The organism is Rufibacter sediminis (assembly GCF_014269285.1).
GTDB lineage: Bacteria > Bacteroidota > Bacteroidia > Cytophagales > Hymenobacteraceae > Nibribacter > Nibribacter sediminis.
The window spans coordinates 287,026-332,433 of the sequence record NZ_JACOAF010000044.1; the positions used below are offsets into that span (position 1 = coordinate 287,026).

45 protein-coding genes (1 of these 45 only partly in view) are annotated in these 45,408 nt (G+C 51.4%); 36 read left to right on the plus strand and 9 right to left on the minus strand.

The annotated features are described in order from the left end of the window. The 26 genes from rpsC to H7U12_RS19835 form a co-directional block, all read left to right on the plus strand. Positions 1 to 32 carry the 3' end of a 30S ribosomal protein S3 gene (gene rpsC / locus H7U12_RS19710; protein ID WP_186641325.1) on the plus strand. The gene continues 772 nt to the left of window position 1, outside the view, so only the last 32 of its 804 coding nucleotides appear in the window; its start codon lies off the left edge, out of view; it ends in the stop codon at positions 30 to 32. A gap of 27 nt (positions 33 to 59) precedes the next feature. Continuing rightward, positions 60 to 482: a 50S ribosomal protein L16 gene (rplP, locus tag H7U12_RS19715; protein ID WP_062543985.1), complete on the plus strand. Its 423-nt coding sequence runs from the start codon at positions 60 to 62 to the stop codon at positions 480 to 482. A 2-nt stretch (positions 483 to 484) separates the two neighbouring features. Then, on the plus strand, positions 485 to 679 hold the full coding sequence (rpmC, locus tag H7U12_RS19720; RefSeq protein WP_186641327.1) for a 50S ribosomal protein L29: 195 nt from the start codon (positions 485 to 487) through the stop codon (positions 677 to 679). A gap of 11 nt (positions 680 to 690) precedes the next feature. Further along, positions 691 to 948 (plus strand): 30S ribosomal protein S17, encoded by a 258-nt coding sequence (gene rpsQ, locus H7U12_RS19725; protein WP_062543987.1) that lies wholly within the window; start codon positions 691 to 693, stop codon positions 946 to 948. 1 nt (position 949) lies between these two features. Then, a complete protein-coding gene (gene rplN / locus H7U12_RS19730; RefSeq protein ID WP_123127722.1) occupies positions 950 to 1,318 on the plus strand; it encodes a 50S ribosomal protein L14 in 369 nt (122 codons plus the stop codon). 20 nt (positions 1,319 to 1,338) lie between these two features. Next, positions 1,339 to 1,662, plus strand: a complete 324-nt coding sequence (rplX, locus tag H7U12_RS19735) for a 50S ribosomal protein L24 (protein WP_186641330.1) — start codon at positions 1,339 to 1,341, stop codon at positions 1,660 to 1,662. A gap of 1 nt (position 1,663) precedes the next feature. After that, positions 1,664 to 2,215: a 50S ribosomal protein L5 gene (rplE, locus tag H7U12_RS19740; protein WP_181304567.1), complete on the plus strand. Its 552-nt coding sequence runs from the start codon at positions 1,664 to 1,666 to the stop codon at positions 2,213 to 2,215. Between the two features lie 4 nt (positions 2,216 to 2,219). After that, positions 2,220 to 2,489, plus strand: a complete 270-nt coding sequence (rpsN, locus tag H7U12_RS19745; RefSeq protein ID WP_186641338.1) for a 30S ribosomal protein S14 — start codon at positions 2,220 to 2,222, stop codon at positions 2,487 to 2,489. A gap of 86 nt (positions 2,490 to 2,575) precedes the next feature. After that, a complete protein-coding gene (rpsH, locus tag H7U12_RS19750) occupies positions 2,576 to 2,974 on the plus strand; it encodes a 30S ribosomal protein S8 (RefSeq protein WP_123127719.1) in 399 nt (132 codons plus the stop codon). A gap of 10 nt (positions 2,975 to 2,984) precedes the next feature. Then, positions 2,985 to 3,539, plus strand: coding sequence for a 50S ribosomal protein L6 (gene rplF, locus H7U12_RS19755; RefSeq protein ID WP_149092190.1), 555 nt, complete (start codon positions 2,985 to 2,987; stop codon positions 3,537 to 3,539). An 8-nt stretch (positions 3,540 to 3,547) separates the two neighbouring features. Then, on the plus strand, positions 3,548 to 3,901 hold the full coding sequence (rplR, locus tag H7U12_RS19760) for a 50S ribosomal protein L18 (RefSeq protein ID WP_186641340.1): 354 nt from the start codon (positions 3,548 to 3,550) through the stop codon (positions 3,899 to 3,901). A 4-nt stretch (positions 3,902 to 3,905) separates the two neighbouring features. Continuing rightward, positions 3,906 to 4,424, plus strand: coding sequence for a 30S ribosomal protein S5 (gene rpsE, locus H7U12_RS19765; RefSeq protein ID WP_123127716.1), 519 nt, complete (start codon positions 3,906 to 3,908; stop codon positions 4,422 to 4,424). A 2-nt stretch (positions 4,425 to 4,426) separates the two neighbouring features. Next, a complete protein-coding gene (gene rpmD, locus H7U12_RS19770) occupies positions 4,427 to 4,606 on the plus strand; it encodes a 50S ribosomal protein L30 (RefSeq protein ID WP_123127715.1) in 180 nt (59 codons plus the stop codon). A 1-nt stretch (position 4,607) separates the two neighbouring features. Beyond that, positions 4,608 to 5,054, plus strand: a complete 447-nt coding sequence (gene rplO, locus H7U12_RS19775) for a 50S ribosomal protein L15 (protein ID WP_186641342.1) — start codon at positions 4,608 to 4,610, stop codon at positions 5,052 to 5,054. Between the two features lie 4 nt (positions 5,055 to 5,058). Next, entirely contained in the window at positions 5,059 to 6,384 is a 1,326-nt protein-coding gene (gene secY, locus H7U12_RS19780) for a preprotein translocase subunit SecY (RefSeq protein WP_186641345.1), read from the plus strand. Positions 6,385 to 6,387: 3 nt separating this feature from the next. Beyond that, positions 6,388 to 7,158 (plus strand): type I methionyl aminopeptidase, encoded by a 771-nt coding sequence (map, locus tag H7U12_RS19785; protein ID WP_186641347.1) that lies wholly within the window; start codon positions 6,388 to 6,390, stop codon positions 7,156 to 7,158. 3 nt (positions 7,159 to 7,161) lie between these two features. Further along, the gene (gene infA, locus H7U12_RS19790) at positions 7,162 to 7,380 is read left to right on the plus strand and encodes a translation initiation factor IF-1 (protein ID WP_048919321.1); all 219 of its coding nucleotides are present in this window, start codon (positions 7,162 to 7,164) and stop codon (positions 7,378 to 7,380) included. 4 nt (positions 7,381 to 7,384) lie between these two features. Then, positions 7,385 to 7,501: a type B 50S ribosomal protein L36 gene (gene ykgO, locus H7U12_RS19795; protein ID WP_071885446.1), complete on the plus strand. Its 117-nt coding sequence runs from the start codon at positions 7,385 to 7,387 to the stop codon at positions 7,499 to 7,501. 10 nt (positions 7,502 to 7,511) lie between these two features. Then, positions 7,512 to 7,889 (plus strand): 30S ribosomal protein S13, encoded by a 378-nt coding sequence (gene rpsM, locus H7U12_RS19800; protein ID WP_186641349.1) that lies wholly within the window; start codon positions 7,512 to 7,514, stop codon positions 7,887 to 7,889. Between the two features lie 10 nt (positions 7,890 to 7,899). After that, on the plus strand, positions 7,900 to 8,292 hold the full coding sequence (gene rpsK, locus H7U12_RS19805) for a 30S ribosomal protein S11 (RefSeq protein WP_123127710.1): 393 nt from the start codon (positions 7,900 to 7,902) through the stop codon (positions 8,290 to 8,292). Positions 8,293 to 8,313: 21 nt separating this feature from the next. Next, positions 8,314 to 8,919: a 30S ribosomal protein S4 gene (gene rpsD, locus H7U12_RS19810; RefSeq protein WP_186641357.1), complete on the plus strand. Its 606-nt coding sequence runs from the start codon at positions 8,314 to 8,316 to the stop codon at positions 8,917 to 8,919. A gap of 38 nt (positions 8,920 to 8,957) precedes the next feature. Then, positions 8,958 to 9,947: a DNA-directed RNA polymerase subunit alpha gene (locus H7U12_RS19815; RefSeq protein ID WP_123127708.1), complete on the plus strand. Its 990-nt coding sequence runs from the start codon at positions 8,958 to 8,960 to the stop codon at positions 9,945 to 9,947. Between the two features lie 68 nt (positions 9,948 to 10,015). Next, entirely contained in the window at positions 10,016 to 10,540 is a 525-nt protein-coding gene (rplQ, locus tag H7U12_RS19820; RefSeq protein WP_186641359.1) for a 50S ribosomal protein L17, read from the plus strand. Positions 10,541 to 10,618: 78 nt separating this feature from the next. Next, a complete protein-coding gene (gene carA, locus H7U12_RS19825; RefSeq protein ID WP_186641366.1) occupies positions 10,619 to 11,731 on the plus strand; it encodes a glutamine-hydrolyzing carbamoyl-phosphate synthase small subunit in 1,113 nt (370 codons plus the stop codon). Positions 11,732 to 11,746: 15 nt separating this feature from the next. Continuing rightward, positions 11,747 to 13,024, plus strand: coding sequence for a phosphopyruvate hydratase (gene eno, locus H7U12_RS19830; protein WP_186641368.1), 1,278 nt, complete (start codon positions 11,747 to 11,749; stop codon positions 13,022 to 13,024). A 168-nt stretch (positions 13,025 to 13,192) separates the two neighbouring features. Beyond that, positions 13,193 to 13,498, plus strand: a complete 306-nt coding sequence (locus H7U12_RS19835; RefSeq protein ID WP_186641371.1) for an FtsB family cell division protein — start codon at positions 13,193 to 13,195, stop codon at positions 13,496 to 13,498. A gap of 290 nt (positions 13,499 to 13,788) precedes the next feature. Here H7U12_RS19835 and hscA read toward each other — a convergent pair whose 3' ends face one another. The 6 genes from hscA to H7U12_RS19865 form a co-directional block, all read right to left on the minus strand. Continuing rightward, complete coding sequence (gene hscA, locus H7U12_RS19840; RefSeq protein WP_186641373.1) at positions 13,789 to 15,639, minus strand: Fe-S protein assembly chaperone HscA; 1,851 nt, start codon at positions 15,637 to 15,639, stop codon at positions 13,789 to 13,791. A 616-nt stretch (positions 15,640 to 16,255) separates the two neighbouring features. Further along, entirely contained in the window at positions 16,256 to 17,590 is a 1,335-nt protein-coding gene (locus H7U12_RS19845; RefSeq protein WP_186641375.1) for a TldD/PmbA family protein, read from the minus strand. Between the two features lie 123 nt (positions 17,591 to 17,713). Further along, entirely contained in the window at positions 17,714 to 19,294 is a 1,581-nt protein-coding gene (locus H7U12_RS19850) for a TldD/PmbA family protein (RefSeq protein ID WP_377164256.1), read from the minus strand. Positions 19,295 to 19,700: 406 nt separating this feature from the next. Then, the gene (locus tag H7U12_RS19855; protein ID WP_186641380.1) at positions 19,701 to 22,133 is read right to left on the minus strand and encodes a zinc-dependent metalloprotease; all 2,433 of its coding nucleotides are present in this window, start codon (positions 22,131 to 22,133) and stop codon (positions 19,701 to 19,703) included. Between the two features lie 413 nt (positions 22,134 to 22,546). Then, positions 22,547 to 23,212 (minus strand): hypothetical protein, encoded by a 666-nt coding sequence (locus H7U12_RS19860; RefSeq protein ID WP_186641382.1) that lies wholly within the window; start codon positions 23,210 to 23,212, stop codon positions 22,547 to 22,549. Between the two features lie 179 nt (positions 23,213 to 23,391). Then, entirely contained in the window at positions 23,392 to 24,450 is a 1,059-nt protein-coding gene (locus tag H7U12_RS19865; RefSeq protein ID WP_186641384.1) for an Ldh family oxidoreductase, read from the minus strand. Positions 24,451 to 24,565: 115 nt separating this feature from the next. On the opposite strand from H7U12_RS19865, the gene H7U12_RS19870 reads away from it, so the two are divergent. Beyond that, positions 24,566 to 26,212, plus strand: coding sequence for a DUF4139 domain-containing protein (locus H7U12_RS19870; protein WP_186641386.1), 1,647 nt, complete (start codon positions 24,566 to 24,568; stop codon positions 26,210 to 26,212). A gap of 1,046 nt (positions 26,213 to 27,258) precedes the next feature. Continuing rightward, positions 27,259 to 29,616, plus strand: coding sequence for a hypothetical protein (locus tag H7U12_RS19875; protein ID WP_186641388.1), 2,358 nt, complete (start codon positions 27,259 to 27,261; stop codon positions 29,614 to 29,616). 610 nt (positions 29,617 to 30,226) lie between these two features. Here the strand turns inward: H7U12_RS19875 and H7U12_RS19880 are convergent. From H7U12_RS19880 to H7U12_RS19890, 3 genes are all read right to left on the minus strand, one after another. Continuing rightward, complete coding sequence (locus tag H7U12_RS19880) at positions 30,227 to 31,165, minus strand: Ppx/GppA phosphatase family protein (protein WP_186641390.1); 939 nt, start codon at positions 31,163 to 31,165, stop codon at positions 30,227 to 30,229. Positions 31,166 to 31,249: 84 nt separating this feature from the next. Next, positions 31,250 to 31,966, minus strand: a complete 717-nt coding sequence (locus tag H7U12_RS19885) for a hypothetical protein (RefSeq protein ID WP_186641392.1) — start codon at positions 31,964 to 31,966, stop codon at positions 31,250 to 31,252. A 10-nt stretch (positions 31,967 to 31,976) separates the two neighbouring features. Further along, positions 31,977 to 32,864 carry a class I SAM-dependent methyltransferase gene (locus tag H7U12_RS19890; RefSeq protein ID WP_186641394.1) on the minus strand — a complete coding sequence of 296 codons (888 nt, stop codon included), beginning with the start codon at positions 32,862 to 32,864 and terminating at the stop codon, positions 31,977 to 31,979. Positions 32,865 to 33,117: 253 nt separating this feature from the next. On the opposite strand from H7U12_RS19890, the gene dapF reads away from it, so the two are divergent. The 8 genes from dapF (at position 33,118) to H7U12_RS19930 (ending at position 45,114) form a co-directional block, all read left to right on the plus strand. Beyond that, on the plus strand, positions 33,118 to 33,888 hold the full coding sequence (gene dapF, locus H7U12_RS19895) for a diaminopimelate epimerase (RefSeq protein WP_186641396.1): 771 nt from the start codon (positions 33,118 to 33,120) through the stop codon (positions 33,886 to 33,888). 373 nt (positions 33,889 to 34,261) lie between these two features. Continuing rightward, positions 34,262 to 34,786, plus strand: a complete 525-nt coding sequence (locus H7U12_RS19900) for a GNAT family N-acetyltransferase (RefSeq protein WP_186641398.1) — start codon at positions 34,262 to 34,264, stop codon at positions 34,784 to 34,786. Positions 34,787 to 35,014: 228 nt separating this feature from the next. Next, positions 35,015 to 36,313, plus strand: a complete 1,299-nt coding sequence (locus H7U12_RS19905) for a glycosyltransferase family 1 protein (RefSeq protein WP_186641400.1) — start codon at positions 35,015 to 35,017, stop codon at positions 36,311 to 36,313. Positions 36,314 to 36,474: 161 nt separating this feature from the next. Next, positions 36,475 to 37,695, plus strand: coding sequence for a UDP-galactopyranose mutase (glf, locus tag H7U12_RS19910; RefSeq protein WP_186641402.1), 1,221 nt, complete (start codon positions 36,475 to 36,477; stop codon positions 37,693 to 37,695). After that, positions 37,682 to 39,922, plus strand: coding sequence for a dTDP-4-dehydrorhamnose reductase (gene rfbD / locus H7U12_RS19915; protein ID WP_186641404.1), 2,241 nt, complete (start codon positions 37,682 to 37,684; stop codon positions 39,920 to 39,922). Before glf ends, rfbD begins: the two co-directional genes overlap by 14 nt. A gap of 581 nt (positions 39,923 to 40,503) precedes the next feature. Beyond that, a complete protein-coding gene (gene secA / locus H7U12_RS19920) occupies positions 40,504 to 43,893 on the plus strand; it encodes a preprotein translocase subunit SecA (RefSeq protein WP_186641405.1) in 3,390 nt (1,129 codons plus the stop codon). Continuing rightward, the gene (gene deoC, locus H7U12_RS19925; RefSeq protein ID WP_241749559.1) at positions 43,883 to 44,554 is read left to right on the plus strand and encodes a deoxyribose-phosphate aldolase; all 672 of its coding nucleotides are present in this window, start codon (positions 43,883 to 43,885) and stop codon (positions 44,552 to 44,554) included. Before secA ends, deoC begins: the two co-directional genes overlap by 11 nt. A gap of 11 nt (positions 44,555 to 44,565) precedes the next feature. Next, positions 44,566 to 45,114, plus strand: a complete 549-nt coding sequence (locus tag H7U12_RS19930; protein WP_186641407.1) for a sporulation protein — start codon at positions 44,566 to 44,568, stop codon at positions 45,112 to 45,114. Positions 45,115 to 45,408: the final 294 nt, after the last annotated feature.

The window sequence follows — 45,408 nt, forward strand, 5'->3', positions numbered from 1 at the left end:
AGCGCGGGGGTGGACCCAACAAGCGCAAGTAGTTGTTCAATCTTTAGGTAATTTAAGAAATGTTACAGCCAAAACGGACTAAATATAGAAAGATGCAAAAGGGCCGGGTAACCGGTCTGGCGCACAGAGGAAGCACTATCTCCTTTGGTTCTTTCGCCATCAAATCATTAGAAGCCTCTTGGATCACTGCCCGTCAAATTGAAGCTGCGCGTATCGCTATGACACGTGCCATGAAACGGGAAGGCCAAGTATGGATTCGTATTTTCCCTGACAAGCCTATCACTAAAAAGCCTGCAGAGGTTCGGATGGGTAAGGGTAAAGGATCTCCGGAATACTGGGTAGCCGTGGTTAAACCAGGTACCATCATGTTTGAATCTGATGGAGTGTCGCTAGAAGTAGCTCAAGAGTCTTTACGACTGGCTGCTCAAAAGCTACCAGTGAGAACTAAATTTGTAGTACGTAGAGATTACGTTGAGAAATAGTCATGAAGCAATCTGAAATCAACGCTCTTTCACTCAATGAAGTGAAAGAGCAACTTACAACAGAGAGAAACAACTTAGTAAACTTGAAGTTTGCTCATGCTATCTCTCCGCTTGAGAATCCATCCAGAATTAAGCATACAAGAAAAACCATCGCCAGACTAGAGACGCAACTACGTTCTCTAGAGCTCAATGGCTAAACTAGAAAACCATGGAGACGAGAAATCTAAGAAAAGAAAAAACTGGACGCGTGGTAAGTAACAAGATGGATAAATCCATCACTGTTATTGTTGAAAGCAAAGTGAAACACCCTATTTACGGGAAATTTGTTTCCAAGTCCAAGAAGTTCATGGCCCATGATGAGAACAACGAGTGCGGTATCGGTGATACAGTACGCATCATGGAAACCAGACCATTGAGCAAGAATAAATGCTGGCGCTTAATTGAAATCGTAGAAAGAGCTAAATAAGATGATACAACAAGAATCAAGACTTACTGTTGCTGATAACAGCGGAGCAAAAGAGGTTCTGTGCATCCGGGTACTGGGTGGAACAGGAAAAAAATACGCCTCTGTTGGTGATAAAATTGTTGTTACCGTAAAATCTGCTCTTTCCTCAGGAAACGTAAAAAAGGGAACTGTTCACAAAGCTGTGATTGTTCGCACCAAAAAAGAGGTTCGTCGTAAGGATGGATCTTACATTCGTTTTGATGATAACGCAGCAGTGTTATTGAACAACAACGATGAGCCACGTGGTACACGTATCTTTGGGCCTGTTGCCCGTGAGTTACGCGAAAGACAGTTTATGAAAATTGTTTCTTTGGCTCCTGAAGTAATTTAAACACGAGAAGAGAAAACAAGATGTCAAAGCATAAACTTCATGTGAAGAAAGGCGACACGGTTAAAGTGATCGCTGGTGATGATAAAGGCAAAACTGGAACTGTTACATCTGTGCTTACTGATAAGCAGAAGATTGTGGTAGAAGGTTTAAACCTGGTATCTAAGCACCAAAAGCCAAGTGCTAAAAACCCGAACGGTGGTATTGTGAAAGTTGAAGCTCCTATCCATGCCAGCAATGTCATGGTGGTTGAGCCTGCTACAAATGTTGCCACTAGAACTGGTAAGAAGCTGAACAATGATGGTAAGCTTCAACGTTATTCCAAAAAAACTGGAAACTTAATCTAACATGGCAGCTAGACTAAAAGATAAATACTCAAAAGAGATTGTGCCTGCATTGAAAGAGAAATTTCAATACAAGAGCATAATGCAAGTGCCTAAAATTACCAAGATCAGCATCAACAGAGGTATTGGTAACGCCGTTGCAGATAAGAAACTGGTTGACATTGGAGTTGATGAATTAACCATCATCGCTGGTCAGAAAGCGGTTCAAACCAAAGCTAAAAACTCTATCTCTAACTTTAAGTTGAGAGAAGGTATGCCAATTGGTGCACGTGTTACTTTGCGTGGCGAGAAAATGTATGAGTTTCTTGACCGTTTGGTAACAATTGCCCTTCCACGTGTACGTGACTTCAAAGGAATTAGTGACAAAGGTTTTGACGGACGTGGTAACTATACCTTAGGGGTTAAAGAGCAGATCATTTTCCCTGAGATCAGCATTGACAAGATCAAGTCTATCGCTGGTATGGACATCACTTTCGTAACCACAGCTTCTACTGATGAAGAAAGCCTGGAGTTATTGAAGGGCTTTGGTTTACCTTTCGCAAATTTAAAGAAATAAGAAAATGGCTAAAGAATCAGCAAAAGCAAGAGAGCTCAAGAGACAAAAGTTAGTTGCGAAATATGCAGCTAAAAGAGCTCAGTTAAAAGCTGCTGGCGATTATGAAGCTCTAGATAAGTTGCCTAAAAACGCTTCTCCTGTTCGGTTACACAACAGATGTAAATTAACCGGCAGACCAAGAGGTTACATGAGGAAGTTTGGCATCTCTCGCGTTACGTTCAGAGAGATGGCTTCAGCCGGCAAGATTCCTGGAGTAACGAAGGCTAGTTGGTAATTATTACTCCTATCATTATTATAGTTAGGAAAACATTAGTATCTTTGCGGCTCCTTAAAAAGAGCGGAATCTAAAATTATAGTCTAATGCATTCAGATCCGATAGCAGATTATTTAACTAGACTACGGAATGCCATCAAGGCAAATCACCGGGTAGTTGAAATTCCGGCTAGCAAAATAAAAAAGGAATTAACCAAGGTTCTTTACGAAAAAGGTTATATTCAGAGTTACAAGTTCGATGATAGTTCAGTTCAGGGCAGCATCAAGATTGCCTTGAAGTATGATCCAGCTACCAAGCAGTCTGCTATCGTGAAACTTGAGAGAGTCAGTAAGCCGGGACTCCGTAAGTATGTGCATCTAGATGAGATGCCACGTGTGTTGAACGGGTATGGCGTAGCCATCCTGTCAACCTCAAAAGGTGTTATCACTGACAAAGAGGCCAAAGGCCTTAATGTAGGTGGTGAAGTATTATGTTACGTGTATTAATCAGGAAGAAATGTCGCGGATAGGAAAACTGCCAATCACACTCCCACAAGGTGTAGAGGTGTTGGTTAACCAGGATAACCTGGTTACAGTGAAAGGGCCTAAAGGTACTCTTTCTTCACAAGTTGATACGGACATCACTGTTGCCATTGAAGACGGAGTACTTACCGTAACCCGTCCTACTGAGCAAAAGAGACACAAAGCACTCCATGGTTTATACCGTTCTATCATCAACAACATGGTTGTTGGTGTTAGCACTGGTTATAAGCTTTCTTTGGAATTGGTAGGGGTAGGTTTCAAAGCCACTACTGTAGGCCAAAATTTAGAGCTTGCTTTAGGTTACTCACATAACATTTACGTTGGTTTACCTCCAGAAATTTCTGCGGTAGCAGTAACTGAAAAAGGTAAAGCCCCTGTGATCACCTTAGAAGGAATTGATAAGCAGTTAATTGGTCAGGTAGCTGCCAAGATCCGCTCGTTACGTAAAGTTGAGCCTTACAAAGGCAAAGGTATTCGTTTCGTTGGTGAGGTTGTTAGAAGAAAAGCTGGTAAAACTGCTTCTAAATAAGTAAGAATATGGCATTCGATAAAGCAAAAAGAAGACTGAGAATTCGTCGCAGCATCCGTAACAAGGTGTCTGGCACAGCTCAGCGTCCCCGTCTGTCTGTCTTCAGAAGCAATAAAGCTATTTATGCGCAGCTGATTGATGATGTGAATGGTGTTACATTAGCAAGTTCTTCATCTTCTACTATCGAAGGAGATAGCACTTCAACAAAAAGTGCTGCTTCTACCTCAGTAGGTCGTGATATAGCAGCTAAAGCTTTGGCAAACGGTATCACTGAAGTTGTCTTTGACAGAGGTGGTTACCTGTACCATGGCCGTGTTAAATCTTTAGCAGAAGGGGCTCGTGAAGCGGGTCTAAAATTCTAAGAACATGTCTAAGTTAAATATCAGAAGCATTAAAGCAAGCGAGATTGAGCTCAAAGAGCGCGTAGTGGCTATCAACCGTGTTGCTAAAGTTGTGAAAGGTGGTAGAAGATTCAGCTTTTCTGCCATCGTAGTTGTAGGTGACGGCAATGGTGTGGTAGGCTACGGCTTGGGTAAAGCAAACGAGGTAACCGATGCTATTGCAAAGGGTATCGATGATGCTAAGAAAAACCTTGTTCGTGTACCTCTGTTCAAGCACACCGTTCCGCATCCGATGGAAGGTAAATTCTCTGGAGGTTTTGTGTTGATCAAGCCTGCTGCTGCTGGTACCGGTGTAATTGCTGGTGGTGCGATGCGTGCAGTATTTGACAGTGCTGGTATCAGAGATGTACTAGCGAAATCTAAAGGTTCTTCTAACCCACACAACGTGGTAAAAGCTACCTTTGATGCTTTGTCAAAAATGCGTGATCCATTGGTAGTTGCTCAGCAACGTGGAATCAGTTTACAACGTGTATTCAACGGGTAATTATGGCAAGTGTAGAAATCACCCAGATCAAAAGTATTATTGATCGTCCTGAAAGACAAAAGCAAACCATGAAGGCGCTTGGTCTTGGCAAAATCAATAAGACTGTAACGAAAGAGTTGACCCCTCAGATCGCAGGAATGGTTAACCGTGTACAACATTTAGTATCGATTAAGGAGGTCTAAAATGAACTTAAGTAATTTAAAACCTGCTGAAGGTTCTGTAAAGAATCGGAAGAGAATTGGTCGTGGTACCGGTTCTGGTAGAGGAGGAACCTCTACCCGTGGACATAAAGGAGCTAAATCTCGCTCAGGATATTCATCCAAAGCCGGTTTTGAAGGTGGTCAGATGCCTTTGGTACGCCGTGTACCTAAATTCGGTTTCAAAAACATCAACCGTGTTGAATATACTGCGGTAAACCTTGATGTTCTTCAGAACTTAGCTACTAAATCAGGTTCTTCAGTTATTGATTTCGCAGTGCTTCGTGAAAACGGCTTAGCATCTAAGAATGACAATATCAAAGTTCTTGGAAGAGGCGAAATCACTACCGCTATTGAGATCCATGCGCATGCATTTTCTCAAACTGCAGTAGAAGCAATTGAAAAAGCAGGCGGCAAGGTTGTGACTCTGTAAACAGATGAAGAAGCTGATTTCTACGATTAAGAATATTTTTGCGATTGAAGATTTGCGAGTTAGAATCCTAAATACTTTAGGATTCATCGCAATTTTCAGATTAGGTTCCTATGTGGTACTTCCTGGTATTGATCCAAATCAATTAAAGGGAAGTGCTCAAGGGATCTTAGGCTTGTTAGATGCCTTTTTAGGTGGAGCATTTGGTAATGCTTCCATCTTTGCATTGGGTATCATGCCTTATATCTCTGCTTCCATCGTTTTACAGCTTCTAACCATTGCAGTTCCTTATTTCCAGAAATTGCAGAAAGAAGGGGAGTCGGGTCGTAAGAAGATAAACCAATACACGCGGGTGCTTACGATTGTGATCACGCTTGCGCAATCGGTTGGCTTCTTGGCAACGATCAATGCTGATGCCATTGACCCTGCAGTAGCAGGACCTCTTTTTACAATTTCTTCTATGATTATCCTTACCGCTGGAACGATGTTCTGTATGTGGTTAGGGGAGAAGATCACGGATAAAGGTATTGGTAACGGTATCTCCATGCTCATCATGATTGGTATCGTTTCGCGTCTCCCAGGTGCTCTTGTAGGAGAAGCTCTTGCGTTAGGCCTTGGACGGGCTCTTATCTTTATCATTGAGCTGATTGTTCTTTTCTTCGTGGTAATGGGAGTAGTGATGCTAACCCAGGCCATCAGAAGAATACCAGTACAATATGCAAAGCAAGTGGGTGGCAGTGCTTCCTTACAAGCTGGTCAAAGACAATTTATTCCCTTGAAGGTGAATGCCGCCGGGGTAATGCCTATTATCTTTGCTCAGTCTCTGATGTTCCTGCCGGGTATGATTGCTTCCTTCTGGAGAAATGAGAGTGACCTTGCCAATGAAATTGGAAACGTTTTCTCTGATTATACCTCCTGGCAGTATAACTTATCCTTTGCTGTTCTGATCATCGTCTTTACTTTCTTCTATACAGCCATCAGCGTGAATCCTAACCAGATTTCTGATGATTTAAAGAGAAGCGGTGGTTTTGTACCAGGCGTGAAACCTGGTTTAGCTACTTCAGAATACATTGATGAAGTGTTAACCAGAATTACTTTACCTGGCGCCATTTTCTTAGCGATTATCGCAATTCTGCCTTCTATCGCTATGCTGTTCGGGATTACCAGAGAGTTTGCCGCCTTCTTTGGAGGTACCTCTTTGATCATTCTGGTTGGCGTTGTTTTAGACACATTGAACCAAATTGAGAGCTACTTGTTAATGCGTCATTATGATGGCATGATGAAGTCTGGCAAACTCAGAGGACGTTCAAAAAATATAGCGGTTGCTTCCTAAGGAATGATTATATATAAGACCGAAGAAGAAATCGAGCTTATTAAACAAAGTGCTAACATCCTCAGTCAAGTGCATGGTGTAGTAGCCAAGCACGTAGCTGAGGGTGTTACTACCTTAAAATTAGATTCTGTCGCTGAAGAGTTTATCAGAGACAATGGTGGGTGTCCTTCCTTTAAGGGGTACAATGGATTTAAGCATAGTTTGTGCATCAGCTTAAATTCAGCAGTAGTTCATGGTATACCTAATACGTATGCTCTGCAATCAGGAGATGTTGTATCTATTGATTGTGGAGTTTTTTTTAAGGGTTACCACAGTGACAGCGCCTATACCCACGCAGTGGGAGAAGTAGCTCCAGAAGTCACTGAATTACTACAGCGCACCAAAGAATCTCTTTACAAAGGAATTGAATTTGCCGTTGTGGGTGCCCGTATTGGTGATATTGGTCATGCCGTACAATCTCATGTGGAGCAGTATGGCTATGGCGTTGTGCGGGAGCTGGTTGGTCATGGGTTAGGCCGTAGTTTACATGAAGGCCCAGAGGTACCCAATTATGGGAAAAGAGGACAAGGCATGAAGCTGCAGGAAGGTCTTGTTCTGGCTATTGAGCCTATGGTGAACCTTGGATCAAGACATGTGGTTCAGGAGAATGATGGCTGGACAATCCGGACCCGTGATAAAAAGCCATCTGCCCATTTTGAACACACAGTAGTGGTAAGAAAAGGCAAAGCAGAGATTTTAACTACTTTTGATTACATAGATAAAGCACTGAACTAATACATGGCTAAACAGTCTTCCATCGAACAAGACGGTACCATCATTGAGGCACTATCCAATGCAATGTTTCGGGTAGAATTAGAAAATGGCCATCAAGTTATTGCTCACATTTCCGGTAAGATGCGGATGCACTACATCAAGATTCTTCCCGGAGACAGAGTAAAATTGGAAATGTCTCCTTACGACCTTAGTAAAGGCAGAATAGTTTACAGATACAAATAAACAGATGAAAGTTAAAGCGTCAGTTAAGAAGCGCAGTGAAGACTGCAAAGTGATCAGACGTAAAGGCAAACTTTACGTGATCAACAAGAAGAATCCACGTTATAAACAAAGACAAGGTTAATTATTAAAACATGGCTAGAATAGCAGGAGTTGATATTCCAGATAACAAAAGAGGCGAAATCGCTTTGACGTACATTTTCGGCATTGGCCGTAAATTGTCACAGTCTATTTTGGTGAAGGCTGGGGTGGATCTTGACAAGAAGGTGAAAGATTGGAGCGAGGATGAAGCTGGAGAAATCCGTAGCATCATCGCTGCTGAGCACAAAGTTGAAGGTGTTCTTCGGTCTGAGGTTCAATTGCACATCAAACGTTTGATGGACATTGGATCTTATCGCGGTTTGCGTCACAGAAAAGGTTTACCAGTTAGAGGTCAGAGAACCAAGAATAACTCTAGAACCAGAAAAGGCAAGCGTAAGACAGTTGCAAACAAGAAGAAGGCATCTAAATAATTAAACGACAATGGCTCAGAAAAGAAAAGATAAAGCCAAGAAGCGCGTGGTTGTGGTGGAGCCTGTTGGTCAGGTACACATCAAAGCTTCTTTCAACAATATTATTATCTCAGTTACCAATAACAACGGTCAGGTTATCTCCTGGGCCTCTGCTGGTAAAATGGGATTCAAAGGGTCTAAGAAAAATACTCCTTATGCTGCCCAGATGGCTGCTGCCGACTGCGGTAAAGTAGCTTACGAAGCTGGTATGAGAAAGGCTGAAGTTTTTGTGAAAGGCCCAGGAGCAGGACGTGAGTCTGCTATCCGGACTATGCAAAACGTAGGCATTGAAGTTACTTCTATCAAAGATGTGACTCCACTTCCTCACAACGGATGTCGCCCTCCAAAGCGCAGAAGAGTTTAAGGATATTATTTAGTATTAGAAATGGCAAGATATACAGGCCCTAAGAGTAAAATCTCTAGAAGATACAACGAACCAATTTTTGGACCAAGCAAAGCGTTAGCCAAGAAAGCGTATGGTCCAGGCCAACATGGTCGTGGTCGTAGAAAAAAACAGTCTGAGTATGCAATTCAGTTGATGGAGAAGCAGAAAGCCAAATACATCTACGGTGTATTGGAAAGACAGTTTGAGAACTTGTTTGACAAAGCTGCCCGTAAAACAGGTATCACCGGTGAGAACTTACTTGCTTTGCTTGAAGCAAGATTAGACAACACTGTGTACCGTTTGGGTATTGCTCCAACAAGACGTGGTGCTAGACAGTTAGTAAACCACAACCACATCCAGGTTAACGGGCACGTGGTAAACATCGCTTCTTACACCCTGCGTCCTGGTGATGTGGTAAGTGTTCGCGAGAAATCAAAATCTTTAGAAGCTATTACTACTAGCTTAGCTAGCCGTAATGCTCGCGCTTTCACCTGGTTAGAGTGGGATGGCAGCCAAATGGCTGGTAAGTTCATCTCCAACCCGCAGCGTGATCAGATCCCTGAGAAAATTCAGGAGCAGCTGATCGTCGAGCTTTACTCTAAGTAATACCTTCTAATTTAAGTGTCAACCTTAAACCAGCAATCATGTCAATATTAGCCTTTCAAATGCCAGAGAAAGTCGTGATGGAGAAATCCGATGACTTTAATGGGCAATTTGAATTTAAGCCGCTAGAAAAGGGCTATGGTGTTACCATTGGGAATGCGCTGAGAAGAATTCTTCTCTCCTCATTGGAGGGATATGCCATCTCCAGCATCCGTGTTCCTAGTGTGCTCCATGAGTTCTCTACCATTGAAGGTGTGGTTGAAGATGTCTCTGAGATTATCCTGAACCTGAAAATGGTTCGGTTCAAGAAAATTGGTGACCTGGTTGATGATAAAATCACCGTTAGCATCAGCAAGCAAGATACCTTCACTGCCGGTGACATCAATAAATTCTCTGGTTCTTTCCAGGTGTTGAATCCTGATTTAGTGATTTGCCACCTTGATCCAGAATCTTCTTTCGAGATTGAATTAACTATTCAAAAAGGAAGAGGTTACGTGCCAGCTGAAGAAAACAGACCTGCAGATCAGGTTTTCGGTCAAATCGCGATTGATGCTATTTTCACACCTGTGAAGAATGTGAAATACAGCGTTGAGAACACCCGCGTGGAGCAGAAAACTGACTACGAGCGTCTCTTACTTGAAATCACTACCGACGGATCTATCCACCCGGAAGATGCTTTGAAAGGTGCTGCCAATATCCTGATTCAGCACTTCATGCTTTTCTCTGACAACACCATGACATTTGAGACTGTGAAGCCTGAAGAGGAAGAAGCGGTTGACGAGGAAATGCTGCACATGAGAAAAGTCCTGAAAACTCCATTGCATGACATGGATCTTTCAGTTCGGGCGTACAACTGCTTGAAAGCAGCTGACATCAGAACCTTGGGAGACCTGGTACAATTGGATCTTTCAGACATGATGAAATTCCGTAACTTTGGTAAGAAATCATTGACTGAGTTGGAAAACCTGGTTTCTGATAAAGGCCTGACGTTCGGAATGGACATCGCCAAGTACAAATTAGAAGAAGATTAGTAATCCTACGGCATAATTCCCGATCCCGTAAAGGTTGATCGACGGTATGCACGTGCACAATTAATAAAATGAGACACGGTAAAAAAATCAATCACTTAGGTAGGACTGCTGCCCATCGCGCGGCCATGCTTTCTAACATGGCAGCTTCCCTTATTCTTCACAAACGTTTAGTTACTACGGTAGCCAAAGCGAAAGCGCTCCGCAAATATGCTGAGCCTTTGTTGACGAAAGGAAAGAGCGATACAACCCATTCACGTCGTACTGTTTTCTCTTACCTGCAAAGCAAAGAGGCGGTTAAAGAGTTATTTGACAGCGTAGCTGGTAAAATCGCGAACCGCCCAGGTGGTTACACGCGTATCCTGAAAACAGGAACTCGTTTAGGGGACAACGCTGAGATGTGCATCATTGAACTGGTTGACTACAACGAGGACATGCTGAGCACAACCGGTACTGCCGCTGCTGCGAAACCTAAAACAAGACGTCGTTCTTCTGGTAAGAAAACAACAGATGCTCAGGCTACTACTGATGCTCCTGCTGCTTCTGCTGAAGGAACTGCTGCTACTGATTCCGCAGAAACTCCAGCCGCAGAATAATAAGTATGCAATAATTATTGAAAAGGGATACGAGATTACTCGTATCCCTTTTTTATTTTTGCCACATATCTATAATAAATGAAGCTTCATACAACAATTGACGCAGTATTAGTGCTGGAAGATGGCGCTGTTTTCCGGGGTAAGAGCCTCGGGAGAATTGGAACTACCGGCGGAGAGGTCTGTTTCAACACAGGCATGACGGGGTATCAGGAAATCTTCACTGATCCTTCCTATTACGGCCAGATTGTAATTACTACCGTTTCTCACGTGGGCAACTACGGGGTGCAGCCAGAAGAAGTGGAATCTGGTAACATTCAAATCAAAGGTTTGGTGTGCAAAGAGTTTTCGCACCATTTTTCCAGAAAGACCGCCGAAGGATCTTTGCAGGAATACTTTGAGAAAGCCGGTATTGTAGGCATCTGTGAAATTGATACCCGTGAGCTGGTGCGCTACGTGCGCGACAAAGGTGTGATGAACGCCATCATCTCCTCAGAAACCACGGATGTGGAAGCCCTGAAAGTTCAGCTGAAGGAAGTGCCTTCTATGGATGGACTGGAGCTCTCCTCCAAAGTGACCACGCCACAGCAATACGATCTGCCGGTGGAAAACGTCCGCTTTAAAGTAGCAGTGCTGGATTTGGGCGTAAAGCGCAACATCCTGAACAATCTGACCAGCAGAGGCTGCGAGTGCCGCGTGTTCCCATACGGAACCACCTTCGAGGAAATGGAAGCCTGGGGACCAGATGGCTACTTTATCTCCAACGGACCTGGTGACCCGGCGGTGACCAGTGAGGCTGTGAAGAGTGTAGAGCAGATTCTGGCTGTTGAGAAGCCGATGTTCGGGATTTGCATGGGCCACCAGATTTTGGCGCAAGCCAACGGTATCCCTACCTACAAAATGCACAACGGCCACCGTGGCTTAAACCACCCGGTGAAGAACCTGATTACTGGTAAGAGCGAGATTACTTCCCAGAACCACGGCTTTGCGGTAGATGCAGACGCGGTGAAGAACAACCCTAATGTGGAGATCACGCACATCAACCTGAATGATAATACCGTGGAGGGAATCAGAATCAAAAACAAGCCAGCCTTCTCCGTGCAGTACCACCCAGAGTCTTCTCCGGGACCGCACGACTCAGAGTACCTCTTTGACTTGTTTGTGGAGATGCTGGAAAAGGAAAAGAATTCTTAATAAAACCTGAACTATATGAGCTTAATTGAAGACATCAAAGCCCGCCAGATTTTTGACTCCCGTGGTAATCCTACCGTTGAGGTAGACGTGATCACCCAAAACGGGATTGTGGGCCGTGCGGCCGTTCCGTCCGGCGCTTCTACAGGTAAACACGAAGCCGTAGAGTTGCGTGACGATGACAAAAGCATGTACATGGGCAAAGGTGTGCTGCAAGCAGTACAGAATGTGAACACCATCATTGCCGATGAACTCGTTGGGTTCAATGTGTTCGAGCAGAGCCTGCTGGATAAGATCATGATTGAGATTGACGGCACTGACAACAAAGCCAAGTTAGGTGCCAACGCTATCTTGGGGGTTTCTTTGGCAGTGGCCAAAGCAGCCGCTAAGGAAGCCGGTCAGTCTCTGTATCGTTACGTGGGTGGGGTAAATGCCAACACCTTGCCGGTTCCCATGATGAACATCCTGAACGGCGGTAGCCACGCAGATAATTCCATTGACTTCCAGGAGTTCATGGTAATGCCAGTGGGTGCTTCTTCTTTCTCAGAGGCCTTGCGTTGGGGAACGGAAGTGTTCCACCACCTGAAGAACGTTCTGAAGAAAAAAGGCATGTCTACCAACGTAGGTGACGAAGGTGGATTTGCGCCGAACATCGGGTCAAACCAGGAAGCCATTGAGGTGGTATTGCAAGCCATTGAGGCGGCTGGTTACCGTCCGGGTGAGGACTTCATGATCGCCATGGATGCTGCGGCTTCTGAGTTCTATGATGCTTCTACCGGTCACTACCATTTCAAGAAATCTACCGGTGACAAACTGACCTCTTCTGAGATGGTGAGCTTCTGGACCGAGTGGGCAAACAAATACCCGATCATCTCCATCGAGGACGGAATGGACGAGGATGACTGGACTGGCTGGAAGTCGTTGACCGATTCAATCGGCAGCAAAACTCAGTTGGTAGGCGATGACTTGTTCGTGACCAACGTGAAGCGTCTGCAGCAGGGAATCGATCAGCAAACCGCCAATGCTATCCTCATCAAGGTAAACCAGATTGGTACCTTAACCGAGACCATTGACGCCATCAACTTAGGCCGCAGAAACGGCTATAAGAGCATCATGAGCCACCGTTCCGGCGAGACCGAAGATAACACCATCGCTGACTTGGCGGTAGCGTTAAACACCGGTCAAATCAAAACCGGTTCGGCTTCCCGCTCAGACCGGATGGCCAAATACAATCAGTTGCTCCGCATTGAGGAAGAACTGGGCGAGGTAGCATACTTCCCGGGCCGGAACATGTAATTCATCCGGCGAAACGATCGGTAAATATCTGGTTTTGACTATGTTTTCTGAAAAACAGCCCCAAAACAGAATTTGCAGAATTGATTCGCCTCCGGTGTAGTTCCCTTCTGGATTCTTTGTAAATTCATGGCGGCAAGTGAGAACTTGCCGCCATTTTTTGTCTTTACTATGTTAGCACGCGTTCCAAAATTCTTCCGCAACTTTTATTTCCTCACCGGCCTGGCGTTTCTGGTGTGGATGTTCTTCTTTGATTCCAATGACTTCGTGACGCAGTTCCAGACCAGCCGCAAGCTGGCCATCCTGGAAGAAGAGCGCGATTATTACCTGGAGAAGATTGCCGAAGTCCAGAAAGACCGCAAGGAGTTGATGAGCAACCAAGAGCTGCTGGAGAAATTCGCCCGCGAGAAATACCTCATGAAGAAACCCACCGAGGACCTATACCTCATCGTGGAAAAAGACGAAGAAGAAAAATAACCCCTTCCAATCCTATACAAGCAGAACGCGCCGCTCTCTTCAGGGCGGCGCGTTCTGCTTTTTATACGTTTCCTGTTGTAGGGCCACTATAACTATAACTGGCCCAAAACAGAATTGACTCTTCTATGGCGCGGATCTACTTCCGTGATTCATAATTACTTTAAAGGAAGTCACGGAAGTAAATCCGCGCCATAGAAGGGAATATAAAAAGAGAGCGCCCAATCAAGTAAGACGCTCTCTTTCATTATATCGTTTTAGGGCTCTTTTCTGAAAACAGGCCTCAAAACAAACTATTCAATCTTCTTACCGGTCATAGCTTTCTTGATGGAGATCTGCATCACGCGTTCCGCGAACGGACTGGTCTGCTCCTCCAGCACATCTACCGCTTTCAGGATGGTGTCTTTGTCGCCGGTGGGCAGCACGTCTTTCAGGTTCTGCACATTCTGCTGCGTAAGAGTAATTTCCTCCTGGGTGAGGTGCTCGCCGTTTTTCTGGATGAAGCGCTCCACCTGGTAAATCATCTGCTCAGCGGTGGTGCGGGCCTCAATGACCATGCGGGTTGACACGTCCTCGCGGGCGTGGGTGATGGAATCCATCAGCATCTGCTCTACCTGGTCATCGGTTAAGCCATACTGTGGTTTCACTTCCACCTCTTGCCGCACGCCGGAGCGCAGTTCAACGGCCTCTACTTTCAGAATGCCGTCGGCGTTCAGGATGAAGTTCACATCCACCTTCGGGAAACCGGCGGGCATGGCCGGAATCCCTTTCAAGTCGAACTCGGCCAGCTTGCGGTTCTCCTTCACCACATCGCGCTCACCCTGGTACACTGAGATCTTCATGTTCACCTGTCCGTCTACCGAGGTGGTATACTGCCGACCGGCTTTAGTGGGGATTTTGGAGTTGCGCGGAATGATGGAGTCCATGAGGCCACCCATCGTCTCAATGCCCAGCGTGAGTGGCGTCACGTCCAGCAGCAGGATGTCTTTGCGATTCCCGGCCAGTACATCAGCTTGGATGGCGGCACCCAGGGCCACCACCTCATCGGGGTTCAGGGAGTTGTTGGCGGGCTTCCCGAAGAACTCGGAAACGGTTTGGTACACCAACGGCACGCGGGTAGAACCACCCACCATGATCACGGTATCAATCTGGTCGGGCTGCAGGCCAGCATCTTTCAACGCCATCTGGCACGAAGCCATGGTGCGGTCTACAATGGGCGTAATGAGGGCCTCAAACGTATCGCGGTCTAAGGACAGCGTCACGCCATCCAACTGCGTGGTGAAGCTGTCCTGGGTGCTGAGGGTTTTCTTGGCTTCCTCGGCCTGTAAACGTATAGCCTGTGCCTGGTTCGCGTCTAAGGAGAGAAGAGCCGGGTTCTGCTGGGTCCAGTGCTGGACAATGGCACGGTCCAGGTCATCGCCGCCCAGGTAAGTGTCACCGTTGGTAGACAAAACTTCAAAGATGCCCTGGTGGATGCGCAGAATGGAAATATCAAACGTACCGCCGCCCAGGTCATACACCGCAATGGTGCGCTCCTCGGTTTGGTCCAGCCCGATGCCGTACGCCAGCGAAGCCGCCGTGGGCTCGTTCACGATGCGCAGCACCTCCAGCCCGGCCAGTTTCCCGGCATCGCGGGTGGCCTGGCGCTGGGAGTCGTTGAAGTAAGCGGGCACGGTGATCACGGCGCGGTTCACCGGTGTTTTCAGGGCGTGCTCGGCGCGGGCGCGAAGTTCTTTCAGGATTTTGGCCGAGAGCTCAATAGGGGAGTAGAACTTGTCCTGTACCCGTATCTTCACCAAGCCTTCTGAGTTGTCGTCAATGATCTTGTAGCCGAAGAAGTCTTTGTGCTCGCCCAGATCCTGGTAGGATTTCCCCAGCAGCCGTTTCACCGAGTAAATGGTATTGGCCGGATCGGTGATCAGGAATTCTTTGGCGGCCGTACCCACCACCACTTCGCCGTTCTCGGGAAAATGCACCACCGACGGCACAATGGTGCCCAGCCCCAGGTCATTGATGGCGATGGGAACATGGTCCTCGGGGTGCATGTAGGCTACCAGGCTGTTGGTGGTGCCCAGGTCAATGCCCACAATCACCTCTTCCTTCTGGATGGAAGCGGTGGTAAGATTTATTGCTATTTTAGCCATGCTGTCAAAGTTAAGGGAACGCGTTTCCGCGCACTCCCGCAAAAGTACGAAGAAATAGCCTCTTACAAGGGTACGGTTTCCTGAGGGATAGGTGGCGTAAGATACACGCGATCCAAGGAAATAAGCAGCTCGTTTTAGGGCTGTTTTCCAGAAAAGGAGCCGAAAACGAAATCTCTGTTCCGGAACACCTGATTTAAAACGAAAGCGCAGTACTTTACTTCTGCACCCCAGCGCGGAAGTAACCTTGGTAGTCCTTCCGCTGGCGCGAGCGTCCCGCTCGTGTCCGCACGCATTCCAAATCCACTTTGTCTCCTCTCTTTCCATGATTCAGACGATTGGATTTCCTGATGTTCAGACGAGTGTAGTTCTTTCCAACAGAACCCTCTCTCCATTGTCATCCTGAAAGGATCTGGTGCGCAAACAGTAGTAGTGTTTCTCCAATGTTTTTCTAGTTCGCTCACAAGATCTTTCCAAGATGACAAAAAGAGGAGGGGCGTTTCGGAATGCGGTGGACTCTATCGAAAAGCTCGTGCTAGTAGATACTAAAAATCCGTTTCGGGCCCATTTTCTGAAAACAGGCCAAAACGGATTCAGGAAAATAGAAGTCAGAAATGAGCTACACGGCGTCAGACAGACTGCTGAAGGTGAAGTCGCGGATCTTGAGCGGGGGCAGCAGGTAATTGTTGCTGGACTCGCCGCTCACCACGCGCTCGGTTTTGCCCAAGGCCTCCAGGTTGTTCAGCATGATGATGGGGCTTTCGTTGAACCGGAAGTTCTTGACCGCGTGCTTTATTTTGCCGTTCTCAATGTAGAACGTCCCGTCGCGGGTGAGGCCGGTGAGCAGCAGCGTCTGCGGGTCCACGGAGCGGATGTACCAGAGGCGGGTCACCAGAATGCCTTTCTGGGTGCCTTTGATCAGGTCTTCCAGGCTTTGGGTACCGCCCTCCATGATGGCTGAGTTAGGGAAAGGCACCGGCGTGAGTTTCTTCTGCTGCGCCCAATACCGTGACACCGGAATCTGCTTCACCACGCCTTTGTCTATCCAGGTGACTTTGTTCAGGGCTTGTCCGTCTTGGGCCCAGGGAGAGGTGGGCAGCTCGGGGTGGGCCGGGTCTGAGTAAATAGTCACGCGTTCATCCACCAGTTTTTGGCCCATTTTGTTGCCGCCACCGGGTTTGCTCAAGAAACTGCGGCCTTCATCCGCGGAGCGCGCATCCATTCCGAAGAACAGATTTTCCAGCATCACCGCCACGGCCGCCGGTTCCAGAATCACGGTGTACTTGCCGGGCTCCAGGGCTTTGGCGTTCATGGAACCGGTGGCTTTGTTCACCGCAATAGCCGATACCGTGGCCGTGTTCAGTTTGTTCACGTCATTGAACCCGCGGGAGACGTAGCCCGAGCCCGTGCCGTCTGGCGTGCGTACGGTGAGGGAGAAATCCACGCCGGTATCGGTGTTGTAGGCGAAGAGGCCCTTGCTGTTCATCATCGACTGGAACCCCACGTTGTCTTGCAGGTAGCCCGCAGCCGTCAGGTTCTTGCTTTTGGCCGCCGAAATGCTCTGGGCCACCATGACTGCCCGCTGATCTGGGGTAATGGCCGCCGTAGCCGCCACGTACGGCGTGGTAGTGACGTATTTCTGAGGCTCCAGCACGCCCATGTACTCGGGGTTGTCCGGGGCCAGTTTGGCCAGCTCTTCGGAGCGGCGCACTACTTTCTCCAGCGAGTCATCGTCAAACTCATTGATGGTAGCCGTACCCACTTTCTTCCCGAAAGAAGATTGCACGACCAGCTGGGTCGTGTGGGACTCGCCGGCGGTGGACACCGAGTTGCGGGCGTAGCGTACGTTGCCGGTTTTGTTGCCGTTTAAGTTGGCCTCGCACTCATCGGCCTTGCTCAGCGCCATCACTTTTCTCAGTATGGCCTGCGCCTGTTCTTTGGAATATATTGCCATTGATTGAAACGTCTGATGTAAGTTGAAACTACTAGGGATTAGTTCTGAGTCCTGAGTGGGGAAAGAATGACTCAGGACTATGGACTCAGAACTCAGGACTCATCAATACAGGAAGGGAAATCGCTAGATTTTCCTTCCTGTATTGATCACATTCACGCCGTTGAAGCGGGTGGTGGCAGAGCCGTGCGATACGGAACTGGACTGCGTAGGCTGGCCTTTGCCGTCAAAGAAAGAGCCGCCCAGGCGGTAATCGCTCTCGTCACAGACGGCGGCGCAGGAGTTCCAGAATTCCTGGGTGTTGCTCTGGTAAGCTACGTCTTTGAGCGGACCTACAATTTTGCCGTCTTTGATCTCATAGTACAGCTGACCACCGAACTGGAAGTTGTAGCGCTGCTGGTCAATGGAGAAAGAACCGTCGCCAATGATGTAGATGCCTTTCTCCACGTTCTTGATCATGTCGTCTACACTCAGCTTCTGTTTTCCGGCCGCTAAAGAGACGTTGGGCATGCGCTGGAACTGCACTGAACTCCAGTTGTCGGCGTAGGAGCAGCCGTGCGATTCTTTCTCCCCGATGATGTGCGCCTGGTCCCGGGTGGCCTGGTAATTCACCAGCGTGCCGTCTTTCACCAGATCCCAGCGCTTGGTTTTCACGCCTTCATCGTCATACCCCACGGCCCCCAAAGAGCCGGGTTGCTGCTTGTCGGCGAACAGCGTCACCTTATCACTGCCGTACTTGAAGTTCTTGGATTTCCATTTGTCCAGCGTCGCGAAACTAGTGCCGGCAAAGTTGGCTTCGTAGCCCAGCACGCGGTCCAGTTCCAGCGGGTGCCCCACACTCTCATGGATGGTGAGCCACAGGTGTGAGGGGTCCAGCACCAGATCATACTTGCCGGGCAGCACAGACTTGGCCGATAGCTTTTCTTTGGCTTGTTTGGCGGCCGCAGTGGCGTCTTCCACCATGTCATAGTACTTGCCATAGCGCGTGGTAATGCCTTTGTATTTGCCCTCAGGGCGGCCGCTCAGGTACTCAAAGCCCATGCCCACCGGTGAACTCAGGGATTGCCGCGTTTCAAACTTGCCGGTTTTCTGATCAATGGCGGTGGCGTTGAGCACGGGCCAGATGCGGTGGATGTCCTGGTCAATGTAAGAGCCGTCTGAAGACGCGAAGTACTTCTGCTCGTTTACCAAAAACAGGGCCGAATTGACATAGTTAGCCCCGTTCTGCATGGCGGCGGCATTGGCTCCCAGCAGGATGTCTACTTTTTCTTTCAGGGGCACCTCAAACGCGTTCCGTTCAATGGGCGCTTTCCAGCTTACCTCACCGTAGCCCTGCTGCGGGGCCAGTTGCACCGGCTCGCTCTGCAGTTTGGAGTTGGCTTTGGCAATAGCCACGGCCAACTCAGAGGCTTTGGCGGCCCCGGCGGGCGTTACCTCGTCAATGGCCGAGAAACCCCAGGTGCCGTTCACAATCACCCGTACCCCCAACCCAAACGACTCGGTGTTGACCGTGTTCTGCACCTTGTCTTCCCGCGTGATGAGGTACTGGTTCAGATAGCGGCCAATCCGGACATCGGTGTAGGAAGCGCCTTTGGATTTGGCGGCGTTCAGGGCGGCATCAGCTATCTGTTTGTTCAGGGCCGTGTTCATGGGAGAAAGCATCGCCTCGGGCGCAATATCATTGCCCCAAAGCGGTATCGGCAACATGAGGGCCCCAAGCCCTAGGCCGGAAAGTTGAAGGAAATCGCGTCTTTTCAAGATGGAAAAAGTTAAGGATTAGTCTTTTAAATGTAGGAATTCTGCCCGCATTTCCAAGCCAAATAGATTATGTTTTTTCTATATAGACGCAGAGGACGAGGTTCTTCCTCTGATCAATTCGGCCTCCTTTAAAGGGGTAGGAGGATGACCAACCCGTTAGAAGAACCGGTAGCTTCGGCTACAGAGAAAGGGCAACCACCAGAGGTTGCCCCTACTTATCGGGACACGGGATAATTTACCTGGGGAATGATCTCGGGCCTTTGATGGTGAGGCGACATGCGTGTTGATGCATAAAAATCCCACCTCGGGTGGAGGTGGGATTTTGACCTGTTTTCCTGAAAACAGCCTTAAAACGCTATTCGCAACCAATCACTACTCCAGAGCCGATGGGCGCGCCGGGCGGAAGGTCTTTGTGCAGCTGCGGTTTGGCTTCCACGGGTTTTTTCATGCGGTCCAGGGCCAGGAGCGCATTGGCCTTCACGCCTTCGTCTGATGCTTTCGCCAGCTTTTTGGCTTGTTTCTCTAGTTGGTTCAGGTGCAGCAGAGCCGCTGCCCGCGCTGGGTACGCAGCCTCTTCGTTCTGGGATAAGGCTAGCAGATGCGTGAGCACCAGTTGTTGGGTGAGCAATTGTATTTGTTTCTCCAGGCCAGCGGCAGATTTGGTGTCCCAGGTTTTTTGGAGAACCTGATCCATAACCTCGTCCAGGCCTAGTTTTCCGCCGCGGGCTTTCAGTTCTACCAATCGGGCGGAGCGCTCCGGGTGGAAGAGAAAGGAGAGCGTAAAATCAGCGGAGGCCTCGGCGGCGGCCAATGGATCGAAGGTGAGGCCGGTGCGTTTGTCAAACAGCTCCCGCGTGGGGGACCAACCCGCCGGACGGGGCGGAATGGCCGCAATGATTTTCTCCGGCAGCACGAGAACGTTGGGCTGTAACGTGGCAAGTAACGCGTCTAACGCTTTTTGCTGCTCGGCTTCCGGCACAAACTCTGTCACTATTTGTCCATCGCCGCGGGAGGCATAGGTGTAGTTCAGGCCGCCCACTACTTTGGCGGCGGCTTCTACCTGGTAGCGGTGGTAATTATAGATGGGTACCAGCACGTCTTCCAGCATAGCCATGGGTACGCCCAGCTTGATGTTGTTCACCCCAAACCGCTCCAGGGCTTTCTCCCGGATGGCCAATACCTGCGTCAGTTCGTCGGCGGCGTTGGGGCCGTTGTCCCAGAGGTGGGCCTGCGGGTGCGCTCCGCCGGGAGCTCGCGAGTCTCGGTCAGAGATAAACTGCAAGCCTCTTTGGTGACCACCGCGCAGCAGTTGGTCCAGCGCCTGCTTTTCATCTGTGCCTTTTGGGAAATCTTGGTAGCCGTACGTCACGGCCAGTTTGTCCCATTCGCCAATGCCCACGGCGTAGGCATCAGAGAGGTCTATCTCGCCGCTGGCCGCCAATTTTACGGTGGGGTGGGGGTAATCCATCACTGAGGCGCGGTTGCTCACGCTGGCCGCATAGTTGTGCATGATGCCCAGCGTGTGGCCCAGTTCGTGCGCCGACAGTTGCCGCAGGCGGGAAAGCGCCATTTTCATCATCTCGGGGTTGGCCGGTTTGCCCGCTTCATACGGGGCCAGCAAGCCTTCGGCAATCAGAAAATCCTGACGTACGCGCAGAGAGCCCAAACTCACGTGCCCTTTGATGATTTCGCCGGTTCTGGGATCGGTGACGGAGGCGCCGTATGACCAGCCCCGCGTGCTGCGGTGCACCCACTGAATGACGTTGTAGCGCACGTCCATGGGGTCTGCGTCTGCGGGCAGGATTTCAACTTTGAACGCGTCTTTGTAGCCGGCGGCCTCAAACGCCTGCGCCCACCAGCGGGCACCTTCCAGCAGCGCTGTTCTGATGGGCTCGGGTGCGGCATGGTCTACGTAATACACAATGGGCTCCACGGCTTCAGACACGGCCGCGGCCGGGTTCTTTTTCTGCAACCGGTGCCGGGCAATAAAACGCTTTACCACGGGCTGGTCTACGGGCGTGCTGAAATCCATGTACTCAATCCCGAAGTAGCCGCTTCTGGGGTCCATGGGCCGGGGCGTGTAGTTTTGGTCGGGGAGTTGCACGAAGGAGTGGTGCTGCCGTACCGTGATGGCTTGCGCCGAGGGAGTCACGCTGCGCACGAGGCCGCCCGCGTCTTCGCCGCCCACAAAGGTGAGCGTGGCCTCAAATTCTGAGTTCTGGGGGAAGTTCTTGGTACGAGGCAAATACATGACCGAACGACCGGCATCCAGCCGGTACGAGCCCTGGCGGCTGCGCCGGATGCTGCCCACCACGTCATGGGCATCGCGGAGCAGGAACTCGGTCGCGTCTACCAGCACTTTATCGCCCTCCGTGGCTTCCACCTTAAACCCCCACAACGCCGACTGCGCGAAGGATTGGGCCACTGCCTGTTCCTCGGCGGGGTTGCCGTTCATGGCGCGGTACGCTTGGTTGGGTTCAATAAGCAGTACCTTCGGCCCCACTTTATGGAAGTACACCACGTGCTCGCCGCCCAGCTGTCCGCGGTCCAACCCGATGTCGTTGGAGCCCAGTCCGGCGGCCAGGGAGTTCACGTACAGGAAGTGCTGGTCCAGTTTGTTTATCTCCAGCAGGATACGGCCGGTGGCTTCGTCCCAGTAATAGGGGAAATACCCGTTGAACTTCTGCATACCGGCGGTTTTACCCGAGATGCCGGTGGGTTTGGTTTGGGCCCAACTTGAAGAAATCGCCAGCAAAGCGAAGAGAAGGGGGAGGAGCGTTTTGCGCATGTTTTTGGAAAAGTAAGCCTGAAACAGAAAGAGTTGGATAAGGTAGTGAATTCAGAACATAGGGGCAAGGCTATGTTTCCGTTCCTGCCAAATTCCGCTGCTACCCCGTAGGCCCGCAGTGGATGGAAAACTTTGTATCCTGTTTAGATCAGGAGATGCTTACTTAAATGAATAGGAGCCCGGAGCCGGGAATTGGGCTGCAACACCGGAAGGTGATGGGCGCAAAGTGATGATGGCAGAAGGGAGGTGAAAGCAGAGGCTACAACATTCACGACTTAGAGCTGCTGAAAGTGCAGGGCTCTAGAGATTGTACGAATTAGGCGATCGCAAAACACTGGATACCAGACCTTGGAAACAAAAAGAGCTCTACAGATTATTTATCTGTAGGGCTCTTTTAAGGAGAAGAAATTACTTTATAAGTTTTGCATCAGCTGCAGCACCAATTCTGTTCCCATTCTTTCGGATTGCTTTTTATATTCATCTAAATAGGCCCACGTAAACTTCTTACTGGACTTCCAGATGTTGTTCAATGGTTGCTCCGTATTAGGGATACTCACTTCTCCTGTCATGTTGATGGTATTACCCGTTTTTGTTTCAAAATCGGCCATCAAACCAAGAGAAGCCGGTGAGATAGATTCCTGGCCGCTGACTGAATAGGCAATCAGAAAGATGATGGCCGTGCCTTTGTTTTCATAGAGAAACTTCCCCGGTACTTGTTTAAGGTTGATGACTATTTGTTTTCCTTTCGCCTTTTCTAATAGGTTTAGGCTATCTGCGGCGTGGTAAATGGAGTTTTTGATCAAGGATGCCGTGATAGACGGGTCTATGGTGCATTCTATGGTGGAGTTCCATCCCCAATAAAGAACGGCGGGTATAAAAGAAGATTTTAGTTGATTGTATTGGTTCTCTGCCTGAGTGATTTTATCGGTGTTGATAATTAACCAATCTTTGTTCTGTACACTATCTTTTGAGATGAAGTCGGCTTTTAATTTTTCATTTACAAAGGTGGAGTACTTTTTACTGCTGACACAGCTTGAAAACAGAGCTATAAGTAGAATAGCGTAGTAAAGGTTTTTCATTTAATGGAATAAGTAAAACTATAAATTAATAAATAGGACTAAGATAACTACAAACTTATTATCAGTAGATAAGCGATTTAATATTTTTACTTTATCATTGAAATAGCAGCTGCTGCTTTGAGAATCTGTGGTTGCGTTTAGGGGCTGCTTTCCTAAAAGCGGCCCCTAAACGCAGGTGCTTACAGAGTCACCCCAAATTTAGCACCCAAACCTTCCAGATCTTTCACCACGGGCGGCAGCAGCGGAATACCTTCTTTCAGCCGTTGTTCGGTGAAGATTCGCTCCGGGTCGCCAGGGATGAGCACTTGGTGGCCTTCTTTGGCTTTGGAGCTCCGGAAACGCGTGATCCAGTTGTCCATGTGCTGCTTGAAGTCATCGGCGGGGCGGAAGGCGTCCACGCGCATGGCCCCGAAGAAATGCCCGATGCCTTCCCCCACTGGATCGGCGGGAGGCGCCAGGAAACTCACGAACGGAGGCACCCATGGCCCGTAGTTGGCCCCGGACAACACCGCCGAGAAAATGTCTACCACGGCGCCCAGCGCGTAGCCTTTGTGGCTGCCGGTATCGCCGCCCAACGGGAGCAGCGCCCCGCCGTCTTTCAATTCATTGGGGTTAGTGGAAGGAGAGCCGTCTACGGCTTGAATCCAGCCGAGGGGTGCTTCCAGGTTCTTGCGTTGCAGCATCTCCAGCTTGCCGTTGGCGGCGGTGGTGGTAGCTAAATCGGCGACGAAGGGCGGCTGCTCGTTGGCCGGAATCGCCACGGCAATGGGGTTGGTACCCAGCAATCGTTCCAGGGAATAGGTAGGGGCCACGAGCGGACTGGCGTTGGTCATGGCCATGCCAATCATGTCGTGCTCCAGGGCTTTCATGGCGTGGTAGCCGGCAATCCCGAAGTGGTTGGAGTTCTTCACCGCCACCCAGCCGCTGCCGGCTATTTTGGCTTTCTTCAGCGCAATCTGCATGGCTTTGGGCGCTACCACCAGACCCAGGCCACCGTCGCCGTCTACCGTGGCGGTGCTGGGCGTCTCGTGTACAATCTTGACGGTGGGCGTGGCGTTGATGCGGCCCGCTTCCCACAGCCGGACGTACCCGATGAGGCGGGCCACGCCGTGCGAGTCCACGCCGCGCAGGTCGGCAGACAAGAGGGTTTCAGTGGCGATTTGGGCATCATCGGGCGGGCAGCCGATGGCCAGGAAGATCTGGCGGGAGAAATCGAAAAGGCGTTGGTAAGAGTACATGCTTGACTTCAGATGGAAAGCGCCAAAGGTAAGGCAATCCGGGGAAAATTTTCCAGCAGAAATGCTTCCTTTGTAGAAGCATCTGTTTGTACTTCAACCCTAAACCTCTTCTTTTATGCACCTGTTTCGTGTAAGCCTGGGTCTATTGATCTGCTGTTTTAGCCTTGTTTTTCCAATTTCGGCCCAAAAACAGGAATCTCTCACCACGCAAGTGAAAGCCGTGACGGTGTTCCTGAACCGCGCGCAGGTGACCAATACCGGCCGCGCCACGGTAGAGGCGGGCGTGACCGAGTTGGTGCTGGAAGGCTTACCCGCCCAACTGGACGAACGAAGCGTACAGGTAAACCCCACCGGCAATGTCACTTTGCTCTCGGTGCGGTATGAGCAGAATTTCCTGCAGAACGCCCCGGTGCCGCGTGAGGTGCAAAGTCTGGAAGACTCGCTGCAAAGCTATAACGGCCGCATCAGAACGCTCTCTGATCAGCGCGAGGTGCTCCAGAAGGAAGAGGCGCTGCTGCAGGCCAACCAGAACCTGGGAGGTACGCAAACCGGCCTCACCGCCGCCCGCCTCAAAGAAGTCGCCGATTACTACCGCACCCGTTTACTGGCCATCCGGAAGGAAGTGCACGCCACCGATCTGCAACTGGCTATTCTGCGGGAGCGGCAACAGCAATTCAACAACCAGGTGAACCAATACAAGCAGAACGTCAAGGCGAACAACCGCGTGATTGTGGCCGTACAGGCCTCGGGCCGCGCGCAGGTGGGGCTGGAAGTAACCTATCTGGTGATGAATGCCGGCTGGGAACCCATCTATGATCTGCGGGCCAGCGGCAGCCAGGGACCGGTGCAGCTGCAATACAAAGCCAACGTGCGACAGAACACCGGCGTGAACTGGAACAGCGTGCAACTGACGCTCGCTACCACCAATCCGGCCGAGGGCGCGCAGAAGCCAACCTTGAATCCGCAGCGAATCGGGATTGTGCAGCCCAGATCGATAGAAGGGATGTTGCAGGGACGAGTTGCGGGAGTTCAAGTGAGCAAGAAAGCAAAAAAACAGGAGTCACAGTCTTTGAATGAAGTGGTGGTGGTTGGATATGGTGCCGAGGCTGCTCCGGCTGCCAACACAGCTGATTTCACGGAAGCCGTGGCCACTACCTTAGCGGCCGAGTTCAAGATAGGCATTCCGTTCACGGTGCCTTCAGACGGAGAACCGCATACCGTAGACATTCAGCAGCACAGCCTCACCACGGCCTACGCGCACACCACCACCCCTAAACTGGATCCTACGGCTTTTCTGGTGGCGCACCTCACCAACTGGGAAAACCTGAAACTGCTGCCCGGCGAGGCGAACGTGTTTCTGGCCGGCACTTTCACCGGGAAATCGTTTCTCAACCCAGAGCAAACCCGCGACACGCTCACCCTATCCCTGGGTCGTGACCAAAACGTGGTGGTGCAGCGCGAGCGGATGAAAGATTACCAGAAGCGCTCCACCCTGGGCAACAGCATCAAAGAGCAGTTTGGCTACGAGATCAGCTTGCGCAACACCAAAGCGCAGCCCGTAATCCTTACCGTGGAAGACCAGATTCCGGTAAGTACCACTTCTGAGATTGAAGTAGAAGACCTGGACCTCAACGGCGGCAAGCTGGACAAGGAAACCGGGAAAGTCACCTGGCAAGTGGCGGTAAAGCCGAACGAGACGGTGAAGCGCACCTTGCGCTACGTGGTGAAGTATCCGAAGAATAGGCAGGTTAGTGGGTTGTAGGTAACGCGGTTTTTGCTGGCAGAGATTGTCCTAAGTGTACGTAGTCCGCTTGTGCTGGCGGAGGGCTGTTGTAGCGTGGGTGCATGCAGTCCGCTTGTGCTGGCGGAGGGCCCTTTTTTTTCGTGGGTGCATAGGCTTGGTTGTTGCATGGTTTCCCTCCGAGCGCTCACGGCCGCGGGGCCTCGTCTTCCGGGTTCGCGCTGTTGTTTTAGCCTTGGCCAGCAGGCCTGCCGCATGCGCGGCACCAGGTCTAAAACAAAGGCGCTCTCCCGAAAGACTGGTTTTGTTGCGTTTAGTGGAAGTCCTTCCTGCTTGGAACAGCGAACCACCCCCGGCCCCTCCTTAGCCAAGGAGGGGAGCGTTAAGTAAGTTCTTATTCCTCTTCTCGGATGTGCAGAAGTTTACTCCCCTTCTTGGAGTAGGGCCGTTAAGTTCTAAAAATATAGCTGGTTCAAGTTTTCAACTTGGACCTAAAATGAGCTGAAGTTTGCAAATCAGTGAGCCGTGAGGCTCAAAATGTGCAGTAATGTCAAAGCCTCTTCGAAGGAACCAAACCAATGAAATAGAACGTAACGGCCTTGCACCAATGAGGATGGGTTTATTTCCCATGGTTCAGTTATGACTTGGACCCAGCATGATCTGCCCTGTGCAAAGCAGTGAGGCATCAGCCTCAGAGGGTATCCAGGCAGTTGATATTGCTACAAGAAGGGGGCAGCCAGAAATCAACGAGTGAGCCATCCTTCCACTAGGCACTCTTTTTGAGTTTGTCTATAGCAACAGCAACCCTATTCCGCAACGCTGAGTGCTATCCACCTACATCGTTCAAGAAACTTTACTAGGAGAGGAAGGATGCACCTGTCTTGGAGGCAAAGTTTTGGGCCTGTTTTCTGGAAATCGGCTCTGAAACGGGGGAGAGACTTTGGGTGAATTTTACATGCTCAGGCAACCCCGAGGGCTTGGTGGGCATCTTCCAGATAAATCATCACTTCCCCTTATTTCTGGAACGGATTTTGCCTTTTATTGAAATATAAGTTATTGCTAATATTATGAAAGCACACCTACTTCCTTTCCTGCTGGTGGCATGCCTCTTCTGGGGCGGGCGGGCCAGTGCGCAGTCTAAGGTGCTCTATGAGCAAAACAGACAGGAAACCTTCTCGCTCTCCAGCTTCACTGATCCTGATTTAGGGAAGTTGGCGCAGGAACTGGGACGGGACAACCACCATCGGTCCGGGAAGCTGGTGCTGTCCGTGGACGTGGAGCAGCAGGAGAAAATCACCCGCGACGGAAACCAATTGGTGATCACCGCCGCCTTCCGCAACGTTCGCGTGCGGGAGCAGGTGCTCTACCGCGAGTTCGATTTCGCCGATGAACTGACTCCTACTGTGGCGCACGCCAAGGTGCAATTGCTGGGCCCGGAAGACAAGGTACTGCAGACGTTTGACGTGTCAGGCAAAGCCATCAAGCAAGACGGGGCCACGGTGCTGGTGCAGGCATCGGTGAAAGATACTTCCAGTTTTGTGGGGTATAAATTACGGGTGGTGGAGAAAAAACTGGCTTTCTCAAGAGAGAACTTCAGTGCGTTGCACCAGCGCCTGGACTTGGTGAAGCGCTACTATGCCGCCGATGTGCGCCTGGCGCAGCTTTCCCGGGAACTGCAAACCATCAACCCCAATGACATTGACCGCCTGGCGCAGCACAAAGAGCACCTGGGCGGCCTGGGTCAGGAATTAGATAGGCTGTTTGACAACCGCATGGACCGCGAACTGGGCCTGAACCGCCGCGATCCGGTGCAGTTGCGCCGCCGGGTGAACGATCTGGAGCATCAGGTAAAGGAACGGCACGTGGCGCTGGACCAGATGTGGGCCCGCCTGCCGGAGATTTACTACAACCGCGGTCTGGAGTTGGCCATGAACGGAAACGCCCGCGCAGGTCGTGAGTTCTTTGAGCGTTCACTGCAGGCGAATCCTGCCTTCGCGCCGGCGCACCTGCAACTGGCCCGGCTGGATTTTAAGGCCGGTTTCCTGAACGAGGCCGCAAAACGCACCCGTGAGTTGTTGAACCGCATGCAGGTAGATCCAGAAACTTATCGGTTTGGGCAGGAGTTGGCCCTGGATATCCAGAACGCCTATGTAGCCGAGGGCGAGAAACTGAACAACCAAGGCAAGTACCGTCAGGCCATCGAACAGTTTGAGCAAGCCCGTGATTTCTGCCGCGGCATCTCCAGCCTGCGGTGCCGGTCAGAATTGTGGGACAACGGAATCGCGTTTGCCAAGAGCGGCCTCTATGATGACCTTCTGCAGGACGGACGCCAAGCGTTGACCCAGAACAACCTGGCCCAGGCCGAAAAACTGGCCAGAGAAGCGCAACAGTTCGCCCGCAACAATAAAACCGCGATTGACTCAGACGCGGCCGCTACCACTTTGCTGCGTGACGTGCAGCAGCAGGTTTACCAACAGCAGATGACCGATGGCCGGAAAGCGCTTCAGGCCAAACAATACAGCGCCGCGCTCAAGGCTTTCGAGAAAGGCAAGAGCCTGGCCAGCGACTACAGCTTAACCCCTCAGCCCGATGCCGAGAAACTTCTTCGGCAGGCGGCCCGCCCCGTGATTCTGGAGAAGATTGCCGAGGGACAATTGCAGGCCAATGCGAACAAACTGCCCCAGGCCCGCAACGTAGCCGCCGAGGTCACCAACCTGCAGATCCGGTACGGACTGGTCAACGACAAAGAGCTGGACGGCAAATTCAGAACCCTAAACCAGGGGATTTTCTCTCAGGAGTGTGCCAACGCGCAAGCGGCCTATGACCAGCACTATCAACGTTCCTTGCAGTACAGCAGCGAGCGCCTGTTCGCCCAAGCCGCCGCTGAGCTGGACAAAGCCATTGCGGCGGCCAAAGGCAACGGGGGCTGCGCCATCTCTCCGGCTACCGCCGAGGTGGAACTGGCCCGCATAGACGCGCCGGCTCATTACCAGGAACTCCTGCAGAAAGCCAATACCCTGATCGGGCAGAACAAGATGGCCGAGGCGGTGAAGGTGTACCAGGAGGCCAGCCAACATTTCGAAAGCGCCAACGTCGCCCGATTTGGATTAGGACACGAGTTGTTGCTTGCCTTTGCTCTTCGTCATGAAAATAAAGCGTTTGTGTCTGAAGTAGCGAAACACGCCGCCGCGGCCGGAGACGCCCAAGGCGCACTTGATCTGGTAAAACGCCTGGTTGTGTTAAAATACACCAAGTACAACCTGAACCAACTGCAGGAGCAGGTAGGCCAGCAACTCGCCACTCGTGATGCCCAGGCCAACCCTAAGGGAGATTACAAGCAACTGGCCAACGCCTACACCGGCGGCAGCAAAGACCTGAAAACCCTAAACAAGGCCTACCAGAAGCAATTCAAGAAACTGACGTGAACTGGCGGAGACCAGATACAAAAAGCCTCTTTTCTGTGAGAAGAAAAGAGGCTTTTTGTATTTCCGTTTCAAGGTTGTTTTTCAGAAAACAGCCTTAAAACGGAAGCTGGCTCCTATCTATGCCGCAGGTTTACTTCCGAGGCTTTCAAATCCGCGCTATAGTAGTTTCGCTGCGGGGCAGCGAGGGTAGTCAGAGACTACCCGGCACAGAAGGCACGAGTCAGAGACTCGCGCCAGCGGACAGTAGTTTTTTTTGTAATGTATTTAAGCAGCCAGTATTTCGCATATTTTTTACGCATATCCGTTTCCAGTCTTTCGGGAGAGCGCCTTTGTTTTAGACCTGGTGCCGCGCATGCGGCAGGCCTGCTGGCCAAGGCTAAAACAACAGCGCGAACCCGGAAGACGGGGCCTCGCGGCCGTGAGCGCACGGAGGGAAACCATGCAACAACCAAGCTAATGCACCTATGAAAAAAGCGGCCCTTCGCCAGCGCAAGCAAACTGCATTCCCAAAAAGATGAAGGCTTCTTCGCTAGCACAAGCAGACTGCAACATTCCCAAGACATAAGCGGCCTCGCCTGCAAAAAGCCAACTGCGTGCAAGCAAAAATTATTTACTGTTGCAACAACTCCGCTAACATCCCTTCCTTCAGCGCATACGCAGACACCCGTATCTTCTCCAGGTTATACTTCTCCAGCACCCAGTCAATCGCTACGCAGGCCACCACAATCATGTCTACCCGCATCTCCAGCATGCCGGGAATGGCCAGGCGCTCTGCGCGGTTCTTCTGAAGGAGCTCTTTGTGTTGCCGGTGGAAGGTGGCGAGCGCCAGAGACATATCGGGGGAACCGTTGGGGTCCCGTACGATGCCTTGCGGCACCAGATCCATGTCTACCAGCGTGTCAAACGTGCCCGAGGAGCCAATCAGGACTTCGGGCTGATGTTGCAGTACGGCGGCGGTTAGTTTCTGGAGATGATCTTGCAGGTAATGCCGCAGGGCTTTCACCTGGTCTGGCTTGATGGCTTGTTCCTGGTCTGGGTAGAATTTGTCCAGCAGCCGTTGAGCGCCAATCTCGAAGCTTTTCTTCCACAGAATGCCTTTGTCTGTGCCGATGATGAACTCGATGCTGCCGCCGCCAATGTCCATCACCAGCACCGGCTTCGGGCCAACCTCCATAGCCAGTTGCACCCCTTTGAAGATCAGCTCGGCTTCTCTGGCGCCCGAGATCACCTCCACGTCAATGCCGGTATGTTCTTTGATGGCCTGCACCACCTCCGGGCCGTTGCTGGCGCTGCGCAGGGCGCTGGTGGCCGTGGCTTTCACCGTTTCTACCCCGTGCTGCTGCATGATGTCCCTGAACTCGGCCAGCGTTTTCAGGCCGCGTTCACGGGCGGCCGGGGTAATCTCGCCTTTGCTGATACCACCTTCGCCCAGTTTCACCGGTACCTTGGTTTTAAACAGTGTCTGTTGCACGCCTTCGGTATCTAACTCAACAATAAGCAGGTGAAATGTATTGGTTCCAAGGTCTATGAGGGCAAATCGGCGGGCCATGTTTTTGAATTAAGGATTAAGAAATAGAGAAACGGAAAAAGAATTTGTTGGTTAAGTGATCTGGCTGAGGCTGATAAATAAACCTTATTTATCACTGGTTTCTTTCACCCTTTTACGTTTGGAGAAAGCTATTTTTTGCTCAGAGATAGTACCCTCTAATAAAGAATCCACACAACTAAAATTCTCTAGATTTTCATCCAATGGATGGCATTCGCCAACCTCAATGGTTATGCGATGCTGGTTGTTTTTCGTTTTCGAAATAATAGATTTCTTGATGTAAGAATCGCCTGCATCCCCCCAAGTTTCTGCTATCTCGTATTTCTGGGTGACCGTACCAGTGGGTAGATCAAAATGGAAAAGCATCATTTTGCTTGACCAGTAATCGCCTGGCACCCTGGTAAGAAGTGCTACGGTGGTGGGGGAGATGTAAAATTTCTTTGTGGCGTAGATTTCAGTGTGTTCTATGACTTCGTCTTTGTAAGGCCGATCTTCCCGTGAATACAACAGCGAGTCGAATACAATACTAAGAGCTCTTGGGATTTCTTTGCCTTTGTAAAGAAAAGCTGCAGACTCAGGATCTTCATCTCCAATAGAGGTGCTCACTTCCAGGGGAAACGCAGGAACACTATCGTACAAAGCTAAAAGATCTTGAGCGGGGTAGATTCTTTGATTCGTTTTCGCTTCTATTTCTTTTATGGGTTTTGGTGATGGAGTAATAGAGGCAGAATCCTGCTTATGGTTACAGGCATAAAGAAGAATGCTGACAAGGAATAGCAGGTATTGTATTCTTATCTGTGTCATGGAGAGCAATCTACTTCACCGAACTGAACCGGAAAAACGTGCCCAGCGGCAGTTTGCGTTTGGCTTTATCCTCCAGGTACAGCTCGCCCAGTTCCTGGTTGCGCACGATGTTCCCGAAAGACGCTTTGATGAGGTTATCCAGAATCAGGGCCGAAAACCCGAGCGAGTACAGGTTAATCACGAAGAAGTTGTGCTCCGGGTCCAGCAGTTGAGAGCAGAGTTTGATGAGCTCGTTGAGCTGTTCCTCCAAAAGCCATTTCTCACCGTCGGGGCCGCGGCCATAGGCGGGCGGGTCCAGGATGATGCCCTGGTATTTGTTTCCGCGTTTCACCTCGCGGCGGGCGTACTTCATGGCGTCTTCCACGAGCCACCGGATGTTGTCCAGGTTGCTGGCTTCCATGTTCTGGCGGGCCCAGAAGTTGACCTGCTTCACAGAGTCCAGGTGGGTGACATCGGCGCCGGCGGCGTTGGCGGCCAGCGAGGCACCGCCGGTGTAGGCGAACATGTTCAGCACCTTCGGCTTGCCGGGCAGGGCGCGGGTACGGTCAAAGATGAACTGCCAGTTGGGGTCCTGCTCGGGGAACAGACCCACGTGCTTGAAGGACGACAGCCCCAGCCGGAACCGCAGCTTCAGGTCGTTATAGCGGTAGTTGATGAACCACTGCTCGGCCATGCCTTTCTTCAGTTGCCACTGGCCTTTCTCCTGATTGCCTTTCTCGCGCTTGAACGTGGCCTGCGCCAGGGTTTCCCACTCGCGCTCCGAGAGGTGTTTGTCCCAGGCGGCTTGCGGCTCGGGGCGGGCCAGCACGTAGTCTCCAAAGCGCTCCAGTTTCTCGAAGTTGCCGCAGTCTATCAGTTCATAATCGGTCCAGGCGCTGGTGGTCAGGAAAGAGTACATAGGTTCTAAAGGTGGTGAAAGGACAAAGGTACGGTTTTGTGGCGTGCAGTGCTGTTCTTCTTCCAAGGCCAGGAGGAAGATGTTTTGAGGCCGATTTCCGGAAAAGGGTGCCAAAACGCACTTCGGGCAGGAAGCACTTTGTAAGCGAAATCAGCGGCCGTTCATAGCGTAGCGTCCGTTTTTTGTTTACTTTTCAAGGTTCTTACAACTAAAAGGCATCGCGCCGCGGCGAAATGCACTCGTATATACGCACATGGAGTTAACTTTCTATAAATACCAGGGCACCGGCAACGACTTTGTGGTGCTGGATAACCGAGACCGAACCATCCAACTGAGCCAGGAGCAGGTGGCCTTTCTCTGCGACCGCCGCAAAGGCGTAGGCGCCGATGGCCTCATGCTGCTGCAGCCCAAAGAAGGCTATGACTTTGAGATGGTGTACTACAACGCCGATGGCCGGCCCAGCTCTATGTGCGGCAACGGCGGCCGCTGCCTGGTAGCCTTCGCGCAGTTCCTGAACGTGGTGGAAAACCAGGCCTACTTCCTCGCCGCCGATGGCCCGCACCAGGCCTACCTGAAAGACGGCTTGGTGCACCTGCAGATGAAAGACGTAGACGCCGTGGAAGACCTAACCGAGGCCACGTTCCTGGACACCGGCTCGCCGCACTACGTGAAGCAGGTAGAAGCCTTGCAGGACCTGAATGTGTTCGCCGAAGGAAAGGCCGTACGCTACTCAGACCGGTTTAAGGCCGAGGGAACCAACGTGAACTTCGTGGAGCACCTGCCTCAAAACAAGCTGTTCGTGCGCACCTATGAGCGCGGCGTGGAAGACGAGACGTTCTCCTGCGGCACGGGCGTAACGGCGGCGGCGCTGTCGGCGAGCCGTGCCGGGTACCAGAGTCCGGTGCACATCCGGGTGCTGGGCGGCGAGCTGCAGGTGAGTTTTGAGCAGGAAGGCAACGGCTTCCGGAACGTCTTTCTCATTGGACCGGCCGTACAGGTCTTCAAAGGCGAGATCACGCTTTAGGCCTCTTTTCCTGAAAACAGGCCTAAAACAGGAGAGACGAAACAGTACATTCTGGGCTTCTCGGGATGAGTTTCAGGTGGTTTTCTGCTCAGGTTCAGTTACTTTCTGACGTTGGAAGCTGAAGGTTCATCAAAGGATGGTTACTCAGGAGTTGCTTGTTTTTGGCTGCTCTCCGATCTAAAAAATCTGTAAAAAGGCCCTGTTTTCGTTTTAAGAATGTTTTCTGAAAATAAGCCAAAAACCGGCGGAGGTTTGGTCCCTCAGGGCAAGAACTGAATCTTCGTTAATTCCCTTTTGTGGGCACCTGGGGCTGCGGCGGCATTTCTTTTGGAAAATTTTGAAGAAGCCCCTTATGTCATACGAGTAACCGATTATGCTACATTCAGACCGCCTCTTTCTGCGCGCGCCAGAATCCTCTGACTTGTCTTTCCTGTACCAGCTGGAAAATGACACCACGCTGTGGCCAGTGAGTCTGTCCGTTGCGCCTTTCTCCAGGGATTCCCTGCGGCTTTACCTAGAGAATGCTTCCTTAGATATTTATGCGGCACGCCAGCTCCGGCTCATGATTTGTCTGCAGCAGGAAACCACCGTGATTGGTACCGTTGACTTGTTTGATTTTGAGCCGCTCCACCAGCGGGCGGGAGTGGGAATCGCGCTGGCACCAGACCAGCGCGGGCGCAGGTACGGAGCCGAGACCCTGACGTTACTGGTGGACTATGCCACCCAGGTGTTGCAATTGCACCAGCTCTATTGTTCTGTTGCCCAGGAAAATACCGCCAGTCTAAAGCTGTTCAGGCAGGCTGGTTTTCAGGATGTGGGGGTGCGTAAAGACTGGCTGAGAACCCCGCAAGGGTGGCAGCATGTGGTAGAACTTCAGAAGTTCTTATCCGTTTCTTGAAATAAAACTATCGGGTGCTTTTCTCTCTGTAGGTGGAGTTAGAAGAATAAATCTCATTCTAAATCCATGGATTTATACTGAATTTAATAGCATTTGACAGGATTATCAAGGGTTAATCCTATTGGAATGTAGCCTTTTTTGCAAATATGCGTATGTTAGGTTAAAAAAGGGAAAGCCCCCGTTTCAGGCGCTTTCTCAGGACCCACACTTCTTAACTAGCTTTTGTATATGTTTGACCTAGACCTAGATTTTATCCCCGGAGGGGGGAGTAGCTCCCTTTCGTCTGAACCAGAAGTAACCTCCACCAGTGCGTCTTCCTCAACTGTAACCAATACCCCCAAAACGTCTCCTAAACCTACCAGCGACACTAGTTTAGAGGCCTACCTTACTTCTGTTTCCGCCATCATCTGTCTGTCGCACCTGCGTTGGGATTTTGTGTACCAGCGTCCGCAGCACCTGTTGTCGCGTTTTGCCAAGCATACCCGTCTCTTTTTCTTTGAGGAGCCTTATTTCTCTGACGGTGCAGAGCCCCGGTTAGAGATGCAGGAGCGCGAGAACGGTCAGGTAACCATTGTGGTGGCCCATTTACCCAACGGTCTTACCCCCGCAGAGTCAGACGCCAAGCAAGTTGAGTTGCTGAATGCCTTCATGGCTGATCATAACCTGGAGAAAACTGTCTTCTGGTACTATACGCCTATGGCATTGGAAATTTCCCGCCAGTTTACCCCTGCCTTGACAGTGTTCGATGTCATGGATGAGCTGTCGGCCTTTAAATTCGCGCCGCCGCGCCTGCTGGAGCTGGAAGCCGAACTGCTGGAGAAAGCCGATGTGGTGTTCACTGGTGGGCAAAGCTTGTATGAGGCCAAAAAAGACCGCCATAAAGAGGTGTACGCGTTCCCCAGCAGCATTGACAAAGTGCATTTCGGGCAGGCACGCCAACCGCAGGAAGATCCCGCAGACCAGGCCAACATCCCGCATCCGCGCATGGGCTTCTTTGGCGTGGTAGACGAGCGTTTCGATATTGAATTACTGCGTGAAGTAGCTACGGCGCGTCCAGAATGGCAGTTCGTCATTATCGGGCCAGTGGTGAAAATAGATCCGGCTATCCTGCCTTCCAGCTCCAATATTCATTATCTGGGCGGAAAATCATACCAGGAACTGCCTTCTTATCTGGCGGGCTGGGACGTGGCCATGTTGCTGTTCGCCCACAATGAATCTACCAAATTCATCAGCCCCACCAAAACCCCAGAATACCTGGCCGCCGGTAAACCCGTGGTTTCCACCTCCATCAGAGACGTGGTGCGCCCGTACGGTGAGCTGAACCTTGTGCACATTGCCGATGGCGCGCAGGACTTTGAGGCCGCGCTGGAGAAAGCGCTGGTGCAGAAAGACGATAAAAAATGGATGCACCGCGCCGATGAGTACCTCTCGGGTATCTCCTGGGATAAAACCTGGCAGAACATGGTGCGCCTGATGCAGTGCGTAAGCACCGAGAAGAAAACGAAAAAGGGTTCTGCCGCTAAGTAACGTTTCACTTACGGGCAAACCTGTCACCCGCGTTTTAGCTTACTTTCTCTGAAAAGACCTCCAAAACAGGCAGGATTTCCTCTTGTAGGGAACTCTATGGGAAGCGTAGAAAAAGTATCTGTATAAAATATAATTTGAAATAATTTTAGCCCAATAAAAACATGTTCGACTATCTGATTGTAGGGGCAGGATTTGCCGGGAGTGTACTGGCCGAGCGTTTAGCCACGTATTCCAACAAAAAAGTATTAATCATAGACAAGCGTCCGCACATTGCCGGTAACGCCTATGACCATTATAACGAAGACGGGATCTTGGTGCACAAGTATGGGCCGCATATCTTTCACACGAACTCCAAAGAGGTATTTGAATACCTGGGTCAGTTCACAGAATGGCGCCCGTACGAACACCGGGTATTGGCCAGCGTAGACGGCCAGCAGGTGCCCATGCCCATCAACCTGGATACCATCAACAAACTGTACGGCCTCAGCCTGACGTCTTTTGAACTGGACAAGTGGTTTGAGTCAGTAGCCGAGAAAGTAGATACCATCAAGACGTCTGAGGACGTGGTGGTGAGCAAAGTGGGCCGTGAGTTGTATGAGAAGTTCTTCAAGAACTACACCCGCAAACAGTGGGGCATGGACCCGTCTGAACTGGACAAGTCCGTGACTTCCCGCGTACCTACCCGCACCAACCGTGACGACCGGTACTTCACCGATACCTATCAGGCCATGCCGTTGCACGGGTTCACCAAGATGTTTGAGAACATGTTGAATCACCCCAACATCAAGGTCATGCTCAACACCGACTACCATGAGATCCTGGACATCATTCCGTTCAAGGAGATGATCTACACCGGCCCGGTAGATGAGTATTTCGATTTCAAATACGGAAAACTGCCGTACCGCTCGCTGGAGTTCAAGCACGAGACCGTGAACAAGGAAACGTTCCAGCCGGTGGCCGTGGTGAACTACCCCAATGAGCAGCTGTACACCCGCGTAACGGAGTTCAAGTACCTCACCGGGCAGCAGCACACCAAGACCAGCCTGGTGTATGAATTCCCGAGAGCCGAGGGGGATCCGTACTATCCGGTGCCTAAGCCCGAGAACGCTGAGTTGTACAACAAGTACAAGAAGTTAGCTGATGCTACCCCGGGCGTACATTTCGTGGGCCGTTTGGCTACCTACAAGTACTACAACATGGACCAAGTGGTAGCCCAAGCGCTCACCCTGCACAAAAAGCTGACCGAGAAAGACAAAGTTGGCAAGCAACCGGTAGTGGATGGCATAGACGTACTGCCCAAAGTAGTTCGCGAAGCCCTGAACGGCAACTCTGCCAGCCTTAATGGAAGTTCCACCAAACTGAGTACGAATGGCAAACATTGAGCTTTGGGGAGGCGTTGAGTGTACGGTCAACCGAGTAGGCGACCAGTACTTTGACCAGCTTGCACAGAGCGGGCATGCACAGCGGCTGACAGACCTGGATCTGTTTGCAGAATTGGGCATCAAAAAATTACGGTATCCGGTCTTATGGGAAAGTGTCGCCCCTGAGCACCCGGAACAACAGGACTGGAGCTGGGCCACAGAACGGCTGAACCGACTCCGGGAACTGAACATAGAACCTATCGTGGGGCTGCTGCATCATGGCAGCGGCCCCCGGTATACCAACCTGCTGGACGACGACTTTCCGCAGAAATTTGCGCAGTACGCGCGCTCGGTGGCTCGGCAATTTCCCTGGGTGACCTACTACACTCCCGTCAATGAACCGTTAACCACTGCCCGGTTCAGCGCATTGTATGGCTTCTGGTATCCGCACACCAAAGACGATGCTTCCTTTGCGAAAGCTTTACTAAATCAAATCAACGGCACCCGCCTGGCCATGCAGGCCATCAGGGAAATAAACCCCAATGCCCAACTGGTGCAGACCGATGATTTGGGCTATTCCCACAGCACGCCTACCTTGCAGTACCAGGCAGATTTTGAGAACCACCGCCGGTGGCTTTCCTGGGATCTGCTGTGCGGCAAGGTAGACCGGCAACATCCGTTGTGGGACTACCTCCGGGGCGCGCAGGTGCCGGAAGAAACCCTGCTGGAGATGGTGCAGCATCCCTGTCCTCCCAACATCATCGGGGTTAATTATTATGTCACCAGTGAGCGGTACTTAGATGAGCGCATCATTGACTACCCGTGGCACACGCACGGGAGCAATGCGATTCAGTGGTACGCCGATGTGGAGGCGGTACGGGTGCAGACGGCCACGCCGTTGGGCGTTCAGAACATTCTGGAACAGGCCTGCGCCCGCTATGACATTCCCGTGGCCATCACCGAAGCCCATCTTTGCTGTACCCGCGAGGAGCAGATGCGCTGGCTCGCCGATGTCTGGGATTCTGCCTCGTTTTCAAGAAAACAGGGCAAAAACGTGCTGGCGGTAACGGCCTGGTCTTTGTTGGGGGCGTATGACTGGAACAGCCTGCTCACCCAGCAGAACAATCACTACGAAATGGGCGCCTTCGATCTCCGGAACGGGACTGAACCTGCCCGAACCGCCGTCTCCAGATTCATCCAGGGCTTGCCTCTGGACGCCGAGCGGCACCCGCTGCTCAAGATTGACGGCTGGTGGAAACGCGTCTGCCGCGCGGTGTACCCGTCTTTGCCCGAGAGTCCCGAGAGCTGGAGTATTTCTCCCAAAGGCTTCCAGCAACTGAAAGACGCCAACATTCAGCCGCTGCTCATCACCGGAGCTACCGGAACCCTGGGCAAGGCCTTCGCCCGGATCTGCGAGATCAGGGGAATTCCGTACGTGTTGCTTTCCCGCCAGGACATGGACATTGCCAATGCCGCCTCCGTGGAGAAAACCATCCGGCAATACAAGCCCTGGGCGCTGATCAACGCCGCCGGCTACGTACGCGTAGACGACGCCGAACAGGAGCCCGAAGCTTGTTACCGCGAAAACACCTTAGGGCCCATGGTGCTGGCGCAAGTCTGCCAAGCCCAGAACATAGGGTTTGTTTCGTTCTCCTCTGACCTGGTGTTTGACGGCGGCAAGCAGACGCCTTACCTGGAGGAAGATCCCACCAATCCGGTAAACGTCTACGGCACCAGTAAGGCGCTGGCCGAAGAGCAGGTGCTGGGAGTTATGCCCGGTGCTTTGGTCATCAGGACCAGTGCGTTCTTTGGCCCCTGGGATGAACATAACTTCGTCTACCATGCCTTGCGGTCCATCGCTCACCAGGAAACCTTCCTGGCCGCCGAGGACAGCTATATCACGCCTACGTATGTGCCGGATCTGGTGAACAGCGTCTTGGATTTGCTCATAGACCAAGAAAGCGGTATCTGGCACCTGACCAACCAGGGCACCTATAGCTGGGCGAAGTTCGCTGAGCTGGCCGGCAACCTGGCAGGTCTGGAAACCACTCCCTGGCTCCAGCCGGTGCCGTTGGCCAGTTTCAACTTACCGGCCCCTCGGCCCTCTTCCTCGGCGCTGCAAACGGGTAAAAGAGCGCTCCTGCCCACGGTAGAAGATGCTCTGCGCCGTTACTTGCACACCGCAGAATTCTCTTTCCGGCCAGAGAACAACTCTGACGATGAACTGCAGTTTGCCGCGCAGGCGTAGGCTGCTACTTCCTTATTGCTGAATCCCGTTTAGGGCCTGATTTTGAAAAATCAGGCCCTAAACGGGATTTCTCTTTTACGTGAATTTTCCTGAAATTATGGAATGGAGGCTACTCTGTAACGCGGCTTCCAAGCATCCGCTTCAGCGAAAATAGCTGTATTTATCAGTCATTCCTGTGGTTTGGGTGTTTGACTGTAAGCTTCCATGAGCTGAAGCCATTGAGCTTAATGAGGTGACAGCTTTAATTGCAGCCGGAAAGTATTCTCTTCGCGTGAAATGGGAGGGAGGTTTCGGCTTTTTCAATGCAGGAGCAACAGGCAGTCGCCTAAACAGAGCAAAAAGAGATTTTCTTTCTAAGCAGCAGCCATCTGTTTTGCGGCTAGTTTCCTGAAAAGAGCATCAAAACAAACCTTCCCTCGCTTCTTCTTTTCTAGCCATTTTTACCTTATTTAAGATTTCTCTGCCATCCCGTCAGGCTTGGGGCACTATTGTGCAAGTGGTATTGTTTTGGCTAGGTAGAAAATTGTCGGAAAAACCACGTATTTTTGAAATTGATTCAAGTACATTTTAACTAGTTATATATGTTTGATTTTGTTGGGAAGACGGTCGCTAAGATTTTCGGAACCAAGTCTGAGCGGGATATCAAAGGGGTATTGCCGTACGTAGCGCTCATCAACCAGGAGTTCGCCAAGCTTAACACCCTTTCTGATGACCAGCTGCGGGCGCGCACCCAGGAGGTGCAGGCCGTGATCGCCGATCGTCTGAAACCCATAGATGATAAAGTGACGGTGCTGTACCAGCGCATCGAGAACGAGCCGGAACTGGACATCGCCCAGAAAGAGGAAATCTTCACGGAGATCGACGGTCTGGAGAAAGACCGCAACAAAGACCTGGAAGTAGTCCTCATGGAAGTGCTGCCGCAGGCGTTCGCCATTGTAAAGGAAACCGCCCGCCGCTTCAAAGAGAACAGTCAGCTGACCGTGACCGCCACAGAACTGGACCACACCTTCGCGTCACGTAAACCCAACGTACAGATCAACGGAAACCAGGCCGTTTGGGCCAACCGCTGGATTGCCGCCGGCACCGAGGTGGTCTGGGACATGCTCCACTATGATGTGCAGCTCATTGGGGGTATTGTCTTGCACCAGGGGAAAATTGCCGAGATGGCGACGGGTGAAGGTAAGACCTTGGTAGCTACGCTGCCGGCCTTCCTGAATGCGCTAGCCAAACGTGGCGTACACGTAGTAACCGTGAACGACTACCTGGCCAAGCGTGACTCTGAGTGGATGGCGCCGTTGTTTGAATTCCACGGCATCACCATTGACTGCATTGACAAGCACCAACCCAACACCGATGCCCGCCGCAACGCCTATCTGGCAGACATCACCTACGGTACCAACAACGAGTTCGGCTTTGACTACCTGCGTGATAACATGTCGCGCGAGCCCGGTGAACTGGTGCAGCGCAAGCACCACTACGCCATGGTGGATGAGGTAGACTCCGTGTTGATTGACGATGCCCGTACGCCGTTGATCATCTCTGGTCCCGTGCCGCGCGGCGATGAGCACGAGTTCTACGTGTTGAAACCACGCGTAGCCGCTCTGGTAGAAAATCAGCGGAAGCTGGTGAGCAACTACCTGGTGGAAGCCAAGCGTCTCATCAAAGAAGGAAACGACAAAGAAGGCGGCCTGGCCTTATTCAGAGCCTACCGTGGTTTGCCTAAAAACAAGCCCTTGATCAAGTTCCTGAGCGAGACCGGCGTGCGCCAGATCCTGTTGAAGACCGAGGCCTTTTACCTGCAAGACCATTCCCGCCAGATGCCGGAGGCCGACAAGCCTTTGTACTTCACCATTGACGAAAAACACAACCAGATTGAGCTCACCGAGAAAGGCATTGACCTGATCACCGGCCAGGGCGAAGATCCGCAGCTGTTCATTCTGCCGGACATCGGGACGGAGTTGGCCAACATTGAGAACCACAAGGAACTCTCCGCCGATGACAAACTGCACCAGAAAGAGCGCCTGATCCAGGAATACCAGGAGAAGTCGCAGCGCGTGCACACTATCAACCAGTTGCTGAAAGCATATACACTGTTTGAGAAAGACACCGAGTACATTGTGACCGATGACCACAAAGTGAAAATTGTGGATGAGCAAACCGGTCGCGTGATGGAAGGTCGTCGGTATTCAGACGGTCTGCACCAGGCCATTGAAGCCAAGGAGAATGTGCGCGTAGAAGACGCCACGCAGACTTACGCCACCGTAACGCTGCAGAACTACTTCCGGATGTACCACAAGCTGGCCGGTATGACCGGTACCGCCGAGACCGAAGCTGGTGAGTTCTGGGAAATCTATAAACTGGACGTGGTGGTGATTCCTACCAACCGTGTAGCCCAGCGTAAAGACGAGCACGACAAGGTCTACAAGACCATGCGTGAGAAATACAACGCCGTAGCCGAGGAAATCCAGGAGTTGACCAAACAGGGCCGTCCGGTGCTGGTAGGTACCACTTCGGTGGAGATCTCTGAACTGGTAAGCCGGATGTTGAAACTGCGCGGTATTCCGCACCAGGTATTGAACGCGAAGCAACACCAGCGCGAGGCCGAGATTGTGGCCGAGGCCGGTAAGCCAGGTACGGTGACCATCGCTACCAACATGGCCGGTCGTGGTACGGATATTAAGCTGACCCCAGAATCTAAAGCGGCGGGTGGTCTGGCCATCATCGGTACGGAGCGCCACGAGTCGCGCCGGGTAGACCGTCAGTTGCGTGGTCGTTCAGGTCGTCAGGGAGACCCGGGATCATCCCAGTTCTTCGTGTCACTGGAAGACAGCTTGATGCGTCTGTTCGGTTCTGACCGCATTGCCCGTTTAATGGATAGAATGGGTCTGGAGGAAGGCGAAGTGATTCAGCACTCCATGATCACCAACTCCATTGAAAGAGCGCAGAAGAAAGTAGAGGAAAACAACTTCGGGACGCGGAAGCGCCTGCTGGAGTACGATGACGTGATGAACGCTCAGCGCGAGGTAGTGTACAAGCGCCGCCGTAACGCTCTCTACGGAGAGCGTCTGGAGCTGGACATCTGGAACATGATCTATGACGTGGCCGAGGACATCGTGCAGACCTACAAAGCCACCGGTAACCACGAAGACTTCCTGCTGCACATCATCAGGGTGTACGGTTTCAACTCCACGATCACCGCGTCTGAACTGGCCGGTCAGTCAGTGGATGTCTTGATGGACCGTCTGTATAACGAGGCCCTGGAGTTCTACCTGGCCAAAAACCACCAGATCATGGACCAGTCGGCACCTATCATGGCCGATATCTATGAGAACCGTGGCCCGATGATTGAGAACATCGCTGTTCCTTTCTCTGACGGACGTAAGCAGATCACCGCCATCGCCAACCTGGAGAAAACCGTGAAAAGCCACGGGCGCGAGTTGATCAAGACCGTGGAGAAAGTGATCACCCTGGCTACCATTGACCAGGCCTGGACCCAGCACCTGCGCGAGATGGACGACCTGAAGCAGAGCGTGCAGAATGCGGTGTATGAGCAGAAAGACCCACTGTTGATCTACAAGTTTGAGTCCTTTGAGCTGTTCAAGCGCATGATCAGCAAGGTGAACGAAGAAACCGTTTCCTTCCTCTTCAAAGCCGATCTTCCGGTACAGCAGGAGCAGCCCGCCCCGGTGCAGGAAGCCCGTCAGCCGCAGGCGCCAAAACCGCCAAGATTGCACGAGCAGAAAGAAGAGGTGCATTCCACGCTAGAGGAAACCGCGCCGTCTATGCCCAACATGCCGTCTATGCCGCAGGCGCCCGCCCCCAAGCAGGTGCCGGTAAGAGCGGAGAGAACGGTAGGTCGCAATGACAAGGTAAGCGTGCAGTACGCCGATGGCCGCGTGATGAAAGACGTGAAATTCAAAAACGTGGAAAACGATTTGCTCAACAACCGTTGTGTTCTCATTGAAGACTAAATCTCTGATTTCCCCCGACCAGAGCCTGGCCCCGTACATAGACCATACGGTGCTCAAGCCTGAAACCACCAAAGCCATGGTGGCACAACTCTGCCAGGAAGCGATCCAACATCGGTTCGCGGCGGTGTGTGTGCCACCCTGCTTTGTACGGCAGGCGGTTGCCGCCCTGCAGGACACCGGCGTACAGGTGGCCACCGTGGTGGGCTTCCCGTTTGGGTATCAGCTGGCCAAAGTGAAGTTCTTTGAGGCGCACCAGGCTTTGTCTGAAGGCGCCACGGAGATTGACGTGGTCATGAACATTGCCGCGTTTAAATCGGGGAAACATGACGAGGTGATGTCTGAACTGCATGAACTCAGCACGCTGTGCCACTTCAAGAACTCCATCCTGAAGGTGATCATCGAAACCGCGTTGCTTTCACCGGAGGAGATTGTGCAGGTCTGCCAACTCTGCGTGGAGGCCGAGGTGGATTACGTGAAAACCTCTACCGGTTACGCCGCAGAAGGTGCCCGGGTGGAAGATGTGTTGCTCATGCGGGCCAATCTGCCCCGGCATATTAAGATCAAAGCTTCCGGCGGGATCAAAACCAAGGAAGCCGCCCTTGCGTTGGTGAACGCAGGAGCAGACCGGATTGGAACATCCTCCGGCGTTTCATTGCTATGACTTGGAGAAAAATGACATCCAGAATTTTTGCTTTGCTCTGCCTGGGCGCCATGATGAGCTGCGCTGCCACGGGCAGTACCTCTACGGGTACCGGCAGTACCACCGCCAGTAGTCGTTCAGAAGATAAAAGAGGCGGCGACAAGAAGAAAGAAGGTACCGCCACCCTGGTAGACACCAAAAAATACCGGCCCACGTTTCCGGCGGCCCCCGCGGGCGGCGCAGAGCCTATGGCGCCGGCGGCTCCTACCCACCATGTGGGCCCGCAGGTGAACCTGCTCATGGACAGCGTGGCCCAGGTGAACAAAAACATCAAATACGCGGCCGGTTACCGGATTCTGGCCTACACGGGCATTGAACGCCAAACAGCCATGAATCTGCGCAACAACATTATTCGGCGGTTGCCCGAGGAAAAAGATTACCTCACGTACAAGCAGCCTACGTACCAACTGAAAATCGGGGATTTCTTTACCAGGGTAGAAGCCCAAACCGCCTTAAACAAGATTCAGGATTTACTGCCCAATGCCTTGTTGGTGCAGGAAACCATTAACATTCCCAAGTAAGACCTACCAGCGTCTGCTTTTTCCATCCGCCGTTTAGGGGCTGTTTTCTGAAAACAGGCTCTAAACGGCGGATTTTTTGTGCCCTTTCCTTTCTCTTCCTTTTCAAGAATGGCCACTTTCTGTCTTGTTTTAAGGCCACTTTTGAAATAGTAAGCTTAAAACGCGAGGTGGTACATGTTGGGTGAATTGAAGGAAATAGTACTGGCTGCGGCTCTTTCGGCTCGCCGAAGCAGGTCAGGGGGGTACATTTCCACGAGGGTATTTATAACAGGTTAAGTGCTGCGGGGGGGGGGG

What these genes read in the sequence shown, in the direction of transcription:
- infA (WP_048919321.1), top strand. Translation starts at nt 7,162, where the DNA reads ATGGCTAAACAGTCTTCCATCGAACAAGACGGTACCATCATTGAGGCA.
- H7U12_RS19885 (WP_186641392.1), bottom strand. Translation starts at nt 31,966, where the DNA reads ATGACACAGATAAGAATACAATACCTGCTATTCCTTGTCAGCATTCTT.
- H7U12_RS19855 (WP_186641380.1), bottom strand. Translation starts at nt 22,133, where the DNA reads ATGCGCAAAACGCTCCTCCCCCTTCTCTTCGCTTTGCTGGCGATTTCT.
- rfbD (WP_186641404.1), top strand. Translation starts at nt 37,682, where the DNA reads ATGGCAAACATTGAGCTTTGGGGAGGCGTTGAGTGTACGGTCAACCGA.
- H7U12_RS19865 (WP_186641384.1), bottom strand. Translation starts at nt 24,450, where the DNA reads ATGTACTCTTACCAACGCCTTTTCGATTTCTCCCGCCAGATCTTCCTG.
- H7U12_RS19845 (WP_186641375.1), bottom strand. Translation starts at nt 17,590, where the DNA reads ATGGCAATATATTCCAAAGAACAGGCGCAGGCCATACTGAGAAAAGTG.
- H7U12_RS19850 (WP_377164256.1), bottom strand. Translation starts at nt 19,294, where the DNA reads ATGTTGCCGATACCGCTTTGGGGCAATGATATTGCGCCCGAGGCGATG.
- H7U12_RS19930 (WP_186641407.1), top strand. Translation starts at nt 44,566, where the DNA reads ATGACATCCAGAATTTTTGCTTTGCTCTGCCTGGGCGCCATGATGAGC.
- carA (WP_186641366.1), top strand. Translation starts at nt 10,619, where the DNA reads ATGAAGCTTCATACAACAATTGACGCAGTATTAGTGCTGGAAGATGGC.
- H7U12_RS19900 (WP_186641398.1), top strand. Translation starts at nt 34,262, where the DNA reads ATGCTACATTCAGACCGCCTCTTTCTGCGCGCGCCAGAATCCTCTGAC.
- eno (WP_186641368.1), top strand. Translation starts at nt 11,747, where the DNA reads ATGAGCTTAATTGAAGACATCAAAGCCCGCCAGATTTTTGACTCCCGT.
- rpmC (WP_186641327.1), top strand. Translation starts at nt 485, where the DNA reads ATGAAGCAATCTGAAATCAACGCTCTTTCACTCAATGAAGTGAAAGAG.
- H7U12_RS19835 (WP_186641371.1), top strand. Translation starts at nt 13,193, where the DNA reads ATGTTAGCACGCGTTCCAAAATTCTTCCGCAACTTTTATTTCCTCACC.
- secA (WP_186641405.1), top strand. Translation starts at nt 40,504, where the DNA reads ATGTTTGATTTTGTTGGGAAGACGGTCGCTAAGATTTTCGGAACCAAG.
- rpsM (WP_186641349.1), top strand. Translation starts at nt 7,512, where the DNA reads ATGGCTAGAATAGCAGGAGTTGATATTCCAGATAACAAAAGAGGCGAA.
- rpsH (WP_123127719.1), top strand. Translation starts at nt 2,576, where the DNA reads ATGCATTCAGATCCGATAGCAGATTATTTAACTAGACTACGGAATGCC.
- rpsD (WP_186641357.1), top strand. Translation starts at nt 8,314, where the DNA reads ATGGCAAGATATACAGGCCCTAAGAGTAAAATCTCTAGAAGATACAAC.
- hscA (WP_186641373.1), bottom strand. Translation starts at nt 15,639, where the DNA reads ATGGCTAAAATAGCAATAAATCTTACCACCGCTTCCATCCAGAAGGAA.
- rpsN (WP_186641338.1), top strand. Translation starts at nt 2,220, where the DNA reads ATGGCTAAAGAATCAGCAAAAGCAAGAGAGCTCAAGAGACAAAAGTTA.
- rplN (WP_123127722.1), top strand. Translation starts at nt 950, where the DNA reads ATGATACAACAAGAATCAAGACTTACTGTTGCTGATAACAGCGGAGCA.
- map (WP_186641347.1), top strand. Translation starts at nt 6,388, where the DNA reads ATGATTATATATAAGACCGAAGAAGAAATCGAGCTTATTAAACAAAGT.
- rplR (WP_186641340.1), top strand. Translation starts at nt 3,548, where the DNA reads ATGGCATTCGATAAAGCAAAAAGAAGACTGAGAATTCGTCGCAGCATC.
- dapF (WP_186641396.1), top strand. Translation starts at nt 33,118, where the DNA reads ATGGAGTTAACTTTCTATAAATACCAGGGCACCGGCAACGACTTTGTG.
- ykgO (WP_071885446.1), top strand. Translation starts at nt 7,385, where the DNA reads ATGAAAGTTAAAGCGTCAGTTAAGAAGCGCAGTGAAGACTGCAAAGTG.
- rplE (WP_181304567.1), top strand. Translation starts at nt 1,664, where the DNA reads ATGGCAGCTAGACTAAAAGATAAATACTCAAAAGAGATTGTGCCTGCA.
- rpsK (WP_123127710.1), top strand. Translation starts at nt 7,900, where the DNA reads ATGGCTCAGAAAAGAAAAGATAAAGCCAAGAAGCGCGTGGTTGTGGTG.
- rplQ (WP_186641359.1), top strand. Translation starts at nt 10,016, where the DNA reads ATGAGACACGGTAAAAAAATCAATCACTTAGGTAGGACTGCTGCCCAT.
- H7U12_RS19875 (WP_186641388.1), top strand. Translation starts at nt 27,259, where the DNA reads ATGAAAGCACACCTACTTCCTTTCCTGCTGGTGGCATGCCTCTTCTGG.
- rpmD (WP_123127715.1), top strand. Translation starts at nt 4,427, where the DNA reads ATGGCAAGTGTAGAAATCACCCAGATCAAAAGTATTATTGATCGTCCT.
- rplP (WP_062543985.1), top strand. Translation starts at nt 60, where the DNA reads ATGTTACAGCCAAAACGGACTAAATATAGAAAGATGCAAAAGGGCCGG.
- rplF (WP_149092190.1), top strand. Translation starts at nt 2,985, where the DNA reads ATGTCGCGGATAGGAAAACTGCCAATCACACTCCCACAAGGTGTAGAG.
- rplX (WP_186641330.1), top strand. Translation starts at nt 1,339, where the DNA reads ATGTCAAAGCATAAACTTCATGTGAAGAAAGGCGACACGGTTAAAGTG.
- H7U12_RS19890 (WP_186641394.1), bottom strand. Translation starts at nt 32,864, where the DNA reads ATGTACTCTTTCCTGACCACCAGCGCCTGGACCGATTATGAACTGATA.
- rplO (WP_186641342.1), top strand. Translation starts at nt 4,608, where the DNA reads ATGAACTTAAGTAATTTAAAACCTGCTGAAGGTTCTGTAAAGAATCGG.
- rpsE (WP_123127716.1), top strand. Translation starts at nt 3,906, where the DNA reads ATGTCTAAGTTAAATATCAGAAGCATTAAAGCAAGCGAGATTGAGCTC.
- H7U12_RS19870 (WP_186641386.1), top strand. Translation starts at nt 24,566, where the DNA reads ATGCACCTGTTTCGTGTAAGCCTGGGTCTATTGATCTGCTGTTTTAGC.
- H7U12_RS19815 (WP_123127708.1), top strand. Translation starts at nt 8,958, where the DNA reads ATGTCAATATTAGCCTTTCAAATGCCAGAGAAAGTCGTGATGGAGAAA.
- H7U12_RS19880 (WP_186641390.1), bottom strand. Translation starts at nt 31,165, where the DNA reads ATGGCCCGCCGATTTGCCCTCATAGACCTTGGAACCAATACATTTCAC.
- H7U12_RS19860 (WP_186641382.1), bottom strand. Translation starts at nt 23,212, where the DNA reads ATGAAAAACCTTTACTACGCTATTCTACTTATAGCTCTGTTTTCAAGC.
- rpsQ (WP_062543987.1), top strand. Translation starts at nt 691, where the DNA reads ATGGAGACGAGAAATCTAAGAAAAGAAAAAACTGGACGCGTGGTAAGT.
- H7U12_RS19905 (WP_186641400.1), top strand. Translation starts at nt 35,015, where the DNA reads ATGTTTGACCTAGACCTAGATTTTATCCCCGGAGGGGGGAGTAGCTCC.
- glf (WP_186641402.1), top strand. Translation starts at nt 36,475, where the DNA reads ATGTTCGACTATCTGATTGTAGGGGCAGGATTTGCCGGGAGTGTACTG.
- secY (WP_186641345.1), top strand. Translation starts at nt 5,059, where the DNA reads ATGAAGAAGCTGATTTCTACGATTAAGAATATTTTTGCGATTGAAGAT.